Annotated in this window: 54 protein-coding genes (1 of these 54 running past the window's edge); 32 read left to right on the top strand and 22 right to left on the bottom strand. The window is 41.7% G+C overall.

Annotated features, from left to right (window positions below; genetic code table 11):
- Positions 1-409: the start of a threonine--tRNA ligase gene (gene thrS, locus RMY16_RS19045; protein WP_322737735.1), read on the bottom strand. Its footprint begins 1,427 nt before the window's first position; the window shows 409 of its 1,836 coding nt (coding positions 1-409); it begins with the start codon at positions 407-409; its stop codon lies beyond the left edge, outside the window.
- Between the two features lie 621 nt (positions 410-1,030).
- Between thrS and RMY16_RS19040 the strand changes: the two genes are divergently transcribed.
- Positions 1,031-1,348, top strand: coding sequence for a DUF2605 domain-containing protein (locus RMY16_RS19040; RefSeq protein WP_322667864.1), 318 nt, complete (start codon positions 1,031-1,033; stop codon positions 1,346-1,348).
- A 306-nt stretch (positions 1,349-1,654) separates the two neighbouring features.
- Complete coding sequence (locus tag RMY16_RS19035) at positions 1,655-1,984, top strand: DUF2973 domain-containing protein (protein ID WP_322737728.1); 330 nt, start codon at positions 1,655-1,657, stop codon at positions 1,982-1,984.
- A 217-nt stretch (positions 1,985-2,201) separates the two neighbouring features.
- On the opposite strand, the gene RMY16_RS19030 is transcribed toward RMY16_RS19035, so the two are convergent.
- From RMY16_RS19030 to RMY16_RS19015, 4 genes are all read right to left on the bottom strand, one after another.
- Positions 2,202-2,447: a hypothetical protein gene (locus tag RMY16_RS19030; protein WP_104905416.1), complete on the bottom strand. Its 246-nt coding sequence runs from the start codon at positions 2,445-2,447 to the stop codon at positions 2,202-2,204.
- Between the two features lie 46 nt (positions 2,448-2,493).
- Positions 2,494-2,769 carry a hypothetical protein gene (locus RMY16_RS19025; RefSeq protein WP_322737727.1) on the bottom strand — a complete coding sequence of 92 codons (276 nt, stop codon included), beginning with the start codon at positions 2,767-2,769 and terminating at the stop codon, positions 2,494-2,496.
- A gap of 185 nt (positions 2,770-2,954) precedes the next feature.
- Positions 2,955-4,478 carry a chlorophyll a/b binding light-harvesting protein gene (locus tag RMY16_RS19020; protein ID WP_322737726.1) on the bottom strand — a complete coding sequence of 508 codons (1,524 nt, stop codon included), beginning with the start codon at positions 4,476-4,478 and terminating at the stop codon, positions 2,955-2,957.
- Positions 4,479-4,561: 83 nt separating this feature from the next.
- Entirely contained in the window at positions 4,562-5,620 is a 1,059-nt protein-coding gene (locus RMY16_RS19015) for a chlorophyll a/b binding light-harvesting protein (RefSeq protein WP_322737725.1), read from the bottom strand.
- A 385-nt stretch (positions 5,621-6,005) separates the two neighbouring features.
- On the opposite strand from RMY16_RS19015, the gene RMY16_RS19010 reads away from it, so the two are divergent.
- The 4 genes from RMY16_RS19010 to RMY16_RS18995 all read left to right on the top strand — a co-directional run bounded on the left by RMY16_RS19010 (position 6,006) and on the right by RMY16_RS18995 (position 7,779).
- Positions 6,006-6,200, top strand: coding sequence for a BrnT family toxin (locus tag RMY16_RS19010; RefSeq protein ID WP_322737724.1), 195 nt, complete (start codon positions 6,006-6,008; stop codon positions 6,198-6,200).
- A 91-nt stretch (positions 6,201-6,291) separates the two neighbouring features.
- A complete protein-coding gene (locus tag RMY16_RS19005; RefSeq protein WP_322737723.1) occupies positions 6,292-6,612 on the top strand; it encodes a hypothetical protein in 321 nt (106 codons plus the stop codon).
- Positions 6,613-6,685: 73 nt separating this feature from the next.
- A complete protein-coding gene (locus RMY16_RS19000) occupies positions 6,686-7,099 on the top strand; it encodes a RusA family crossover junction endodeoxyribonuclease (protein ID WP_322737722.1) in 414 nt (137 codons plus the stop codon).
- The gene (locus tag RMY16_RS18995; protein WP_322737721.1) at positions 7,099-7,779 is read left to right on the top strand and encodes a hypothetical protein; all 681 of its coding nucleotides are present in this window, start codon (positions 7,099-7,101) and stop codon (positions 7,777-7,779) included. The genes RMY16_RS19000 and RMY16_RS18995 overlap by 1 nt, the downstream gene beginning before the upstream one ends.
- Positions 7,780-7,868: 89 nt before the next feature.
- Here RMY16_RS18995 and RMY16_RS18990 read toward each other — a convergent pair whose 3' ends face one another.
- On the bottom strand, positions 7,869-10,160 hold the full coding sequence (locus RMY16_RS18990) for an amylo-alpha-1,6-glucosidase (RefSeq protein WP_322737720.1): 2,292 nt from the start codon (positions 10,158-10,160) through the stop codon (positions 7,869-7,871).
- Between the two features lie 1,602 nt (positions 10,161-11,762).
- Here RMY16_RS18990 and RMY16_RS18985 point away from each other — a divergent pair.
- From RMY16_RS18985 to trpE, 3 genes are all read left to right on the top strand, one after another.
- Entirely contained in the window at positions 11,763-13,772 is a 2,010-nt protein-coding gene (locus tag RMY16_RS18985; RefSeq protein ID WP_322737719.1) for a DICT sensory domain-containing protein, read from the top strand.
- A 247-nt stretch (positions 13,773-14,019) separates the two neighbouring features.
- Entirely contained in the window at positions 14,020-14,445 is a 426-nt protein-coding gene (locus RMY16_RS18980; RefSeq protein WP_322737718.1) for a photosystem I reaction center subunit II, read from the top strand.
- Between the two features lie 94 nt (positions 14,446-14,539).
- Positions 14,540-16,093 (top strand): anthranilate synthase component I, encoded by a 1,554-nt coding sequence (gene trpE, locus RMY16_RS18975; protein ID WP_322737717.1) that lies wholly within the window; start codon positions 14,540-14,542, stop codon positions 16,091-16,093.
- 474 nt (positions 16,094-16,567) lie between these two features.
- On the opposite strand, the gene RMY16_RS18970 is transcribed toward trpE, so the two are convergent.
- The 3 genes from RMY16_RS18970 to RMY16_RS18960 form a co-directional block, all read right to left on the bottom strand.
- Positions 16,568-16,807, bottom strand: coding sequence for a hypothetical protein (locus tag RMY16_RS18970; RefSeq protein WP_322737716.1), 240 nt, complete (start codon positions 16,805-16,807; stop codon positions 16,568-16,570).
- A gap of 69 nt (positions 16,808-16,876) precedes the next feature.
- Positions 16,877-17,089 (bottom strand): high light inducible protein, encoded by a 213-nt coding sequence (locus RMY16_RS18965; RefSeq protein WP_322737715.1) that lies wholly within the window; start codon positions 17,087-17,089, stop codon positions 16,877-16,879.
- Positions 17,090-17,231: 142 nt separating this feature from the next.
- On the bottom strand, positions 17,232-17,378 hold the full coding sequence (locus RMY16_RS18960) for a hypothetical protein (protein ID WP_322737714.1): 147 nt from the start codon (positions 17,376-17,378) through the stop codon (positions 17,232-17,234).
- Positions 17,379-17,773: 395 nt separating this feature from the next.
- On the opposite strand from RMY16_RS18960, the gene RMY16_RS18955 reads away from it, so the two are divergent.
- Together RMY16_RS18955 and RMY16_RS18950 are read left to right on the top strand one after the other, a co-directional pair.
- Complete coding sequence (locus RMY16_RS18955) at positions 17,774-18,736, top strand: orange carotenoid protein N-terminal domain-containing protein (protein WP_322737713.1); 963 nt, start codon at positions 17,774-17,776, stop codon at positions 18,734-18,736.
- A gap of 337 nt (positions 18,737-19,073) precedes the next feature.
- The gene (locus tag RMY16_RS18950) at positions 19,074-19,766 is read left to right on the top strand and encodes a hypothetical protein (protein ID WP_322737712.1); all 693 of its coding nucleotides are present in this window, start codon (positions 19,074-19,076) and stop codon (positions 19,764-19,766) included.
- Positions 19,767-20,183: 417 nt separating this feature from the next.
- Here the strand turns inward: RMY16_RS18950 and RMY16_RS18945 are convergent, their stop codons facing one another.
- Positions 20,184-20,639: a nuclear transport factor 2 family protein gene (locus tag RMY16_RS18945; RefSeq protein WP_322737711.1), complete on the bottom strand. Its 456-nt coding sequence runs from the start codon at positions 20,637-20,639 to the stop codon at positions 20,184-20,186.
- 174 nt (positions 20,640-20,813) lie between these two features.
- Between RMY16_RS18945 and RMY16_RS18940 the strand changes: the two genes are divergently transcribed.
- Entirely contained in the window at positions 20,814-21,401 is a 588-nt protein-coding gene (locus tag RMY16_RS18940; RefSeq protein WP_322737710.1) for a Uma2 family endonuclease, read from the top strand.
- Positions 21,402-21,403: 2 nt separating this feature from the next.
- On the opposite strand, the gene RMY16_RS18935 is transcribed toward RMY16_RS18940, so the two are convergent.
- From RMY16_RS18935 to RMY16_RS18925, 3 genes are all read right to left on the bottom strand, one after another.
- Positions 21,404-23,338, bottom strand: a complete 1,935-nt coding sequence (locus RMY16_RS18935; protein ID WP_322737709.1) for a hypothetical protein — start codon at positions 23,336-23,338, stop codon at positions 21,404-21,406.
- 569 nt (positions 23,339-23,907) lie between these two features.
- Positions 23,908-24,312 carry a biopolymer transporter ExbD gene (locus tag RMY16_RS18930; RefSeq protein ID WP_322737708.1) on the bottom strand — a complete coding sequence of 135 codons (405 nt, stop codon included), beginning with the start codon at positions 24,310-24,312 and terminating at the stop codon, positions 23,908-23,910.
- Positions 24,296-24,949 carry a MotA/TolQ/ExbB proton channel family protein gene (locus tag RMY16_RS18925; protein ID WP_322667877.1) on the bottom strand — a complete coding sequence of 218 codons (654 nt, stop codon included), beginning with the start codon at positions 24,947-24,949 and terminating at the stop codon, positions 24,296-24,298. Before RMY16_RS18925 ends, RMY16_RS18930 begins: the two co-directional genes overlap by 17 nt.
- Before the next feature lie 342 nt (positions 24,950-25,291).
- Between RMY16_RS18925 and RMY16_RS18920 the strand changes: the two genes are divergently transcribed.
- Entirely contained in the window at positions 25,292-26,821 is a 1,530-nt protein-coding gene (locus RMY16_RS18920; protein ID WP_322737707.1) for a TonB family protein, read from the top strand.
- Between the two features lie 491 nt (positions 26,822-27,312).
- On the opposite strand, the gene RMY16_RS18915 is transcribed toward RMY16_RS18920, so the two are convergent.
- Positions 27,313-27,531 (bottom strand): hypothetical protein, encoded by a 219-nt coding sequence (locus RMY16_RS18915; protein WP_322737706.1) that lies wholly within the window; start codon positions 27,529-27,531, stop codon positions 27,313-27,315.
- Between the two features lie 190 nt (positions 27,532-27,721).
- On the opposite strand from RMY16_RS18915, the gene RMY16_RS18910 reads away from it, so the two are divergent.
- Together RMY16_RS18910 and RMY16_RS18905 are read left to right on the top strand one after the other, a co-directional pair.
- A complete protein-coding gene (locus RMY16_RS18910; protein ID WP_099099597.1) occupies positions 27,722-27,967 on the top strand; it encodes a hypothetical protein in 246 nt (81 codons plus the stop codon).
- Positions 27,968-27,977: 10 nt separating this feature from the next.
- Complete coding sequence (locus tag RMY16_RS18905) at positions 27,978-29,015, top strand: hypothetical protein (protein ID WP_322737705.1); 1,038 nt, start codon at positions 27,978-27,980, stop codon at positions 29,013-29,015.
- A gap of 203 nt (positions 29,016-29,218) precedes the next feature.
- Here RMY16_RS18905 and ilvA read toward each other — a convergent pair whose 3' ends face one another.
- Positions 29,219-30,730 (bottom strand): threonine ammonia-lyase, biosynthetic, encoded by a 1,512-nt coding sequence (gene ilvA, locus RMY16_RS18900; RefSeq protein WP_322667881.1) that lies wholly within the window; start codon positions 30,728-30,730, stop codon positions 29,219-29,221.
- 403 nt (positions 30,731-31,133) lie between these two features.
- Between ilvA and RMY16_RS18895 the strand changes: the two genes are divergently transcribed.
- The 5 genes from RMY16_RS18895 to RMY16_RS18875 all read left to right on the top strand — a co-directional run bounded on the left by RMY16_RS18895 (position 31,134) and on the right by RMY16_RS18875 (position 37,145).
- Positions 31,134-31,445, top strand: coding sequence for an RNA recognition motif domain-containing protein (locus RMY16_RS18895; RefSeq protein WP_289798627.1), 312 nt, complete (start codon positions 31,134-31,136; stop codon positions 31,443-31,445).
- Between the two features lie 123 nt (positions 31,446-31,568).
- Positions 31,569-31,706, top strand: coding sequence for a hypothetical protein (locus RMY16_RS18890; RefSeq protein WP_322737704.1), 138 nt, complete (start codon positions 31,569-31,571; stop codon positions 31,704-31,706).
- A 534-nt stretch (positions 31,707-32,240) separates the two neighbouring features.
- A complete protein-coding gene (locus RMY16_RS18885; protein ID WP_322737703.1) occupies positions 32,241-33,260 on the top strand; it encodes an AraC family transcriptional regulator in 1,020 nt (339 codons plus the stop codon).
- Positions 33,261-33,386: 126 nt separating this feature from the next.
- A complete protein-coding gene (locus RMY16_RS18880; RefSeq protein WP_322737702.1) occupies positions 33,387-35,945 on the top strand; it encodes a TonB-dependent siderophore receptor in 2,559 nt (852 codons plus the stop codon).
- Positions 35,946-36,026: 81 nt separating this feature from the next.
- Positions 36,027-37,145, top strand: a complete 1,119-nt coding sequence (locus RMY16_RS18875; protein WP_322737701.1) for an iron-siderophore ABC transporter substrate-binding protein — start codon at positions 36,027-36,029, stop codon at positions 37,143-37,145.
- Between the two features lie 284 nt (positions 37,146-37,429).
- Here RMY16_RS18875 and RMY16_RS18870 read toward each other — a convergent pair whose 3' ends face one another.
- The 3 genes from RMY16_RS18870 to RMY16_RS18860 all read right to left on the bottom strand — a co-directional run bounded on the left by RMY16_RS18870 (position 37,430) and on the right by RMY16_RS18860 (position 41,408).
- Positions 37,430-38,470 (bottom strand): ABC transporter ATP-binding protein, encoded by a 1,041-nt coding sequence (locus RMY16_RS18870; protein WP_322737700.1) that lies wholly within the window; start codon positions 38,468-38,470, stop codon positions 37,430-37,432.
- A gap of 33 nt (positions 38,471-38,503) precedes the next feature.
- Positions 38,504-40,108 carry an iron ABC transporter permease gene (locus tag RMY16_RS18865; RefSeq protein ID WP_322737699.1) on the bottom strand — a complete coding sequence of 535 codons (1,605 nt, stop codon included), beginning with the start codon at positions 40,106-40,108 and terminating at the stop codon, positions 38,504-38,506.
- Positions 40,109-40,331: 223 nt separating this feature from the next.
- A complete protein-coding gene (locus RMY16_RS18860) occupies positions 40,332-41,408 on the bottom strand; it encodes an iron ABC transporter substrate-binding protein (RefSeq protein WP_322737698.1) in 1,077 nt (358 codons plus the stop codon).
- Between the two features lie 420 nt (positions 41,409-41,828).
- Here RMY16_RS18860 and RMY16_RS18855 point away from each other — a divergent pair, with 420 nt between their 5' ends.
- From RMY16_RS18855 to RMY16_RS18830, 6 genes are all read left to right on the top strand, one after another.
- On the top strand, positions 41,829-42,434 hold the full coding sequence (locus RMY16_RS18855) for an alpha/beta hydrolase (RefSeq protein WP_416211684.1): 606 nt from the start codon (positions 41,829-41,831) through the stop codon (positions 42,432-42,434).
- A gap of 154 nt (positions 42,435-42,588) precedes the next feature.
- Positions 42,589-42,801 carry a DUF2555 domain-containing protein gene (locus tag RMY16_RS18850; protein WP_094351471.1) on the top strand — a complete coding sequence of 71 codons (213 nt, stop codon included), beginning with the start codon at positions 42,589-42,591 and terminating at the stop codon, positions 42,799-42,801.
- Between the two features lie 106 nt (positions 42,802-42,907).
- On the top strand, positions 42,908-44,116 hold the full coding sequence (gene coaBC / locus RMY16_RS18845) for a bifunctional phosphopantothenoylcysteine decarboxylase/phosphopantothenate--cysteine ligase CoaBC (protein ID WP_322737697.1): 1,209 nt from the start codon (positions 42,908-42,910) through the stop codon (positions 44,114-44,116).
- A 5-nt stretch (positions 44,117-44,121) separates the two neighbouring features.
- Positions 44,122-44,892 carry a lipoyl protein ligase domain-containing protein gene (locus RMY16_RS18840; RefSeq protein WP_322737696.1) on the top strand — a complete coding sequence of 257 codons (771 nt, stop codon included), beginning with the start codon at positions 44,122-44,124 and terminating at the stop codon, positions 44,890-44,892.
- Positions 44,893-45,159: 267 nt separating this feature from the next.
- Entirely contained in the window at positions 45,160-45,516 is a 357-nt protein-coding gene (locus RMY16_RS18835; protein WP_322737695.1) for a hypothetical protein, read from the top strand.
- A 103-nt stretch (positions 45,517-45,619) separates the two neighbouring features.
- The gene (locus RMY16_RS18830) at positions 45,620-46,642 is read left to right on the top strand and encodes a spore photoproduct lyase family protein (protein ID WP_322737733.1); all 1,023 of its coding nucleotides are present in this window, start codon (positions 45,620-45,622) and stop codon (positions 46,640-46,642) included.
- A 485-nt stretch (positions 46,643-47,127) separates the two neighbouring features.
- Here the strand turns inward: RMY16_RS18830 and RMY16_RS18825 are convergent, their stop codons facing one another.
- Positions 47,128-49,791 (bottom strand): PAS domain S-box protein, encoded by a 2,664-nt coding sequence (locus RMY16_RS18825; RefSeq protein WP_322737694.1) that lies wholly within the window; start codon positions 49,789-49,791, stop codon positions 47,128-47,130.
- A 262-nt stretch (positions 49,792-50,053) separates the two neighbouring features.
- Complete coding sequence (locus tag RMY16_RS18820; protein WP_322737732.1) at positions 50,054-50,176, bottom strand: adenylate/guanylate cyclase domain-containing protein; 123 nt, start codon at positions 50,174-50,176, stop codon at positions 50,054-50,056.
- Between the two features lie 426 nt (positions 50,177-50,602).
- On the opposite strand from RMY16_RS18820, the gene RMY16_RS18815 reads away from it, so the two are divergent.
- Genes RMY16_RS18815 through RMY16_RS18800 form a run of 4 tightly spaced genes read left to right on the top strand, consistent with a single transcriptional unit; the run spans position 50,603 to position 54,108 of the window.
- A complete protein-coding gene (locus RMY16_RS18815; protein WP_322737731.1) occupies positions 50,603-52,279 on the top strand; it encodes a DEAD/DEAH box helicase in 1,677 nt (558 codons plus the stop codon).
- Positions 52,209-53,423 (top strand): DUF790 family protein, encoded by a 1,215-nt coding sequence (locus tag RMY16_RS18810; RefSeq protein WP_322737693.1) that lies wholly within the window; start codon positions 52,209-52,211, stop codon positions 53,421-53,423. Before RMY16_RS18815 ends, RMY16_RS18810 begins: the two co-directional genes overlap by 71 nt.
- A 15-nt stretch (positions 53,424-53,438) precedes the next feature.
- Positions 53,439-53,672 (top strand): hypothetical protein, encoded by a 234-nt coding sequence (locus RMY16_RS18805; RefSeq protein WP_322737692.1) that lies wholly within the window; start codon positions 53,439-53,441, stop codon positions 53,670-53,672.
- Positions 53,659-54,108 carry a type II toxin-antitoxin system VapC family toxin gene (locus tag RMY16_RS18800; protein WP_322737691.1) on the top strand — a complete coding sequence of 150 codons (450 nt, stop codon included), beginning with the start codon at positions 53,659-53,661 and terminating at the stop codon, positions 54,106-54,108. Before RMY16_RS18805 ends, RMY16_RS18800 begins: the two co-directional genes overlap by 14 nt.
- Positions 54,109-54,263: 155 nt before the next feature.
- Here RMY16_RS18800 and RMY16_RS18795 read toward each other — a convergent pair whose 3' ends face one another.
- Both RMY16_RS18795 and RMY16_RS18790 read right to left on the bottom strand, forming a co-directional pair.
- The gene (locus tag RMY16_RS18795; RefSeq protein WP_322737690.1) at positions 54,264-54,941 is read right to left on the bottom strand and encodes a PD-(D/E)XK nuclease family protein; all 678 of its coding nucleotides are present in this window, start codon (positions 54,939-54,941) and stop codon (positions 54,264-54,266) included.
- Positions 54,942-55,044: 103 nt separating this feature from the next.
- On the bottom strand, positions 55,045-55,263 hold the full coding sequence (locus RMY16_RS18790) for a hypothetical protein (protein ID WP_322737689.1): 219 nt from the start codon (positions 55,261-55,263) through the stop codon (positions 55,045-55,047).
- A gap of 261 nt (positions 55,264-55,524) precedes the next feature.
- Here RMY16_RS18790 and RMY16_RS18785 point away from each other — a divergent pair, with 261 nt between their 5' ends.
- Both RMY16_RS18785 and RMY16_RS18780 read left to right on the top strand, forming a co-directional pair.
- Complete coding sequence (locus tag RMY16_RS18785; protein WP_322737688.1) at positions 55,525-55,959, top strand: hypothetical protein; 435 nt, start codon at positions 55,525-55,527, stop codon at positions 55,957-55,959.
- 75 nt (positions 55,960-56,034) lie between these two features.
- Positions 56,035-57,671: tetratricopeptide repeat protein (locus RMY16_RS18780; RefSeq protein ID WP_322737687.1), on the top strand; the 1,637-nt coding region annotated here is incomplete at its 3' end.

Here is a 57,671-nt window from a genome sequence, read left to right as displayed (position 1 = left end):
CATTCCCCAGATGGTAAATTGTGATTGGTTCGTTTTTGATATCTGCCAGGATTTCTAGCTTGTAAGGTTCGTTAATTCCCTGAATCCGGCGTTGGGCTTCTTCGCGGCTGACTTCTTCTCGAATAACCGCCAACTTGCGATTAATAATCTTCGCCATCTCTTTCTTGATGACTTTGAGATCGTTTTCGCTAAATGGTTCTGGATTGTCGAAGTCGTAGTAAAAACCGTTTTCTATCCAAGGGCCGATTGTAACTTGCGCCTTGGGAAACAGCTTTTGTACTGCCATTGCCATAACATGGGAAGCAGTGTGACGAATCTTCTTTAAGTTCTCCGATTCACTGGTACGCGGTAAATAAATTTTTTCAACTTGCTCTGATTGTTCGGACTGATTTGATGAATTTGGCGACATTGGCTGCTGAACCGTTGGCGAAGTGATTACAAAAGGTGATTTATCTGAATCTGTAGGCTTATTCAACTATAACGACTTTGGTTAAGTAGTCATTTGTCATTTGTCATTAGTTATTGGTGCATACTAATCCCTTGCAATGCCATGAGTAGTTCAACAAAGTTCACTGTAAACTTGCTTTGACAGTGGGCAGAAAAAGTTTTCTTTCGTCGGAGTAATTCAAACTATGTTACAGAGTGGGCGTGCTTTCTCTTGGACTAATGACTTTGCGTAGCGGTTTGATTCTGAGTCCTGAATTTTGACTCCTGAATTCTTCTTCAATCCAAAGATAAAGATAAATTTTTGATTTGTTACCTGAGTGTCAAATTAAGGATTGGTTGCGACGCCGAATAGCCAGTCGTAGACATCGCTAAATTATCTTATGAATTACAACTTGATGTCATATATACCTATAGATGCCTGTCCAAAGGCACTGTACAAACCAGTTATCAAGACTATATAATAAATTTTGTCACCTTTGTTACAAATTTTTACATCTGGGAATTATGAGAATAATTCTGCAAATGTTAAGAAACGTAAATAACGTTAATATTAGTAAGCAAGTTTGAAATATTCCTTTCATTTATGCCAGACTCAAATTTACCAGGGACTGAGTTGTTGAAAACGGTTTTAGATCCGCTGCTGGAAGATTTTCAGCATTGGTTTACGCGATCGCGCCATTTACTCGAAACTGAGGAACTATCATTTATGAGTCACCAAGAGCAATCTGACTTGCTCTTGCGGGTCAAGCAAGCGCAAGATGAACTAAATACGGCGAAGATGCTATTTAATGCAACTGATAAACAAGTCGGGATTGAGATGGCAACGTTAATGCCTTGGCATGAATTAGTGACAGAATGCTGGAATGTCGCAATTCGCTTTCGTCAAGGACGTGAAGTTTAAGCGCAAACTTTCGGCAGACAATTTAGCGGTGTCTCAAGACTAGCCAAGCAAGCGTCTACGCAAGATAGTAAATCAATCGTTAAAGAGATAATAGATAATTCTTAAGGATTTCTTAACATTAGCTGGATTAACAAAATAATGTATCCTATGCTACCGTAAGTGGAATAACGGTTGACAAATAGCTTCATATAAATGTAAGCGCGTAAAAAGTGCGTAGAATACTCGTCTTGACTGTAAGTACAGTATCGGCGAAACAAAGCGTTACAAAATAAAGTTTTAAAAATTGCTGTTCTGGAGGAAAATCCAATGTTACATTTGCTTTACATTCTTGCTTTTACAATCCTTGCATTTATAGCTGTTGGCAACTTAATTCGTAACTTGATTATGTTCAGTTTTGATCGGGAACGAACCTACCCCACGAATTCGTCGCCAATGAATAACCAAGGCAACTATGGTTATTATTCATCAAAGAAACAGTTTGTACCCCATCCAGAATTATTAGATAGCGCGGGAAACCTAATTAAAGAGCCACTTTTGGTAATGCGTTCGATTAACGTTGAAGATGCGCGTCAACATCTTGATGAACTTTACGAAGCATCCCCAGGACATAAAAGAGAAAATTCCGAAGAAGCATAACGTAAAGACGCGATTAATCGCGTCTGTTAAGAGTTTGGGTGTAAATTATTGTTTTTTTTTGCATCCTTAACCCTTTTCTTAGCAAAAATTTATTCCCATATCAATCCAGTCAATGTAGCTTTTTTGCATTTTGTTAAAAATACTCAATTGGTGGACAACCGCACTCATCGTTGCAAGGACTGCAATCGCAGGCGGATACAATTTTTATTCTATTTAGCTAGCGAATTTTCAATTCTTTTTTGGCACTTTTCAGCTGTCTCCAGAGGATGTGAATTTGTTTGTAAGCCTCTTCTGGGGAAAGTTTACCACTAGTTTGGAGGCTGCAAATGTAGTTTACCCGTTGAGAAAAATCTTGAAGATTAGCGTTAAATACTAGATACTCTGGTTTAAATTGCCCATAATATGGACTACGAGGATATAGAAAATCACATAGTTCGGATAGCAAATCAGATTGTCGGTTCATAAGTGTTTAGAGTATTACGGATTAGAAATTATCTAATTGGAAAATTTTAACAAAGCTTTCGTCGACCCTTTTGACAAGCATTACAGAAAGAAGTTTGAGGTTGAAAGTCAAGACAGCCGAAGGCTTCCTCAGAACAAGCTTTAATTGGATGTACAGTACACTTAAGGCGATAGTCGTTAGTGAAATATTCACAAGCATGACAAGGAATTTCATGTAGCTTTTTTAAATGATTTATCCCTTGTTTTAAAGTAAACCAGATACTCAAAATAAAGAAAATCAAAGTGGCCCAAGCAAATGAAGCACAAAAAATTGTAGCCAGCATAAGTCATCCTCCTAAAGATTAAAAATAAATTGCCCGCAGTCAACTGCTTTTAACCGCAGGCATGAAATATTATTTAGCTGGTGTTGAGTGAAACTAAATTAACTAAGTCAGTAAGTAGACATGAATCAATATTAAAGACGTAGAATGCTACGTCTTTACATCATGGGTACTAAATCACTACATGATTAAATCGAGTTAATTGCGATCGCACCGAATAAAGCAACACTAGTCAATAGCAGATAAGCGAAGATTGCTCCACCAATTCCACCAATCAAAAAGCCCTCAGTAAATTGACTCCATTCAGCAACAGTATTAATGCTCTGTGGCACTTTGGCAACTGTTGCAACCGAAACCGATCGTGAATAGATTTCCTGTTGTCTTTCGTAGCTGGTAGTGCCATAAAGCGAAAAACCAATTGTCAGGATGATAATCAAACTGCCTGTGGCTAGTAAACCAACCAAGCTGCCCACATTAGAATTGCGTAATAAACCTAATGAACCTAATGTCGCAAAGGGGCCAACTAGCCAGTAACCATGAGCCATGCCAATTTCTAATCCCCGCCACAGAGCAGATATACCAGGGCGGTAAAGTGGCAAGTATTTGAGAAACTTCAGCGTCAGATCGGAAGAATTGACTACGGTTACTTGATTACTCGTTTGGCGCTCTACACGTGGAGGCTGAACCATATCACCATTTTTAAAATCAAATCCGCCTGCGATCGCACGAGCGCGGAGAGCGTGCCAAATGTGACCTAACAGAAATATGAGCGCTAGGACAAAATGGAAAGTTACTAACCAACCACGAGCAGAAACTATACCAGCAGAAGTTTCTATAGCTCTAACTGGGCCATAAAAAACTTCGGGATAGACGGTGTTATTGACTGAAGCAAAGTATGCTGCTAAAAAGCCCATGTATGCTACAGCACCAATGCTGTAAGATAAATACGCTTCCCCTGAGTAAATCAAAATTCGGCGTGCCCAAGCAAATGGCTTAGTTAAGATGTGGAAAATACCACCGCCAATTAACATCAAACCAACCCAGATGTGACCGCCAACAACATCTTCCAAGTTATCAACAGCAGCTAATCCCTCTGGTCCCCAAGCCCCAAATAGGTAGCCAAAAATGCGGAATGGGTTAAGTGTCGGATGATTGATTACCCTTACGTCTCCACCGCCAGCAGTCCAAGGGTCAAACAGTCCACCCCAAAACATCGCCTTGGCAACTAAAGCCAAAGCACCCAAACCTAAAAGCGTTAGGTGAATGCCCAAGATGGTTGTCATCTTGTCCTTATCTTTCCAGTCATAGCCAAAAAATCCAGCCCAAGTAGGATTATCTTGTAACACTTCTGGGCCCAGCAGAGAGTGGTAAATACCACCAGCAGCCAGAATCACTGAAGGTATCAGATGTAAGACGCTGATTACAAAGTAGGGATAGGTGCTTATAACTTGCCCACCAGCACCGACACCCAAACCGAGAGTCGCTAGATGAGGTAGCAAAATTAACCCTTGCTCATACATTGGCTCATTAGGGTTGAAGCGCGACAATTCAAACAGCGTCATCCCTCCAGCCCATAACAAAATCAATGCAGAATGGGCAACATGAGCGCCTAGTAATTTTCCTGATAAATTAGTGAGACGAAAGTTACCAGCCCACCAACCAACATCAGGTATCTGTTGCTTATATGGGCTATCTTCAATTACTGCTGTCATTTCTAGTACTCCTTGAGAATATTTAGCAATATTGTTGAGCTTGTGCTTTCAGACAATTGCAAATTTATTGCATTAAATTGAATTTAGCTAATTGGTTGCGGAATTACCGCCTCCTGACTCACCCTACCTTTGCGAAAATCGAACCCACGCGCCCGCAACGCGTGCCAGATATGACCTTGAAGAAAGAAGAAAGCTAACCAAAAATGGGCATTAGCTAACCAAGTCCGGGCAGTTACAAGGTCAGGGTCAGGTGATGAAAAGTACGGCACGATATTCTGTCTAACTACAAGCGCCGGCCCATAAAAAACTTCCGGATAAACAGTAGTGTTTACCGATACAAACAGAGTTGCAATAAAACCCATCAGTGCCAAAGCGCCTAGACTGTATGAGAGATAAGCTTCTCCAGACCAAACAAATAGTGGATGCGTCCAACTAAAGGGCTTAGTAGCTATATGGAAAAGTCCACCAATAATCAACATTGCACCAACCCAAATATGTCCACCAACCACGTCTTCTAGGTTGTCAACGCCAGCAATCCAGAATTTCCTAATTGCGCCAAACAGATAACCAAAAATGACACCTGGGTTTAATGTCGGATTTGTAATTACCCGCACATTTTCAACATTTGGGTCGTATAAACCCCCAAAGTACATTGCTTTGGCGACTAACAAGAATGCACCACAACCTAGTAAAACCAGGTGAATACCAAGGATTGTGGTCATTTTACCGGTGTCTGACCAGTCGTAGCCAAAGAAAGGAACTCTACCTTCCAATTTTTCCGGGCCACGCAGGGAATGAAAGATTCCTCCGAAACCCAAAAAGGCTGAGGAAATTAGATGCAAAGCTCCGATTACAAGGTAGGGATAAGTATCCAAAACTACACCCTCTGCACCAACACCCCAACCTTGTGTAGCTAGGTGAGGTAACAAAATTAAGCCTTGCGAGTACATCGGTTCTGCTGGATTAAAGTGGGCTAGCTCAAATAAAGTCATAGCTCCTGCCCAGAAAACGATCAGACCAGAATGAGCGACGTGAGCGCCTAGTAATTTCCCTGATAAGCTGGTAAGTCTGGCGTTACCTGCCCACCAAGGCGAGTCAGTAAGGTCTTGTTCTACTGACAGCGGACTTGTAGAAGTTGTCATTTTACATCTATCCTTCTATTGAGAATATTATTCAATAGGTTTAAAAAAAGTCTACACTAAAATCTCAATTAATGAAATAAAATCTCATTAATAGTTTTGATGCAAATGAAAAATTACTTACATCTCAATCGGTTTGGTGTTGGTGATATTTGACTCTGGAAGATTCCCCTAACTTTATCAGGGACACTAAGCTCATGGACAATTTGTCAATAAGTAATAGTGCTTAAACTGCCTATCGTATTATTTATTGGGTTGAGTAAGACAAGAAACAGGTAAGCATTGCAAGGTTTTGGCACACATCAAGATTCAGTCTTGAATTGTAATTGTAAACTTTTACAAAAAATTGTATTGACAACGTAAATACATCTTGCCTAGACTATGAGGTATGGATGTTTTTTTCGTGCTTAATGGTGTCACCTTCGTTTGGAACGAGGAGAAAGCTAGGATTAATCCTAGCAATCATGACGGCATAACATTTCAGCAAGCCGTAGAAGCTTTCTTCGATCCGTTTATTGTGGTGATTGATGCAGGCCGAAATGATGAGGAGCGGGATGCTGTGATTGGCTTGGACAGACGATGAAATCTTTTGTACGTCGTCTACATTGAGCGTGAAAACGACATGATTCGGATCATCTCGGCCCGGAAAGCAACGCGCAAGGAACGTGAATATTATGAAAGCTGAAGTTTTAAAAAAGCGACTCGATAAAAATCGTCCAATGACGACAATCACAATTCGTATTCCCGAAGATGTGATTGAGGATTTGAAGCGAGTAGCACCATTGTTAGGGTTTTCTGGTTATCAGCCATTAGTTCGCGCTTACATCGGACAAGGACTTAGAGCTGATCTTGAGCGACTTGAGGGTGATACTGTTTCTACATTGATTGCCAGCCTGAAACGGCATGGTGTGAGTGATGAGATAATTCGTGAAGCACTCAGCGAAGCTACTGGCGACGCAGCAACACTTAGTAACGGCAGTATTCCTCTGTCATGAGTAGCGGGACTTATCTGCTTGTGTTCTAGGTTACTAGCATAGAATAAACTGCGATCTATTATTTAAAAGTGCATTGACCAGATTTGAGTTCATAGTAGATGGGCCACCAGTATCACAACAGGCTCGTACTCGCGGTAAGGGCAATACGCTTCAAGATTGGAAAAAGACAGTGCGACAAGAGGCTGAAAAATACTGGTCTTTGGAACAAAAAACAGCTACTGGGTTGGTTATGCTGCAAATAACCTATTTCTATGATTCCGATCAAATAGATGTAGATAATATAGTGAAGCCTATTCAAGATGCAATTAAAGGATTAGCCTACGTCGATGATAATCAAGTAAGCGATCTCCTAGTTAGAAAGAGGAATTTGTCAGGTAACTTTAAAATAGAAAATATGACCTCGACATTGGCGGAAGGCTTTGCTCGCGGCAATGAATTCTTACATATTGTCGTAATTGATGCTCCTAACCAGGAGGTAATTATTTAATGGAAACTTCAACCGCAAATTTAGAAAGAGAGCGATTGCTGAAACTAGCAGAGGAGTATCGCCAGAAAGGTTACGAAGTTTTTTTTCATCCAAATCCAGAAGATTTGCCTGACTTCCTTAATAACTATCGCCCTGACATGATAGTACGTCGGGGAGAAGATAATGTAGTTATTGAAGTCAAGTCACGCTCCTCACTTAACTCTTCTTCTAATCAATACTTAGGTAATTTAGCTCAAGCGGTAGAAAAACATCCTGGTTGGAGATTTGAATTAGTAATGACCAACCCAGAGGATACAACGTATTCTCCGAAAGCAGAGGCTTCTCTTCAAAAACATGAAATAGAATCACAGTTGCAAGTAGCAAGGCAACTTACAACGCAAAATCCAGAATTAGCTCTGCTATCTTCCTGGTCTTTAGTAGAAGCAACTTTAAGACTTATTGCCCAAAAGGAAGAGCTAAGTTTACAAAGATTTGATCCACGCTACTTAATAAAGCAATTAGCAACTGAAGGTGTAATTTCAAAATCTGAGTATCAGTTACTAATGAATGCACTCCCATTACGTAATTCTATTGCTCATGGCTTCAAAACTACACAAATTACGCCAAATTCTGTATATGAATTGATCGAGCTTATAGAGCAGCTTTTGAGAACTCTACACACTGGCGATGAAGCACGCTAAAACTGGATTGGTCGAGTGGATGTAACTGCGTAACGATCGCACCAATCATAAAATAGGGAGTGGATAATTCACCACCCCCTACTCTCTTTCTAAGCTTCAATAACTACCCGTAAATTACCGCGTTTTTTCGCAACGCGACAAGCAGTCGTAGTCCCAGAACGCTCAAATTCCAAATCGAGGATGGTGGGGCCGACTCGCAAATTATGAAATGACAAGCGATTAATCGATTCTGGTAAAGCGGGGTCGATGATTCGCAAGCAGTTATTTTGAGCATCAGGCACCAAGTTGACCATCATTTGCAGTAGTTGGAAAACACTACCCGTAGCCCAAGCTTGGGGAGTGCAAGCAACCGGATACTGCACAGGAGCATTATCGCCGTTTCGTTCGTAGCCGCAGAAGAGTTCTGGAGGACGTTGATAGGGTTGTTGCTGAGTCATGTCAAATAAACCTTGGAATATTTCTAAGGCTTGATCGATCAGACCGAGCGATCGCAATCCCATTGCAATCAGAGCGTTATCATGGGGCCAAACCGAACCAATGTGATAACCCATCGGATTATAAGCGGGTGACAAACTACTTAGAGTCCGAATGCCCCAACCATTAAACATATCTGGTGCCCGCAACCGTTCTGCTACACTGTGAGCTTTTTCGTCTGTGAAGAGTCCCAATTGCAGACAATGGCCAGGATTTGAGGTAATACTGTCTACTGGCTTGCCTTCTCCATCCAAAGCCAGAGCGCAGAAATCTTGGTCTTCCACCCAAAAATCTTGATTAAAACGAACCTTAAGATTTCTCGCCTCTTCTTGCCAACGATCAGCCAAATCAAGCCGCTTCTTCATCCTGGCTATTTCTGATAGGCGCATTTTTGCAGCATAGACGTAAGCTTGCACCTCACAAAGGGCAATTGGGCCGTTGGCTAATTCTCCCTTACGGTCTACAATACAGTCGCCAGAATCTTTCCAACCTTGGTTAGCAAGACCGCGTTTCGATGTACGGAAGTAGCTGAGATAAGTGGTTTCTTTGGTATTGCGATCAATCCACTCCATTGCTGCTAGAGCATTGGGCCAAAGTTGCTCTAGGAGTTCTCCATCATGAGTCCAAGCATAATGTTCGGCATAGAGCAGCAGCCACAAGGGAGTGGCATCAACTGTACCGTAGTAAGGTGTATGGGGAATTTCTTGACAACGAGCCATTTCTCCCAAACGTAACTCGTGCAAAATCTTACCCGGTGCTTCTTCGCGCCATTCGTCGTCAATTTTACCTTGGTATGTCGCCAGCAATACCAGGGTTTCCTTGGCGATTTGCGAGTTTAACATCAGGGTTTGAGAAGCTGTAATCAGCGAATCTCGCCCAAATAATGTCGAAAACCAAGGTACTCCAGCGGAAACAGTCTTATGCTTTCCAAAAGACTGGCGCAACAAATACATATCTTGTTCAGCCCGCTCAATCACTCGATTGAAGGTACTCTTATCTGAGCTAATGCGGGTAATTTGTTGTACCCAGTGTTGCTCCTCCATCCACTCAGCGGCTTTCGCTTGTCCCAATGTAGTGGCGGCGCTTACGGTTGAACTGGACTGGTTGTTTCTCAACATATTGACTCGGTAGCCCAGTTTTTGAGTTTCGTGAGAAGCCAACTCAAGCTGCCAAACCGCAGTGTAACCCTTGAAATAGTCTGGTTGCCGATGCTGGAATAGAATCCGAGATTCCATCACTGAGCCATCCAGACCTTGATAGGCGAGTGTTAAGGATTCTTCTCTAGAAGCAGATGGCTCTTTAGGTATTGGTGAAACACCATCGACGTGAGAAAATGTTCCTTCCTCAGTCGTTGGTTCTACTAGGCGTAAAAGCCGACCTCGTTTTTCTCTGTCATAGCCCCGGACTTCAAATAAATCAACAAAATCCGCATCAAAGCTGATGGTTAGTTCAAAATTGACAGTGGTTGTGCTGTAGTTAGATACTTCTATTTCTTCAAATAGTGCCCCATTCAGCACGAGTTCTCGGCGAATTCCGATAGTCTCGGCTTTCAGGCGTTCGTCAATCCTGGGAGTGGTACACAAAACGGAGAGTGCAAAACCTTTTTCGGCAGTACTACTGAGGAGTACAGGCGATCGCCCTTCAATTTGCAACTCTAAGCGATTGAGAAATCTTGTATCACAACAAAACAGTCCCATACTGGGATTGCCATCGTTGAGGGAACAGCCAGAAATGTTCCCGATAGTATCTGTCACAAAAAATAAATCATCATCTTTAACCGTCAGTGTCGGTTGCGATCTTTCAGCCACAACACAAGGCCACTCCGGGATCGGTAATTGTTCGGCAGGAATAAAAGTTTTTCCATCCAGAAAAATTTTTTCTGGGGTCATTAGCGTATCCGGGGTCATTAGCCAAAATTCCGTGTACAGGTATTTTTGTGGTCTTTTGAGTAGAAGTCTCTTACCCAAGAGGCAGAGAGGAAATAAAAAATACTCTCTTGCTTTGGCACAGAGCAACTAAATTTATTTAGGTCGAAAAAAGAAAGATTTGTGTCGACACACGTAGTGTAAATAAAGAATAGCTTATCGTCGAGAGACACAAAGTACGGAGTCAGGTCAGTTATCTTGCCCTGCTTTGACAGCGCTTTTTAATTAATTTAACTACACTACCCCCCCGCTCCCTACTTCCCATCTCAGTCGTGGTCTAAATAGCTGTAAATTACTATAAGTATGGGTTTTCCCTTTGCTTTATCCTCTCTGCTCCTTGTTCATCCTCACAACTTCCGACAAAAGACACTCTTTAAAACTCGTTTGAGCTATTCGAGCCAAAATAATCCTGACATATTGCTGACAAAATAGCAGCGCTTATATCTATATAAACAAATCTTGTTGAAGGATGCAGAAGAACGTCCGGTGAGCGCTCAGTCGAGACCGCAGGAGGCGGCAGGAAGACTCTGACTTTTCACGGTATGTGGAAAAGGAGCAAGGGTGTGGGGTGTAGGGTGTAGTAAGACAATATCAGTTCTCTACACCCTACCCCCTACCCTAGTCCTGATGGCAGGGTGGTTTCATACAAGCAGAGAAAAACTCAAACTGGGTTTCAAAGCCTCTCCCCCCGTGGGGGAGAGGTTTGGAGAGAGGGAAAAAGCTATGCCATAAAACGAGAAATCAGACTTATGTATTTTTCTTTTTTCGTATGAAACCACCCTGCCTACCCTAGTCCTGATGGGGGTTTCAGTACTTTTCATGAAAAGTCAGCAGGAAGACTGCCCTGCCTACGACACGCTGCGCGAACAGCAAGAACTGTCTTTCGTCGATAAATTTATATTTTATAAATGTCAGACCAAGATTGAAAACTGACTGAGTATTTTGAGATAATTTATTAGTCGTTGAACTTTCAAAAATACAAGATATATAGTATAATCACCAAAAACGTCTTACAGTTTTTGGTGAACATAAAAAAAATTTATTTAGTATCCGATTTTGTTTTAAATAATAATCTTTGATATTTGATTAGACTAATTTATGATAATTAATTGATTAAGTTTAATCACTCATCAGGAATTAAGTTATGTAAATATTGCAGTCATGATTTATGGCTAAGAAAATTGATTTAGTGAGCAGAAATTAATGTCGGCAAAGTAGGCGATGTCTACGATAAGCTGTTTTGCCTGTATGGACTGTAAATCGTTCACCCGTGGTTATTAGCGAACACAGGAGTTAAAACCATACAAGAATTAACGTTTTAGTACTTACTCCTGAAAGATTTTACCTGTGCAAGCAAAAGCATCAGTTGCCCTGAATGTATATTGGGCGTAATAGGCTGTCAATCAACAAATCAAGTTCCACGCCCCTTAGTTGGTAACAAAGTGTTGCGACTGCTTTGGCGAAAAGCGCTTATTAGCGTTCTTTACATATTGCAACTATCTATTTAACTTGAGAGTCCCTTGGAATTTGTACAATGCAGCTGTGACGTGGATCTGATCGAGGTTGAGCGTTTAACAATAATTCATGAGCATTTCGACTTCTGTGCTGAGTGATCTGCTAAAGTCCCTACCCTACTTGCGGCCCCAGCTATATTTTAAGGCTTCACTAACGGCGCTCTCCCACGCGATGGAAGATCAAGTTTTGGCTGCGACTTTAGCTCAACCCCTTGTAATTGCTAGTTTCCAGCGAGAGCGATTCTACCGCCAAGAAGCTCATCGCTACCTGCGACTTGCCTTGCGGAGTAACCAAATATACGTATTAGCTGCTCCAGAAACGGATTTCGCCAACAGTTCGGAACACTACGAAAAAGTGGCTTTTGAGCCAACAGATGGCTTAAGTCAGGAGTGGCATTTGGTAGTGATTGCTGACAATTATGCTACTTGTCTGGTTTGCCGAGAAAACCTTGGTTCTCTTGCCAAAAATAACCAACTACCGGAACTAAGCCCTAATCTGGATATAGACACAGCCCGAAGATTTGAGGGAATTTGGACATCAGAAAGGGGAGTTAGCCTGAAAGCCGCCGAATTGTTGTTAGATCGGGTTTTGGTTTACAGACCAGAACTGACAAGTAAAATTCAACAGGCACGTCAGAGGTTTGGCATTGGCGAACCGCGAAACTACTTTGGAGCCGAACAGGTAAACGAGTATGCCTGTGACATTGATACAGATCCCTTTGTGCAGCGCTTAGTAACTTATTTGCAAGCTAGCCAGTACAAATTGCACAAAGCTTATCGGTCTATTGCTGCCCAGGCACGAAAAGAACGATTAGTCAACTCTATTAGTACTGCCATTCGGCGATCGCTCGATCCTCACGAAGTTCTCCAGGTGGCGGCACAAGAATTAGGGCAACACCTAGAAGCTTGTCGCTGTCTAATTTACCGCGCTCAAGCCACAGATAGCCAAGCCATAATTGAACACGAGTTTTTGACCCCTGGTGTTTTATCTGTTTGCGGGCAAACCTGGGAGTTAGAGAAAAATTCCCTATTTCGGGACATCGTAGAACTTGGCGAAGGTGTTTGTGTGAGCGATACGCTGAGTGACCCCCGCGTTACCGAATCGCCAAGACTTTCCACGATCGCCAAAAAGTTTGCCATTCGTTCTTGGCTGATGGAACCAGTATTCTATCAGGGGCGATTATTGGGGATTGTAGAGTTACATTACTGCCGGATGCCACCGCATGAGTGCCAACCTGGGGAGTTGGATTTGGTAGAAGCGATCGCTACCCAAGTAGGAGCAGCTCTCATCCAAGCGGAAGCTTACGCTAACCTAGAAGAACTTAACCAGCAGTTAGAAGCTCTAGACCGCACCCGCAGCAACCTCATAGCCATCACCGGACACGAACTGCGTACCCCCCTATCTACAATTCAAGTGTGCCTGGAAAGTCTTGCTACCGAACCAGATATGCCTGTGGAGTTGCAGCAAGTCATGCTCAACACCGCTCTTTCCGACTCAGAGCGGATGCGAAAACTGGTACAAGATTTTCTTACACTTTCCAACTTGGAAAGCGGCCGGGTGGAATGGCATCCAGAATCCCTCACTTTACAAGAATGTGTGGATTTAGCACTCAGCCGAAATCGCACGCGTTCCTCAACGGAAAAGCCGCCCCAAATCAAGACTCAAATTGCCGAAAGCCTACCTTTAGTAAGAGCTGACGGTGATTGGCTAGTCGAGGTACTGGCAAAACTTATGGACAATGCTTTGAAATTTACGCCACCCCAAGGAGAAATCACAATTAAAGCGATTTACAACAGCCGTCAAATGGTCGAGGTGACTGTAGCTGACACCGGACGCGGCATTGAACCAAATCGTTTAGAAGTAGTTTTTGACCGCTTCTATCAAGAAGAAGGAGCGCTGCGCCGCACCACTGGCGGAACTGGACTTGGTTTAGCAATTTGCCGTCAAATTGTTAATGGTTGGGGTGGAGAAATTTGGGCAGAGTCAACTGGTAAAGACCAGGGCAGTCAGTTTCACTTCACTATCCCAATTGTTCGGAGTAGCCAAGAGGAAAAGCGGACAAAAGTCAAGAGTAAATAGGCATTGGGCATGGGGTACAAGAAGCAGAGGGGCAGGGGAGCAGAGGGGCAGGGGAGCAGAGGAGAAATAATAACTCCTAACTCAGCACTCCTAACTCAGCACTCAGCACTCCTGAAGCATTGGTTTTTAACAAATGACAAAGAACCAAGGACAAATGACTAAAAACTGTTACAGTCTATGACGCGATCGCAATATGATCCTGGTTGCGATGTTAGGATTCCCTAAAAACGTTGAGAGAACAGACTTTATGGCAGAAACACTCTCTGGACAAACCCCGCTATTTGCTGGCAGCACTGGTGGCTTGCTTACAAAAGCAGCAGTTGAAGAAAAGTACGCTATCACTTGGACTAGCCCGAAAGAGCAAGTTTTTGAATTGCCTACCGGTGGTGCTGCTGTTATGCGCAAAGGTGAAAACCTGCTGTATATAGCTCGGAAAGAATATGGCATCTTTTTGGGCGGTCAGCAACTTCGTAAACTCAAAATCACAGATTACAAAGTTTACCGGATTCTACCCAACGGAGAAACTACCTTACTTCACCCAGCTGATGGTGTCTTCCCCGAAAAGGTGAACCCAGGTCGTGACAAAGTGCGTTATGTAGACCGTCGTATCGGACAAAACCCTAGCCCCTCTAAAGTTAAGTTTAGCGGTGTTACTACCTACGACGCCCCGTAACTAGCTGTTAGTAGCTAATGGGTAATTAGTAATGGGTAATTGGTAAGTAAAAACCCATTACCCATTACCAATTACCAATTACCTTTAAAAAATAATGATTTTTCCGAATTTCTCCCAGTTTTCTACCCTAGCGCAAGAAGGCAACTTCGTCCCGGTATATCAAGAATGGGTGGCGGACTTAGATACGCCCGTATCTGCTTGGTATAAAGTCTGTGCGGGTCAGCCTTATAGCTTTTTGTTGGAATCGATAGAAGGTGGAGAGAAGCTGGGACGCTATAGTTTAGTGGGCTGCGATCCGGTGTGGGTTTTGGAAGCAAGGGGCGATCGCACGACTCAGAAAAACCGTGACGGTTCGGAGGTAGTTTTTGCTGGCGACCCTTTTACAGCTTTAGCCGAATGTTTAGCACCTTATCACCCAGTGAAATTACCACAGCTACCACCAGGAATTGGTGGTTTGTTTGGGTTTTGGGGCTATGAATTGATTCAGTGGATTGAGCCGCGTGTGCCCATTTATCCACCAGATGAGCGGAATATCCCTGATGGGTTGTGGATGCAGGTAGACCACTTGTTGATTTTTGACCAGGTGAAGCGGAAAATTTGGGCGATCGCTTATGCTGATTTACGCGATCCGAATGTAGATTTGAAAGCAGCATATCAACAAGCTGGCGATCGCGTCACCCAGATGCTCGAAAAGCTATCTCTACCTCTATCGACAGAAAAAACTCGATTGGAATGGAATCCGCCTGGGAGCAGGGGAGCAGGGGAGCAGGGGAGCAGCACTTCGGCTACGCTCAGTGACCGAGGAGCAGAGGAGTATAAGAGTAATTTTACCCGCCCTGATTTTTGTGCCAGTGTTGAGAAGGCCAAAGATTACATTAAAGCAGGTGATATTTTTCAAGTAGTAATTTCTCAGCGACTATCAACAACATACACAGGCGACCCTTTTGCCCTTTATCGGTCGCTACGTCAAATAAATCCTTCGCCTTACATGGCTTTCTTTAACTTCCAAGATTGGCAAATCATCGGTTCCAGTCCTGAAGTGATGGTGAAAGCCGAAACCGATTCAGATGGTGGAGTGATAGCTACGGTACGCCCAATTGCTGGGACACGTCCACGGGGTAAAACTACTAAGGAAGATGCAGCCTTGGCTGAAGATTTACTCCAAGACCCCAAGGAAATTGCCGAACACGTGATGCTTGTCGATTTAGGACGGAATGATTTGGGGCGTGTTTGTCAGAGTGGTAGTGTCAAAGTCGATGAATTAATGGTAGTTGAGCGCTACTCCCATGTGATGCACATTGTTAGCAATGTTGTGGGTAAATTAGCAATTGGTAAAACAGCATGGGATTTACTAAAAGCTTCCTTCCCAGCAGGTACGGTAAGCGGCGCACCCAAAATTAGGGCGATGGAAATTATCCACGAGTTAGAGTCTAGTCGTCGGGGTGTTTATTCCGGTGTGTATGGGTATTACGATTTTGAAGGACAATTAAATACTGCGATCGCAATTCGCACAATGGTAGTGCATGATAAGACAGTAAGCGTACAAGCTGGTGCAGGTTTGGTAGCTGATTCTGAGCCTGAGAAAGAATACGAAGAGACGCTAAATAAAGCTAGAGGTTTATTAGAGGCGATTCGTTGTTTGCGTTGAAGTAGGGAATGAAGAAAGGAATAGGTACAGATTATTACTTGTCACCTGTAAACTCTCCTTTAACCCCAATCTTTTTTACTACCTGTATGGTTTCTCTCCCATACAATTAATTGCACATTGATTTTTGTTGCTTAATTGTAAAACCGGGCTTGATACAAGTACAGTAACAGTTCGATCTGCTGTATGAGCATCTAGACCAGACTTTAAAAGTTGATGTATCAATACCCTTCTATTTTGAATTACATAGGTTTTACTTTGAACAGCAAGATGTTTGGAAACAATTTGTGCTACTTCTAAGCCCACGTATCCACAATACCGTGACAAATTGGGAAGCTTTATAAATCCAATCAACATCAAACTTTTTCCAAAGCTAAATAGAGTTTTTTAAACCTATTGAAAATTTAAAAGAAGTCCTGGTATCCAAATCCAAGACCTCTATTGAAATTACTACACACTAGAAATGAACAAACTTACTCATCCTAATTGGCTAAAGTAAATCGCCCAAATAATTCCAGTTACTCCAATGGCAATTAACAGGTTAGTGAAAAATCTGCCTAACTCAATTTCTTGTCCCAGTCCTTTGTCATCTTGACCGGCACTAAAAAACAATGACCAGGCTTGATTTGCATTGATCATCTCAAAGTTGTTGAAAGCAGGTCTAAAAACAACGGGTCCAATTAAATCCTTTTTGGGATAATCAAAATCAGTTTTCATAAGTAAGTTTGCCTCTAAATTACTTTATTCGTCAAGTGAAGAAAATTAATAAATCTCAAATTGTCTTCTTTAAAGGCTGGTTAGCCATGCAATCAAACCGTGTCCGGTGATAACTTCTACAGCTATAAGTAAAACAAAAGCAATCATTGCCAAACGCCCATTGAGTTTTTCGCCATATTTGGTGAATCCTATCCGTGGAGTTTCATCAACATAAACCTTGGGTTCAATCGCAAATCTGTTGAATTTACTACGTTCGTTAATGGTAAAGCCTTTACTTGCCATTTTTGACTCTTTGTTTTGCTTTATGTAAAAAAATATAAATTATTGTAAATATTTTTTGCAAGTGCTTGACATAAAAATAAAGGTAGTGAGAACCGTACCAAGCGAGTAGGGTATTTCGGATTTGTACAAGAACCAGGCGTGTTCACAGTCGGCTTAGTACTGTTTGGTTAAGGCAAGAGACGCGATGAATCGCCGTCAAGACGAAAGACCAATTATTGTAGAGACGGCGATTTGTCGGGTCTTTGTGATGATTTATGGCATCTTTAGTGATTCTTGGAGGGGAATTCATACAACCAATTGCATTAAATTGAACATCAGTAAAACTTATATTTTACATAAGCAGAAGTTATCTATATATAACTGAGAAAGTATTGCTTATTTGTAACGAAATTGTTATGTTTCTTTACATAAAGATACAAAACAGTATTAATGCGTTAAACCACCGTTAATTAAGGCTCTCTAAATAACTATGCAGTTGAGCCTGCAATGGGCTTTGCCAAGTATCTAAACTCAACGGCAACGCATCACTATGCCTTTTTTAGAACTATGTCTAAAACAGGCTGTTTAATGATGCAAAACTTACTAAGTGCCTTTATTAACACTTAAACGCATTTTTCCTCGGTCTTTGCACATTTGATTTTTCACATTCGGTAGAACTGTAATTTTCTTTTTGGAATTTCTGCTATGTCTTTTACCATCCAGTCGGCTCAAAGTATTTTTCCCGGCACCCTAGTTGCTGACGTTGTTCCAACCGTCGTTGAATCATTCTCTAAGCTCAATGCTGAAGATCAATTAGCATTACTTTGGTTTGCTTATACCGAGATGGGTAGAAGTATTACAGTTGCGGCTCCTGGGGCAGCCAACATGATCCTTGCACAAGGCTTACTCGAACAAATTAAGCAGATGCCTTTTGAGGCTCAAACGCAAGTCATGTACGATTTGGCTAACCGTGCTGACACTCCTCTGTGCCGTTCTTATGCATCCTTCACCGTAAATATCAAGTTAGGCTTTTGGTATCAGTTAGGAGAGTGGATGGCTCAAGGAATCGTTGCTCCAATCCCACCAGGTTACAAGCTTTCTTCTAAAGCTGCCGATGTGTTACAAGCCATCCGCAATGCAGATTCAGGTCAACAAATTACCATTCTACGCAATACCGTAATTAGCATGGGATTCGATCCGAATGCTCCTGGTAGTTACAAAAAAGTCTCAGAGCCGGTAGCTCCTCCCACTGCACCAGCATTTCGGACTAAAGTCACCATTGAGGGCATCAACAATCCTACGGTGCTTGGCTATATCAACAACATGAATGCCAATGACTTTGATGCTGCGGTTTCTCTGTTTCGTTCCGAAGGTGCTTTGCAACCTCCCTTTGAAAGACCAATTGTTGGTCAAGACGCAATTCGTGCTTATATGCGTGAAGAATGCCAGGGGCTGAAGATGCTTCCAGAACGCGGCGTATCTGAGCCAGTGGAAGATGGCTATACCCAAGTTAAAGTTACAGGCAAAGTCCAAACCCCCTGGTTCGGTGCCAGCGTGGGTATGAACATTGCATGGCGGTTTTTGCTAGATCCCCAAGGCAAAATATTCTTTGTAGCGATTGACTTGCTGGCTTCTCCAAAAGAACTGCTGAACCTAGTACGTAAATAGAGGGCTAGATTAGTCGTTTTGCTTAAGCATGGATGAGTCAAGAAGCAATCGCTACCTCACTACGCTTAAGCAAAATAAAATAACGGCTTTTTTTGGTATTTTTATCCTGCGATCGCTATTGAAAATAACCGATTCCATCAGCGATTTTTTAAAAGATTATTAAATAGTTTTAAGGTGAGTACGGCCTTTTTTAAGGTTTTTAAAGATACAAACTTAAAACAAGTAGTATGCTCAAGAGTATCTCAACTATTCTTTACTTGTTTATTTATATTTAAATAACAATATATCTTTGGATAGAGTAATAATCTATTCATCTACCAAGAGTAATAGATTATCAATGACTTTTTTCAATTCCTCTGAGCCGCTACTACGTGAAAAACAGCAAGAGCTAGATTTTCAAGATATTCAAGGTCTAGTCTGTCTCAACTACCAAATTGGAAATTTCGTCCTCTTTTCAAAGTTTTATACTCGCGTCGATCAAGCATTTATTCTCTGGGGACTAATTTCATCTGGGATTTTCGTAACCGCTCAGTTTTTACCCATTAGCTGGAGTAGCCAAGCGATTTTGTGGTCAGTGCTTACCTTATTCGGTGCAGTTGGCATGGTAAGTTTAACTTGGTTTTGGGCAACTGTAGAACAGCTACGCTGGGTTATTTATAGCTGGGCGATTTTAATCATAGCGGGTTTAATCTTGACCGATCTGAGCATTTTTTTGGGATGGGGAGAGGTGTTAATCCGTTTGTGTCCACTGTGGTTAGGATTAAGTGCCATCGGCTACTTTTGCACCGGGGTAGGAATGCGTTCACGCACATTTATTCTGATGGGGTTTATTCATTTGCTAGGAATCTTAGTTTTACCGTACTGCGGTGTTATGCAGTTTCTCTCAACGGGGCTAATTATGACCGTTAGTTTACTGTTACTAGCAGAATTACAATGGGATATGCAGTCTTCAAGTGATTACAGCCAATTAACACCACAACAAAAGCAGTTTAACCAAGTACAGTCCCAACGGCGTCAAATGAGCAGCTAAGGTTATTAAGAATTAAAATCTTACTTTAGACAAGTTTGTATAAACAATATAGCTATATCTCTTGGCTAGCTAGTGTTTATACTTGAGAGAGAGAGTTTTTCACCCAACTGTCAGCTACTCTAGTTTTATGAAAATAGACAGCACTGTATGGGTGTTATGCCGCTGTGGCCCATTATCGAACATCGAAGGAGAGCGATGACAGATGTTTGAACAGTGTAAATCAATAAAAATCCTTGACGGTGTGGAGTTTTTGTCGCTTCCTCCACCTTGTTATCACCAAGGGAAGGTTAAATTCTTTATCAGAGCGGTCTGAGGTGATAAACGTCTTGTGTTTTTTAGATTACAACTTAATTTTGACACTCCAATCTTCTTAGTTCATTTTGAGCTAAGGAGATTTGACTATCACGACTAGTGTAACTATTTGTTAGTTGGCGTTTGTGTGTCAAAATATTCACGCCAACGACTAATTTGATTATCCTTAAAATCTACAACAATTACGTCATCAGCTTTATTACGACGACCTGTCGCCTTTTCTGTATCTTCGTAGTACCACTCTACTGCTGCCTGATTTTCGCCAATGATAATCCGCTGGATGTCTATTTTAATATCTGAGTACTGTTGTTTAAAATTGGCAAGTCCTTCTCGAATTCTTTCTTGCCCCCGCCAGCATTGACCAGGCACGATTAGTTCTCCGTCAACTGTAAATATTTGTGTAAGCGCATCGACATCTTGAGCAACCCATGCATCTTTAGCTTTTTCTATTAATATCTGCATATCTTGTTGGTTCATAGACTGACTGGCAACTAAAGGTGTGCTAAAAGTTAAGCTAACAAATATAGTTCCTAACACTAGCCATTGAGATAACCAAAGCATCTAGACTTTTTTACCCTTTAAAGTATCAAGCTTATAGAGCATTAGTAACATTTAACCAGAAGTTGTTTGGATTGCGATCGCACTCTACGATCTCATTATGCGATGTCTACGACGGGCTACGCCTACGCACTCCACACAGCACTACACTAGAAAGTAAGATGCTCACAATAGCCTATGGACGCCACGACAACCACTTTCCCTTCTACCCTCAAATTGAAAATTGACTTGACTGATGAGCAATTTTTCCAGATGTGTCAGAAAAACCGCGATTATCGATTTGAGCGTACAGCATCAGGGGAATTATTAATTATGCCACCTACAGGTAGTGACACTGGCAGACGTAATGTTAAAATTACAACTCAATTAGATATTTGGAACTCTGAGACTAATTTAGGCGAAGTTTTTGACTCTTCAACTGGTTTCACGCTACTTAATGGTGCAGAACGTTCTCCTGATGCTTCTTGGGTAAAAATTGAGCGGTGGAATGCTTTAAGCACAGAACAACAAGAAAAATTTGCCCCAATTTGTCCTGATTTTGTCGTAGAGTTGCGTTCTCGTACTGATTCCTTGAAAGAATTGCAAGAGAAAATGCAGGAGTATATCGAAAATGGCACTCAATTAGGCTGGTTAATTGATCGGAAAAACAAGCGAGTGGAAATTTATCGTCCAGGTAAAGATGTAGAGATATTAGACAATCCTGCTAGTTTATCAGGAGAAAATGTACTACCTGGGTTTGTGTTGGATTTACAGCAGATTATGTAATTTTATTGATTGGGATAGATATAGCGCATTTCAAAACGACTTTGTTCCCAAAGTGGTATTAAAGCCTGTATAGCAGCATTTAACTGAGCTTGTGAAAAAGATATTTTACCATTTTCTATAACCCAAATAAATATCCGAGTGATTAAATCTGCTTTGAAACTATTCTCGTATTCACTATTATTTATTCTTACTACTTGCCGATCTAAGCAATCTATAGCATATTTAAAAGTCAAGTTTTTCCAGTCTGTGGAATTGCTATAATTTTCTTCTGGCGTATTTTTACACTCAACTCGCCGCAAATTCCCAACAATATAGTCTATGCCTGTTATGGAAGAATCTGTATTACGCACTAAATTTGTATAGGCTTGGTAATATGGCTTCAATAGCGAAGCTGCAATATTTTCCACATAGATATGTAGCCAAGACTGGATGTCACGAAGATAAGGTACTAAATCTTTAATATTATCAATTTCTTTGATTGGCGCACGTTCACTTCTGTAAGTTGTTATTTTTGTTAGCAATTCAGATTCAGATAATTGAGATTTACTTGAGTAGTAATTAATGACCTTGGGGATATATTTATCTAATAACCACTGCTTGGTATATCTAGCTGTCCAAGTTCCTCGTACTCCAATATCTTGCTGCCATGAGCTAAATCTAGGTGCTTCAATAGATTGTAAATTAACATTATTTAGTTCATAGACTATGTTAACTTGATTGCTAGGTAATAAAGATAAATCTCTGTCAAATTTGGGAAAGATAAATGCATGATCGCAAATTCCTCGGCTCACTCGAATTGATATATTTTTTCTATGAAATAGATGCCATTCTGACTTGCCTTTCTTATAATCAAATTCTTTCGTAAACTGTTGCATTAACTCCCATAATTCTTGTTTTACAGAAAAAAGGATAAAACCACGAACTTGTGAAAAGTTTACAAATTCAGAATCCCATGTTTCTAGAGCATTCTCAAATTCAAGTATTGAGTTTTTATAGTTTTGGCAAACTTCATCGATACACAAACACAAGTCTGTTGCTTCTAACTTTGATAATATAACTGTTATTTGACCCAAATGCACTGTAAAATTATTTTTATCTAATTCTTTCAAAAAACGACGACAACCCCAATCTAGATGAGTGTGTAATCCTGTCATTAATTGACCTAAAATATCTTGATGATTTAAGTGAATTTTTAGACCTTTCAAAAGAATACTACTGAATTCTATTTGACAATTACCTTCACCAAAAGCTTTGGGTAAATTACAAGCGATCGCTACTTTTGGTTTAACAACAACTAAGTGGCAATCTTCTCGCATTATAGAAGGCTCAAAATCACATTTTTCTAAAAAATAGTGTAAATCTGGATGACGTATGATTAATTTTTCTATTAAACTACATTTACTATATGTTAAAATACTGGCTGTATTTTTATCGATATTTCTAACTAAATCAAAATTGAGTTTATTATAAAAATTTGAAGCGACATCGTTATTTTTTAAGGTATCTATATTTAGATCAAATATTAATTCTTCTTGATGGGAATGTAGACGCTGAAAAACATTGATATCATATCCATTGGTGACAATAAAAAATAGTGTTTTAAAATGATTACTATAAAATCTAGCTTGCTCAATAGCCTCATTTAACTTAGTTTTTTGCGGTTCTATCGCTTCTACAAAAATCAGTGATGTATCTGTATTTTGTTTTTTAATATCATCTGTTGCAAAATAAATCTGAGCAATTTCTAAATTATTCGCGTAGGTTTCTGATTGATAGGTTTTTAAAGAGTATTCACGATGACATATCTCTGGATAGCAGAGATAGTGAAACATTGGCAAAATCAATTTTTCTTTTACATCATCTTTATTTTGCAAAACACGATGGTCAAAACCTTGTATCCATATAATGAATTTTTTAATTGACTCTGGAATAATCATCAGATAATCTACCTGCTTGTATAAATTTGCTATGCCTTATTTTGATCGTGTAATTAGCAATTTATCAAGTCAGTTTGGATTATGTCGTGATTGTAGATACTAGAATGGAAGCATTCGGCTAAAACTTAACCTTGGCAAAACCTACAGCATTGAAGAAGAAGTCAGAATTCAGAAGTCAGGAGTCATATCATGTCTGCTTGGTTACTTATTAAACTGCAAGAACCCCACCCCGCCAAAGCTACGCTTTGTCTCCCCTCCAGAAGAGCGGGGAGGGGTTGGGGGTGGGGTGAAATGACAGTGGGAATCATAACTAATTACCCGGACTTGATATCAGAATGAAGACGCTCGTTCTGGCTCCTGAATTCTGTTTTGATAAAAGTTACTGCCTTTAGAATTAAACATCTGGTGAAAATCAGGTAGGCAAAATTAATTAATTGTGTATAAAAATAATTTTGGGCAACACATAACATAATAGATTGCTGAAGATATCTATTAGACAAGAAGGAGTTAGGAGTCAGAATATAGAATTTCCCTGACTCTCTGAACTTCGTTATGCCCAATATATCTATTTATTGTCTTTGGGTAGCGATCGCTAACTTTGCCCCTTCAACCTGACGTACCCGATCCATCACAGCCACCACCTGACCGTGACCAACTTTTTCATCAGCATTAATAATCACTAACATTTCTGAGTTAGAACCAATTAAAGTCCGCACTTGCGCTGTTAAATCATCAACTGTAGTTGGTTTCCGGTTCAAGCTTACTACTCCTTGTTCATCTACCGTGATAGTAATTTTAGAGGGTATTTGCTGTTGTTTTGCCGTAGCTGCCTTCGGTAAATTTACTGGTAAACCTTCTGAACGTGTTAAAAACAGAGTTGACATGATAAAAAATGTCAAAATTGCAAAAATCACGTCAATCATCGGCACAATATTAATCTGTGCTGGGATATCTGGTTCATCTTGTAGACGCATACGTTTTTTCTCCTCGTTCATAGCGACGGCGGTAAAGTAATTCTAACTGTCCCCCATACTCCTGAATTAGTGCAATTTGCCGTTGATACAGTCCCCGGAAGGTATTGGCAAACATGAGTATGAATATAGCAACTATCAATCCTGATGCTGTTGATACCAAAGCTTCACTAATACCAGCCGTAACACTTGCCGTTCTGCTACCTCCCACGTCACCAAGATTTAGAGAAGCAAAGGAGGTTATCAATCCTAATACTGTGCCGAGAAGACCTAACAGTGGTGCTAGACTAATGATTGTCTCGAACATGTTTTGAAAACGTTTCAACACAGGTATCTCAGCTTGCGCTTCGCTTTCTAGCGCCAAACGAAATTCTTCTGGATTTGGCTCCTCTAATTCTAAAGCTGCTAGAAAAATCCGGGCGAGTGGCAAATCTGCGTTTTTCCGAAGTTTATCCATTGCACCGACAACATTATCGAGACGGTAGAGATTCAAAACATCTCGCACCACCCGGTTTTGACGCTGATTAATTCTTACCCAAAACCTGATCCGCTCAATGATCAGTGCCACACCCAAGACCGAAAACGCCAACAGGGGCCACATGACCACACCGCCTGCTGCAAACAAATTCTGAATTCCCATGTAGTGCCTCTATAACGTCGTCCACAATACAAAATCAGACTACCAGAATCTAGAGAAAAGCTGAAACTTTTTCTCAATAAAATATAAAATATAATGATAAATTTTTCAAATGTAATGCTCATGACTTTTATTTAATTGTTAGTTTGTTTTACATAAATTAATTTAATTAGATTGCAACAAAAATTAATTTTGTCCAAAAAGCATGATATTGGTACTTTGAAAAGATATTTCTGTTATTGCAGGGTTCCGTAACGCGATCGCAATTAATTTTAATTTTTTACTTGATATTTGTAACCTTGCATTCTAAGATAGCTAAATTAGTGAGAATAGGTAGCAATAGCTATGAGCTTTTCTGGCATTACTGTCGAGCAACGTTCCAAAGAAGTTGAGGCTCTCAAGTCTTTTCTGACTTACAGTCTGATAGGTTCACTGGCGCTGCATATCGGCGTACTGTCTTCTGGCATAAGTAATTATTTGACCAGAGTACCCACAGGAGAAGAAGAACCAATAGAGTTGGCGATCGTGGATGCTCCGACTGCGGAATCAGAAAAACCAATTGCAGAGATTCCAAAAGAAATAAAACAAGAACCAGAAGTTGTCCAAAAACAGCCTATAGAAACTCCACCAGTAGAAAAATTTGAACAGATTACAGCAGTCCCTCAGAAGCCACAGCCGATAGATACGCCGCCAAAAGCAATTCCTATCAAGCCAGAAGTTGCTGTGAAATCTGCACCTATTCCACGATCGGTACCAGAAGTACCTGTGAAATCTGCATCTATTCCCCAATCAGCTCCGTCTGAAGACTCCAAAGCAAGTTCAGCAGGTGGTGGCGGTGGCGGTGGCGGTGGCGGCGGATCTGGTGTTGGTTTAGGCTCAGGTAGTGGTATTGCTGTAGGTACAAGCAGTGGTACTGGTCCTGGCGGAGGAACTGGCACTGGCACTGGAGGTGGCATTGGTAGTGGAACTGGCACTGGCACTGGTAGCGGAATTGGTAGTGGCACTGGCACTGGCACTGGTAGCGGAATTGGTAGTGGTACTGGCAGTGGAATTGGTAGCGGCACTGGCAGTGGAATTGGTAGTGGCACTGGCAGTGGAATTGGTAGCGGCACTGGCAGTGGAATTGGTAGCGGAGTAGGAAACCGTCCGACAGTAGCAACAGCGCCTACACCTCCAAAAACTAACAGTCGAGGTAATGGTCGTGCAGCCTGCCGCGAATGTAATGCCAAGTATCCAGAGGCAGCAAGACGGCGGGGAGTTGAAGGCAGAGTAGAAGTAGCTGTAGATACTGATGCACAAGGCAATGTGACAAATGTACGGGTTGCTCGCTCCAGTGGAAACCGCGACTTGGATGAAGAAACCGTGAGACAAGCGCGTGACTGGAAATTAAAACCCGCAGAAGGTGGTAGACAAGGGGTATCTATAGCCACCGAATTTGCTATAAAAGGTTCACGGCGATCGCGCCAAGTTCAAGAACGGCGAACGCGAAGAGAAGCACAAGAGAGAGAGAGAAGCCAGCAAACAACGGCTGCTAACTCTACACAGGAAACTCCAAGACGTAGGCGCAGAGAGTTGGCACCCCCATCAAGACCAGCAATATCCGGATTTAGTCGGCGACTAGAACCTCAAAGAGCAGAAAGTCCTACTAGAAACTCATCATCTGAAGCTAGAACAACTCGTACTCAAGGAACTGCAAGAGAATCCCTACGCCGCACCCGAACTGAGCAAACGACTACCGATTCATCACAAAAGCCACAAGTAACCACAAATCGGCGGCGGCGAAGAGATAACGGTAGCCAGAATAAATTGCGGGACTCTTTGCGGCGTTTACGCCAACCACCTCAATCGCAACCTGCGGCTCCTAGTCAGCAGTAGTCTGTCAAGTTGAAATTGATGGGTTAGTAATAAGCGCTTGAGCGCTTAACAAAGGACTAAAGTCCTGACTACGAATTTATTAGACCTCTTGCATAAATCAAAAATAAGAAAGAACCCCACCCCGCTAAAGCTACGCTTTGTCTCCCCTCCCGAAGAGCGGGAAGGGGTTGGGGGTGGGGTGTTAGGGACTTTTGCAAGAGGTCTATTGACTAAGCCCCGTTGGGGCGGGTGTCGGGTGTCGGGGAAGAAATAGCCCCAACGGGGCTTCTTCGTCACTTGCCGCGTCATAAAGGGCGATTGCATTGGTGGGAGTTCCAAGCTTCGTCCAATGCCGTCTTTTATCCCTACACCCTACCCCCTACCCCCTACACCCTTCTTCTTGACCCAGTGAAGTTGACTTGACATACTGCTAGTAGAGGGATCAAACTTATTGGAATCATACTTCGATTAACAACGATCGCCGCCTCCTGTTTTTAGGAGGCGGTTGTTCTTTAGACAGGAATGGCTTCATTAAGCATTACCCATCTAGCATGAGGAACAGGGGTTAGGAGTGCGGTAATTTTATGATGGGCTATGAGAGACACTGGCGATCGCTTGATTTGCCAATCAATAGTAGTGGAAGTAAATAATCCTGCACTTTCCCTATCCATTTTTCTAATCGGGGCAATGTAAATTGCTGTGCCTAAAGAATGATAGTAGTGTTTGCTCATCACCAATTATATGCTGAGAGATATAGTTAACAGCTAACTCTCAAATTGCTCATCTGCACTTTATGTCTAGATGTCAAATTCACTGATTTGAATAAAACTTCTACATAAACACACACTGATGCGGTTTGATTTGCTTGAATAGCTATATTGATAGGACATTGATAACGTCGGCAATTCACAATTCCTGATTATGGCAAGTAAATTCATTGATGTTAGAGAATATACTGTCAGGGCGCACAAAAGACAGATTCATACTCGTGTTTTCCAGTTTGTCTGTAAAGAGTGTAACGATCTGACAAAACGCGAGACTTTCGGCCCTCGACCTTTATATTGTGAGAGATGTCGCCCTCCTCAACCGCCTAAGAAATCCCAGCCAGCATCTCACAAGGCAAAACCCAGAGCAATGTCTTATAAAAGTGACATCGATTTAAATTGATTAAAGCCCTATGACTCAAAATGGACAATTAGAACCGCCTCCGGGAACCTTTCTCTCACCATTGTTGGAATTACGAGACTATTATGCTCGCCTGACAGAAGAGTATGAACGCCTCTTTGTGCAGGCGCGATCGCAGCTCGATCATGTAGAAGCATTGTTGTCTAACTGGTCTTTTTCTGATACCAACAAGCAGATATCAAGATTAACAGCGACTGATGAAACCTCAAATCTTTCTGGAGAAAGTTCTCTGCGGTTTTTATCACCCCTTGATGACATCGGCGAAATCAACTTGGTGGAATCTTTAGAGTCAGAACGAAAAGACTCAGATCGGGTTGAGATAAATAATTCTTTTTCTGCTGTTGATACAAAAGAGAGCCAATCTCTAACGACATCAACAGATCCAAAGATCGTCCTAGAGAACAACGATAGTTCAACGAAGGTAGTGGAAATCCCGATGCTACCTCAGTATCAGCACGCTATCTCGCGAATGGAAGCGATAAAACAGCTATTGCAAGAACAGATAGGTACTGTTTGTCATATCGATTTTATCGTGCGATCGCTTTATGGAGAGTTAGATTCCCATCTATTCAAAGTAGTTAAAGGTAGAGTGCAATCTTCCCTCACCCAAGGCAGAGAAAGGAATTACTGGGTAACTATTCCCGATGAGCCAGGTTGTTATACTCTGGATTTAAGTTTGGTAGCCCCAAGTAATCGCAATGCTGCTTCTAGGAGTATCAAAAACAAAACCAAGAAGCCTTTCGTTCCCCCGACAAAAACAGTACCAATGCTCAAAGCCTTTGAGGGTCAATTCTTGATTGACGCCCTCACCTCTCTGTTACAAGAAAATCCAGGTAAAGTTTTCAGCGTGGCTGAAGTCATCGCCGGAATTTATGGAGAACTAGATTCTCAGCAAATTAGAGAGATCAAAAATAAGGTGCTGAATGAACTATCTAGAGGCTATCGGACAGGGAGATTCGCTAGGGTTCCTAATCAAATTGGCTTCTATACTTGGGACTCAAATCTGATATTGAAAGGGAGTTCTCGTTAAATTGGGCATTGGGCACAAGAGGCAGAGGGGCAGCACTTCTCAACGAGAGGCTGCGCCAACGGCTACGCAGTTCGACTGCGCTCACCATAAACTCAGTGACCGAGGGGCGGGGGGCAGAAGGAAAAAACTTACTGCAATTTCTCCCCTGCTCCCCCGGTTACTGAGCGCAGTCGAAGTATGCTCCCCTGCTCCCCACTCCCCGCCTATCCCAAAAACAGCTTGTATGCGGGATTCTTATTTTCATCCCAATAGCGATAGCCCAGGCGATCGAGAAAAGCTTGCCAATCTTCCATCTCGTGAGGGGGAACCTGGATACCAACAACGATTCGCCCGTAGTCTGAGCCGTTATTGCGGTAGTGAAAAAGACTAATATTCCAGTCAGGACTCATGGAAGTCACAAATTTCATCAATGCGCCGGGACGTTCGGGAAACTCAAAACGGTAGAGCAATTCATTATGAGCTAGGGGGGAGTGTCCACCTACCATGTGCCGCAGATGTAGTTTAGTTAGTTCGTCGTCGGTTAAATCAAGGGTTTCAAATCCATGAGCTTCAAAGGTTTCTACCATCTTGACAGCATCGGCACGGTTTTGAATTTGCACGCCGACAAAAATATGGGCTGTTTTTTCATCGGCAATACGATAATTAAACTCGGTCAAGTTACGGTTGCCAATACATTCACAAAACTGGCGAATACTTCCCCGTTGCTCTGGAATTGTGACTGCAAAGATCGCTTCGCGGCGTTCACCGAACTCTGCTCGTTCTGCCACAAAGCGGAGGCGATCAAAATTCATGTTTGCACCACAGGCAACAGCAATTAAGGTTTGCCCTTCGATTTGTTCTCGTTCGGCGTAGGCTTTGGCAGCTGCGATCGCTAATGCACCAGCTGGTTCTAAAATGGATCGCGTATCCTCAAACACGTCTTTAATCGCAGCACAAGTATCGTCTGTATCCACCAAAATGATTTCATCTACATACTGCTGACATAAACGGAAGGTTTCTTCACCGACTTCCCGCACCGCCACACCATCAGCAAATAACCCCACTTGGGATAAGCGTACCCGATGCCCGGCTTTGAGCGATTGAGACATGGCATCAGCATCAACTGGTTCAACACCAATAATCTTAATTTCGGGACGCAATCGTTTCACATAAGCCCCAATTCCAGAAATTAATCCGCCGCCTCCAATTGCTACAAATATCGCATGGATGGGTTGCTGATATTGCCGTAAAATTTCCATCCCAATTGTTCCCTGTCCAGCAATTACGTGGGGATCGTCAAAGGGATGAATAAAGGTCAATCCTTTTTCTACTTCTAATTCACGCGCATAGCTATAAGCATCATCATAAGTGTTTCCATGTAGCACCACTGCTCCGCCCCTCATTCTCACCGCGTCCACCTTGACTTGGGGTGTGGTTACTGGCATGACGATAATCGCTTTGGTTCCCAAACGATTTGCTGCAAGGGCGACTCCTTGAGCATGGTTCCCCGCAGACGCTGCAATTACACCCTGTGCCAATATATCTGGTGGCAGTTGCACCATTTTGTTATAAGCACCCCGCAGTTTAAAGGAAAATACTGACTGCATATCCTCACGTTTCAACAAGAGTTGATTATTTAGCCGTGCAGACAAATTTGGAGCATACTCCAGTGGTGTTTCCTGGGCAACATCATACACACGGGCAGTCAGGATTTGGATGAGGTAGTCGCAAAACATGGGCGTCAAGCTGTTAGCAAATGCTGGATGGAAACTAATTTTACGTTACAAGTGATCGCACTGCTTTTATTGAATTGCCCTCTCTCGAAATTTTGATTGAACAAAATTTAAAAATTACCAATTAATATTCTTTGAAGATAAATAAGTTCAGTTATGGAAATTTTTTGATGACTGCAAATTTCATGCGATCGCTGGTAGGTCGATTGTAAAAGAGTTTTGCCAACTATCCGAGTATTTAGATCGACAGATTAAGTATAGTGTTACTTAAGAACATAACTTCTCAATTTATGTTAAAGTATGCGTGGAAGATGAAATTCGGCTGTACAGTTTGTTTTTATATATACTTGTATTACAGACCTCTCCGGATCTAAATCTCTACATCCCCTGATTCTGGAGACATTCTATGTCAATTTACGTCGGTAATCTATCTTATGAGGTTAAAGAAGATGACCTCCGGCAAGTCTTTGCAGAATATGGAACTGTAAAAAATGTTCAATTGCCTGTCGACCGAGAAACTGGTCGGATGAGAGGTTTCGGGTTTGTGGAATTGGAATCAGACGCACAAGAACAAGCGGCGATTGATGCCCTTGATAACGCTGAATGGATGGGTCGAAGCTTAAAAGTTAATAAAGCCAAGCCCAAAACAGACGGAGGTTCCTCTGGTGGTAGACGAGGAGGCTATGGTGGCGGTGGCGGTGGTGGTGGCCGCTATTAAGGTCTAAAACCAAAAATTTAACTCTAAGGTCTTAAGGGCAGACAAGGTATCTGCCTTTTTTGCGTTTTATTTAACCGAACAAAGGCAGAGAGCAGGCGGTTACTGAGCGACTTGCCTTGACTTGTGCCAAGCATCTGGACTTACTTCGACTACGCTCAGTACAAGTCGCTCGATGGAACCGGAGCCGAGGTAGCAAAGTCGAAAAAAGTCGAAGTGATGCAGGAAGTTTTAGGAAATAATGCTTATGAAGCCATGCGTTAGGGTAGCTTCCCGCAGGTATCGTTTTTGTAAAAGGTTCGCCTTTGTTACTAGAATCACCACCCCATTCATTTGAATTAAACGTGTCAAAGATGGGGTTATTTAATAACGCCTAGACTGAAAAAGCTTGGCTCTTGGCAAATCCGACCATGTTCCCTAATAGTAGCCTGTCAAGTTGAAATTAATGAATCAAGACTACAGGGTGGTTATAACTATCTCAAATTTTCACGAATGATTTCGGACTGCTATATATCAATACACTTGGGTTAGACGTAGCGACTGTGAACAAGTCGCTTTTATAACGCTGAATTTCGTGCAATAATTAAGAATCTTTCTTATTTAGATAAGGGATTATATAGCTTGCTGGGGTACTTATCGCCAGAGCGATCGCTATGAATATCAGCATTTCACAACAAGCTGGCTAGGAGCGGCTATAAGCATTTAACATAGCATGGATTTGCCTTTTGGATAATTCTTGACAGTGCCTCAGATCCAATCATATATCAGCTTGATAATGATAGTAATTATTATTAAACTATGACAAAAATTCTTACATCTACAGAGTGGGAAGAACTGTGGGTAGAAAGTGAGCATAATGGCGCAATTTCCAGTCAATCAAAGGGGGTCGAAACTATCCGCCAAGGGAAGATTTTAAATATTTGTAATATCTATGAATGCTGGATAGAATTACGCAATGGCTTGTCTATTTGCATACATGAAGAGGATTTTGTTGATGATCTTGTGTGGGTTAGAGATAGTTTGGATGAATCTCAATTTGGATTAAGTTTTTTTCTCTCAGGAAAAGTGAGAATTGAACGCCACGGTTTAACTGACGAGACTAACGAATCACTAGGCAGGTATTATTCTGAATGTAACTGCGATATCAAAGAAACTGAATGGTGGAAAGTCGGTGAGAAGTTTTCACGAATTTATCTGAAAATCGAACCACAGGAATTTTTTCAAAGTTTTGGCGAAGAAGAATTAGAACAAATACCAATTTCCCTGCGCCAAGCCTTAATGGGTGATAAGTTACAGCCCTATTACCACCAAGGGGAAATCACACAGCAAATGTGGACGGTGTTATGTAATATTCTCCAGTGTCCCTATCAAGGTTTGATGAAGCGAATGTATCTGGAAAGTCAGTCGATGGAATTGATTACGCTTCATTTTCAGCAATTTCAAAAGCAGGATGTTCATAATCATAGCTTTCCAGCCAGGGATTTGAGCGATATTGATAAAATTTATCAAGCCAAGGAAATATTGCTAGGTAATCTAGAAAATCCACCCAGTCTGATAGAGTTAGCACGACAAGTAGGGCTAAATGACTTCAAATTGAAGCGTGGGTTCCGTCAAGTTTTTGGGACATCTGCGTTTAAATATTTACACGAATATCGGCTGGAAAAAGCCAGACAACTTTTAGTATTAGGAGAAATGAAGGTTGAAGAAGTGGCATTTAGGGTAGGTTTTGATAGTCGCAGCTACTTTGCCTTTGCTTTCCGTAAAAAGTTCGGCTTGAATCCTAAACAATACTTTCAGCAGCGCCAAAAATCCGTCTAGCGTTCAAATAAAATCCGTCTAGCGTTCAAATAAAAAATCCGTATCCCTTATTATGCATACACTGCCAGTTTAGTTAGGAAATTTTCTTAATACTGTCAAGTGGTGTGAGGGAGTGTGGGTGACTAAATGAAGTTAGATAAATTGTTTCAAAGTCTGCTGCTCACAGGTGCAGTTGTTGTTTTGATCAACACTCCTGCTAGAAGTGAGGATGCTAAACTGAGCGAGATTTCCCAAAGTGCAGAATTACTAGTACAGTCGCCAGCATCCTCATCAGAAGTTGTGCAAGTCACGGGAGTGAAAGCCAATCCGACAGATAAAGGTGTGGAGGTGGTTTTAGAAACCACTCAAGGAGAGCAGCTAAAAATTACAAATCGCAGTGCGGAAAATAACTTTATCGCTGATATTCTTAATACGCAATTGCGTTTAGCCAGTGGCGATGCGTTTACATTCCGTTCCCAAAACCCAGTTGCAGGGATTACTGAGATAACTGTTACAAACCTTGATGCCAATACAATCCGGGTAACAGTCACGGGTGAGGGAGGAGTGCCAAAGGTTGAGTTATTTGACAGTGATGAAGGGCTAATTTTTGGCGTGATCCCAGATGTAACTGCGGCGCAACAACCAGAAACACCACAAGCTCAAGAAAAGCCTACAAGTGAGATACCCCAAGAGGAACCAGCAGCACAGCAGGATGAGCCGATTGAGTTGGTGGTAACGGGTGAGCAAGATGGATATCGCGTACAGGATGCGACGACGGCAACAAAGACAGATACACCGTTGCGCGATATTCCCCAATCTATTCAGGTAGTGCCGCGAGAGGTGCTGGAAGATCGCAACGCGAGAAGTCTAGCTGAGGCAGTGGAAACCGTCAGTGGCGTAGTTGACGGCGCTGACTACAACGGTTCGCCTGCACAAGACTTCATTATCAGAGGATTTGAACAGGGTGGAAGTTTCCGAAATGGCTATCGAGATGTAAATTCTTTTGGCTTGACAGGAGTGGGGACGATTGAGCGAGTGGAAGTTCTCAAAGGGCCAGCCTCGGTTTTGTTTGGGGCTGTAGAACCTGGTGGAATCATTAACATCGTCACCAAACAACCCTTGAGTGAACCCTATTATAAGCTTGAATTTGAGGCGGGGAATCGTGACTTTTATCAGCCCAGTCTTGATTTCTCAGGGCCTTTAAATGACGATAAAACTTTGCTTTATCGCTTAAATGCTAGCTATCAAACTTCTGATGGTTTTCAAGATTTTGTCAACACCAATCTGACTACATTTGCACCAACAATCAGTTGGAAATTGGGTGAGAGAACAGACCTGACTTTATACTATGAGTATATTAACTTTAAAGGAACTTTTGAACAATATACCTCTGTTCTTAGCGATAATACATTTCTGCCTCGAAGCTTCTATCAGGGATATCCTGACGATGCTTTCGTAAATAATACTACCCAAAAGTTTGGTTACACCGTCAGCCACGAGTTTAATGATAACTGGCAAATTCGTAATAACTTTTCTGTAGTTACTGGTAGAAACGCTGAAGAATATACTTTAGCAACAGCAGTAGTGAACGATCAGTCCTTACGGCAATTTGCTCAAGATCGTGATTTTACAACAGACAACTATTTTGGACAGATCGACTTACTTGGAAAGTTTAATACGGGATCAATTTCACACCAAATCTTGATAGGTTTTGATTTCAATCGTTATACCCAGACTTTTGCAAGGTCAATTGCAAGTAATGTTCCTAATCTAGATATTGCCAATCCAAACTACGACATTCCAAGCTTCAACTATGGCCCACGTTCTAGCTCTACCGATCGTTCTCAAAGCTATGGCATTTACCTTCAGGATCAGATTAGCTTTCTAGATAATCTGAAGTTATTAATCGGTGGGCGCTTCGATTGGGTTACAGGCGATAATACAAATGACGTGACAGGGCAGACGACAGAAAACCCTGAAAATAGTGCTTTTAGTCCCCGAATCGGCTTGGTATATCAGCCCAGCAAATCTATTTCTCTTTACACCAGCTACAGTCAATCTTTTGTCCCTGTAACTGAATCAAACCCCGATGGTGAAACATTTGAGCCTACAAGAGGAACACAATATGAAGTAGGTATTAAAGGTGATTTTCTAGAGGGTCGGCTTTCGACAACACTAGCAGCCTATCAAATTACTAAGTCAAATATTCTAACTCCCGATCGTGAACGAGCAGAGTCTGATTACTTCATTCAGATAGGGGAACAAAGGAGTAGAGGGATTGAGTTAGATATTACAGGGGAAATTTTGCCAGGTTGGAAAGCGATCGCTTCTTATGCTTACACCAATGCAGAAGTAACTGAAGATAACGATATTGCTGTCGGTAATCGATTGGTGAGTGTACCAGAAAATCAAGCTAGCCTCTGGACAACCTATGAGTTTCAAAATAGCGATTTGAAGGGTTTGGGATTTGGTTTGGGGCTGTTTTATGTGGGTACGCGATCGGGAGATTCAGCTAACTCCTTTGAAATACCCGATTACTTGCGTACCGATGCAGCGATTTACTACCGTAGAGATGGTTTTAAAGCTGGTATCAATATTCGTAATCTATTTGATAGGGACTATATTAGAACCTCTGACGATGGCAGCACATTTCTGCGAAGAGGTGCGCCTTTTACAATTTTCGGCTCAATTAGCTGGGAGTTTTAACTCTCTCTTTTGTAGAGCCTAAATATATTATCAGTCTTCTGAACAACCTGCCAAATATTAGTTAAAGAAAAATATTCCACAATGACAAAGAAAGCCATTAGTACAATTATGCGGTTGTTACTTGGTATGAAAGCTATTTGTGCTTTGACTTTTGCTAAGTTTGTTTGGGTTGTCAAGACTGTTTTTTTCAGCTTACATATCTTATGGCAACCCCGACAGGTTTCGAGTAATTACAAATTTTTACCATTCTTTCTGACAATAGTTGTGGTTTTAGCGATCGCAGCCTGTAACCACAACACATATATAGTAACTCACAAGTCAACCCTTGCACGAACGCCAATAGAAACAAAAACCATTAGCCATGCTTTAGGTAAAGTTGAAATTCCACTTCAACCGCAGCGAGTAATTGTATTAGAAGAAAATATAATTCTCGATTCTGTAGTGGCGCTGGGTATAAAGCCAGTTGGTGTTGTGTATTGTGGAGGCTGTGAAGAAAAGTTTCGAGGTATACCCAGCGACTTACTTGCTGACGTTCCAGTTTTGGGCAGTATTGGGAGTCAACCTTCCCTAGAGAAAATTCTTGCTTTAAAACCCGATTTAATTCTGGGGTTAACAAACCTCAAGAATTCTTATAAACTCCTTTCCAGCATCGCGCCTACAGTACTGATCGATTTTCCCACCATGTACGATTTTAAAGAAAGACTACGATATGTAGCCCAGGTGTTGGGAAAGAGCGATCGCGCCGAAGAACTTCTGACTCAGTACCAAAATCGAATCCAAAAATTGCGGCAGCAATTAGGAAAACAACTAGAAGCAAAAACAATATCCGTAATTTATCTTGCAGGTTCGGCAGATATTTTTTATAGCTATAGAGGAGACTTTCTACCTTATGGCCAAATCATTAGTGACGCAGGTTTACGACTAATTCAACAAAATCAAAAACAACGTGAATTAACATTAAGTATTGAAGTTTTACCAGAATACGATGCCGATTTTTTATTTATTATGACCGATTTATTAAAAAGAGATTTTAAAGAAGCAAATCCTGAATTTTTATCTTTTTTGAAAAAGCCTATTTGGTCAAAACTTAAAGCTGTTCAAAATAAACAGGTATACAACGTAAATTGGAATGTCGGAGGGACTATCGGAGCTAATAAAATAATTAATGACCTCTTCAAATATCTAGTAAAAACATCTTAAAACCCGGATTTATCACCACATCTCTCAAAACCTTAGACTTCTTGGCATTTGTCGGGGTAAAGGGGAAGGTGGGGCCCCCTCTGGGGATAAGGGGCGGGGGAAAAGGGTAAAAAAACTCAAAATCCTTTCCCTTTAACATGAGTCCCTTTTCCCTAAGAGGTCTCTTGTGCAGGGGAGCAGAGGAGAGTTCAAATACCAAGTTTTTTCCCCTCTGCCCCTCTGAACTCATGGTATTTATGCTCTTCTGTGGCGCGTGCAATCTGGGATTTAACAGCAAGCAAAATCTACTGCAGAAAAACCTTTATAGTATCACTGGCGATAGATAACTCTACCCTTGTACCCAAAGGTAACGCTATATCTTTCAGTGTTCGCGCATGGAGTTCTTTACCAGAGGGAGTTTGTAAACAATATTGATACTCGCGCCCTAAAAATCGTCGGGTGCGGACAACTACGGGCGCATCTGTAGCTGGCTTTAAGATAAAATCTTCTTGGCGGATCATAATTTCGCCAGTATCTTCGGTGTGATTCGCTGTTAACTCAAAACTGCCGATTTCTGTTTCCCACACATTACCTTGGCGGCGCGCGGGAAGAAAATTAGCCTGAGTCACAAATTCGGCAACAAATCTTGATGCTGGATGAGTATAAATTTCTTCTGGTGTGCCTAGTTGCTCTAAATGTCCTTGGCGCATGACACCTACTATATCTGAAATAGCTAATGCTTCTTCTTGATCGTGGGTAACAAAAATTGCTGAAGTACCCGCCGCTTTGAGAATGTCGCGCACTTCTTCTCGTAAGCGCAACCTAACTTGAATATCAAGATTACTCAAAGGTTCATCCAAAAGCATGAGTTGGGGTTGGGGTGCTAAAGCACGGGCGAGGGCAACTCTTTGCTGTTGTCCACCTGAGAGTTCATAAGGGTAACGTTTTTCTAAGCCTTCGAGTCTCACCAAATTAATGACTTCGGCTATGCGTTTTTGTATTTGCTGTTTACTGAAATGTTTCAACCCAAAAGCCACATTTTCTGCCACATTTAGATGGGGAAACAGGGCATAATCTTGAAAAACAACACCGATATCGCGCTGTTCGGCTGGAGTGCAAGTAGAATTATTACAAACTATCTGTCCACCAATTTTAATTTCTCCTACTTGCGATCGCTCAAAACCAGCAATCATTCGCAACAGCGTCGTTTTACCACAACCAGATGGACCAAGCAATCCCAATATATCTCCTTGTTGCAACGTCAAAGATACGTTATCTACAGCAGGAAAGGTACTTTCTGCAAACTGCTTGGTGACATTTTGTAAGTCGAGAATTACTTGTTGCATAAGTAGATAACAGAGGAGTAGTTAGAACTTTGTTTACACTTGGGCTTTGCTTATTATTTTCTCTTTTTTGACGTTCTCTTGAGATAGCACCAATAAAGTTGAACCCATAGAAACTAGTAGCATAGCTAATGAAGCCGCCGCCGCATCGGCAAAATCCACATTTTCTGTAGCTTGCCAAATTTGCATTGCTAAAGTACTAAAGCCAATAGGCGCTAACAGCATTGTGGCAGGTAGTTCTTTAATCGCTGTAAGAAATACCAGCACCGCACCACTCAACACACCCGGTTGTACCAAAGGGAGAGTAACTTCTCTTAAAGTTTGCCAAGCATTCCTACCTAGACTACGGGCTGATTCTTCTAGCTGGGGATTGACTTGCAAAAGCGAACTGCGAACTGTTCCCACTGATTGCGGTAAAAATAAAACTAAATATGCAAATATTAGCATCGGCAGAGTTTGGTACAGTGCTGGCAAATAGTTGGCACCAAAAAATACTAAAGATAAGGCAACAACAATTCCTGGAACTCCAAAACCGATGTAAGAACAACGTTCAATTATGGCGGTGATTTTACTTGGAAATCTGACTGCTAAAATTGCTACTGGCAGAGCAAAGATTGTCGTAGCTAAAGCCGCTAGTCCAGCTGCGCCAATGGAGTTGAGAATGGTGGGGAATAAATTGGGGAAAGTATAGCCACTGTTAAGTCCGCGAATCAGCCAAAATAAGGTGATACCTACTGGCAAAACTACACCAAAGCTAGTAATTAGTAGACAAAAGCCGAAAGCTGGCCATTTCCATATTCCCAATTTGACAATTTTTGGTGGACGTAGAGAAGCCGAACCACGACTATAATAAGCTGCACGCGATCGCATTCGATATTCTAACCACAAAATCAGCAGCACCAATGTCACCAACATCAAAGATAAAGCTGCGGCGGAATTACGATTAAAACTAGCTTTATATTGCAAAAATATTGCCCGTGTAAAAGCATCAAATCGCATCAGCGATGGTGTACCAAAGTCACGCAAAGCATACAAAGCTACTAATAATCCACCTGCAATTATTGATGGTTTCAACTGTGGTAAAGTTACTTTGAAAAAGGTTTCTCTACTGCCATAACCCAAACTACGAGATGCTTCTTCTAGAGATGAATCAATCCCTTGTAATCCAGAACGCACAGTCAGCAGCATATAGGGATAGGTAAACAGAGTGATTGCCAAAACTGTCCCAGAAAAACCATAAATAGAAGGTAATTCTTCTACTCCTAATGGTTGAAGCAACAACTGCAAAAAACTACCCCGTGGTGCCAAAGTCGCAATCAGTGCAAAACTACCTACATAGCTAGGAACCGCCAATGGTAATGTTGTCGCCACTAACCAAAAACGTCTTCCTGGTAAGTCTGTGCGCACAGTTAAAAATGCTAATGGTACGGCGATTAGGGTAGAAAATAATGTTACCGTTGCCGCCATTGCCGCACTGTTGAAATAAATATTGATATTGCGGGGACGAGAAATCAATTCCCATAACTCTTCCCCGCCAATACCTGCGGTGCGAATGATTAAGTATAGCAATGGCAGAGCGATCGCAACTGCCACTACTGTTGCTGCTAATGTGAGAAATAATGGAGGGCGAACCGCTTTCAACTGTTACAAAACTCCTGCCTGCTGTAGTAAATTCAAAGTTCCTGGTAAATCATCTAAATCTGTCAGGCTAACATTAGGTGGATTGAGCTTACTGATTGGTATTTGTTTTGATGGTGCTGGAATTCCTTTGACTAAAGGATATTCATTCGTTTGTTGAGCAAAGTAATTTTGTGAACTCTGTTTGAGCAGGTAATCAATTAAAGCTTCTACAAGCCTATTGAAGTTAAATGACTTGTACTTGCTGCATGAGTTTGAGTGTTGCCTCTAAATCGCTAAGATTACTCAAGTCGATTTTTTGAGCTTGTTTTTTAATTTCTTGGAGAGATTTAAGTTTACCTTTGGGCGCAACAGCCGAAGTTAGCGGATACTCATAGGTTTGATTAGCAAAGTAGTTTTGGGCATTTTCATTCAGCATGAATTCGACAAACTTTTGAGCAATATTGGGATGTTTGGCGCTGTTAAGAATTGCTACGCCTGCAACATTTACCAAGGAACCCACATCATCGGTAAAATGATGCTCCACAGGAACTTGAGGATTATCTTGCTTAACTCGTTCTAGATAATAATGATTGACAAATCCCACAGCAATTTCGCCGCGAGATAAGGCTTCCACGATCGCAGCATTATTAGGATAAACTTTAGGATTGTTAGCTTTAATACCTTCTAACCATTGCCTAGCTTTGTCTTCTCCTTCTGCAACTCGTAAGGCGGTGACAAAAGATTGAAAGGAACCATTTGTAGGTGCCCAGCCAATTTTACCTTTCCACTTCGGTTCAGTAAAGCCAAAAATTGACGATGGTAATTCCCCTGGTTTTACTAATTTAGAGTTGTAATCTACTGTACGAACTCTCCCAGAAACACCTAGCCATTTCCCCTCTGGTGAACGGTAGGTACTATCTACCTGATTAAGAAGAGATGTTGGTAACTGTACTGCTCGATTTGCTTTTTGCATAGCTCCGAGGGCGCTAGCATCTTGGGCAAAGAAGACATCTGCGCGACTGTTTGCCCCTTCTTCCAAAATTGCTGATGCTAACTCAGCAGTATCGCCGTAGCGGACTTGTACTTTACTATTAGTTTGTTGCTCAAATTGTTTGATCAGCTCACCAATCAGTTTTTCGTTGCGTCCTGAGTAGACTACTAGCTCTTTTTCTAATGTACCGCTAGCAGCCGTAGTCGGTGTAGCTTGCCCTGATGGCGATTGGGCAGTATCGGTGGGAGTTTGATTAGAATTACAAGCGATCGCTAATCCACCACTAGCAGTTGCTAGTCCTACTATATAGACAAATTTGCGGCGCTTCATAAGCTTTCTCCAATAGAACACGCACTATTAATAAGTTTATTGAAATATATTACTATTAATTTAGGCAGTTTGCCTAATGACATTTTAATGTATACTCAGACTAATATCTTGCTAACTCAATAGAGAGAAGCAATTCATTTCTTAGTTAAAATAATTATTTATCCATATTATTGTCAATTAATTAGAATAAATTTTTGAAAAAGAATTGATAATTATTTTTATTAAATAAAAAATGCCTAAAAGCAATAACTTCTAGCTGGAAATTATTCTTATAGAAATTGGTGAAAAAATGTTTTCAAACAAAATTACTGTCTGGCTTTTGGTTGCTAGCACCAAAACAAGGTAGGTATTTTTTGGGCAAGCAGATAGGATCTATGAAAAGAGTAGAATTTTAGGAGTAAACCTCTGTCTTTACAAGCCATTACCGTTCCCACAGCAAATTCTCAACCTCCAGCAGGCTTAATTGTCACTTTGCATGGTTGGGGTGCTAATGCTGAGGATGTAGCATCTTTGTTACCATTGCTCAACTTATCCGATTACCAGTTTGTATTGCCCAATGCACCTTATCCTTATCCCTATTCCCCTATAGGGAGGGCATGGTATGACCTGCGGGTGGAAAATATGTATCAAGGGTTGGCAGAAAGTCGGCAACTGCTAACAGATTTCTTGCAATCTTTAGAAAGTACCACTGGCATACCTTTGTCACGTACCATTTTGAGTGGATTTTCTCAAGGCGGAGCAATGATTTTAGATGTCGGTTCAAAATTACCCTTAGCAGGTTTAGTTGTCATGAGCGGGTATTTACATCCCGACGCGCTAACGGCAGCTAAAAGTGGGATTCCGCCGACTTTAATCACTCACGGTAGATATGATGAAGTTGTGCCCCTGAAAGCTGCTTTGAAGGCACGAGAAACTCTAAAGTCTCTAGGAGTGGCAGTAGAATACCACGAATTTGATATGGGGCATGAAATAGATCCAAAAACGTTAGAAGTGCTACGAAATTTCGTTGTAAATACAATTGCTTAGTCAGGATTACGAATTTTTTATAAATTCTGGTACAAATTCTGACAATTTTTACGAACTTAATGACTTCTAATGAGTAATATATATTGGGTGGCTGCGTTCAGCGCAACTTAACCCATGCTGAAGGCGAGTGCTGCATACGGGAGGGGCAAGTATTATGACAACTCTAAGCATTTCCCAAAAAGAAATTGCTGCCATGAGTGCAGTAGAAGTAGAAGAACTAGCTACACGTCTGGAACTGGATAATTATAGTAATGCTTTTGAGGGTTTAAACGATTGGCATCTATTGCGAGCGATCGCATTTCAGCGTCCAGAGTTAGTTGAACCCTATATCTACCTCTTAGACTTGGAACCCTATGATGAAGCGTAGAGACGCGATTAATCGCGTCTCTACAGGAGTTAGGAGTTAGGAGTTAAGAATTAGGATTTATAAATTTAGTACTAATTTTTGAACGGCTCACTCCTAACTTTTTACCATGACTAATCCAAAATTGAACAGGGTTCTCATTGGTGTAGGTGGCGGTATCGCCGCCTACAAAATCTGTGAATTGGTTTCGACGCTGTTTAAAACTGGGGTGGAAGTCCGAGTTATCCTTACCCGTTCGGCGCAAAAATTTATCACGCCTCTGACAATATCCACTCTATCTCGTCATCCCGCCCACACAGATGATGATTTCTGGCAACCAACTCACTCTCGTCCGTTGCATATTGAGTTGGGTGAATGGGCAGATATTATGGTAATTGCCCCTTTGACAGCTAATACATTAGCAAAGTTAGCCTACGGGATGGCGGATAATTTACTCACAAATACCGTGCTGGCTTCTACTTGTCCCGTGCTGTTAGCACCCGCAATGAATACTGATATGTGGGAACAGCAAGCGGTGCAACGAAATTGGCAACAGTTATTGATAGATAGCCGATATCATGGGATGAATACAGCATCAGGATTATTAGCGTGCGATCGCATCGGTGCTGGTAGATTAGCAGAACCTCCAGAAATTTTGGCTCAGATCCAATCGTTGTTACACACTCAAGGCAAACGAGATTTAGTAGGTAAACGAGTCTTAGTTAGTGCTGGGGGAACGCGAGAGTTTTTCGATCCAGTGAGGTTTATTGGTAATCCTTCCACAGGTAAAATGGGATTAGCTTTAGCGCAAGCCGCATTTCATCGAGGGGCAAATGTCACTCTGGTACATGGCCCAGCTAATTGGGATGTACCACTGGGAGTACAAGCGATTCCTGTTGTTAGCGCAGACGAAATGCAGCACGTCATGGTGGAATCTTTACCCAGCGCTGATATCATTGTCATGTCAGCAGCCGTGGCCGATGTGAAGCCACGAGATTATAGTACAGAGAAATTGCCCAAGCGATCGCTCCCCCAAGCTTTACCTCTGGAACCAGTACCGGATATAGTGGCCCAGTTAGCACAACACAAACAGCCGCATCAAAGATTAATTGGTTTTGCTGCACAAACTGGGGATATTGTCAAACCTGCATTAGAGAAATTACAGAATAAAAAACTTGATGTCATTGTTGCCAATCCCATCGATCAACCTGATAGTGGTTTTGGTAGCGATAATAATCAAGCAATATTTTTAGATAGTCAAGGAAATCAGGTACAAATTGCACCTTGTTCTAAATTAGAAATGGCGCATCAATTATTTGATTTTCTTTCTATAGTCTGAAACCTATGAGACAACTAGCAACCGAATCACCATCCACCTGGCGTTTCATCCCAATGCTTCAGACATCAGGGGGAGTGCAAATGGCGATCGATGCTTGGTTGTTCAACCAATGTGAAAAGGGACAGCACCCGCCTACCCTGCGTTTTTATACCTGGTATCCTTATGCTCTTTCCTTGGGACATCTGCAAAAACAATGGCCTGCCGAGTGGCATAATCTGATTTACCAAGGACAGCCACTCAATCTAGTTCGTCGGCCAACGGGAGGTAGAGCTGTTCTCCACCAAGGAGACTTAAGCTACGCCCTGATTACCTCAGCTAGTAATGGAAAAAGCTGGGGTACTTATGAAAAAATCTGTAACTTTTTGATCCAAGGCTGGCAAACCTTGAATATTGAGTTAAATTATGGTTCTGCTGGACGAGGTTACATTCACAATCCCAGTTGCTTCAACACAGCAACAGCAGCTGACTTAGTTACTACCGATGGAAGTAAATTTATTGGTAGTGCCCAACGCAAGGGAAGAAATACCATTCTTCAACACGGCTCAATGATTTTATCTACAGACAAAGGTTTATTTCAGGAAATCTTTGAACAATCGGCTCCGTGGAATACCTCACTTTGTAACACACAGCAACAGGATGGCTGGATTATAAAGATTGTGGAGACACTGACAGAGACAGCAAAACAGTACTTTGGCATAGAACTAGTTACCCAACCATTCACCGAGCTAGAATGGCAAGATATTCTCAAATTGCGATCGCTTTATGAAGTGCGTTAGCGTAGCTTACCGTAGGTATCGCCTATTCCAAAATTTGAGTTTATGTAAGAAATACGTAGCAAAATAAAATTTACCGTAAATAAAGTTACTAGACTGAAAAGACTAATTTGAGTCATCATACTTTTGAGAGCGATCGCAGATGAGGACATTAAATTGGGAAAGGAAACTACTACCTTGAATTGGGTATAACCCGTATGCTCTATGGCTTTAAGTCACTTTTCTAGATTTTACAATATAAGTAAGACATAAAAATAACGCTTCAATTATATGAAAATACTCTCATCAGAGCTAGTCCATTTGGGATTTGGCAAATATGTGCGTTCTGATCAAGTGACAGCAGTTATACCAATAGAAGAGGAGCGAGGCCCAGGCCGACGAACCTTTGTTCACATTCAAGGGCAAAACGATCCAATTATCGCCTCTCGCGCTGAAGATACCATCGTCCGTGATTTGGTACAGGAACCACGCGAAGTTACTCAAGCCCGTCAGCAACAGGAAATTCTTCAAGATTTATTGGTTAATTTAGCTAATGTTAATTCCACTGTGCGCCGAATTAACCGTGATGAAGGCAGTTTGGATCTCGATTTGTTAGAACGACGAATTAAGCAAGTCCTGGAAAATTAATTGCAGAAGTCAGCAAACTAAATAACGGAGAAAGATATTGCTGAATACCATTACAGACCAAGTTTCAGTATCAGATACACAAACAAGATCACCAAGGTTGTGGATACCTGAACGGGTACTGTTTACACCTGCTGCCTTAGATGAGGATTGGGGGCAGCAGATTCTTAAACGTGTGCAGTCACTCAACTTACCAATAGAAGAACTATCACAAAACCGCCTGAAGGGTCTGCGCGGTGAATCTGAGCGGGATACTTACAACATCGCCAAGCGTACCTTAGCCGTAGTTACTGCACCACCCAGTTCTTTTAAACTGAGTCCGATTCCACCTTCTGCGGATTGGCAGTTTCACCTTGCCGAAGGTTGTCCGGCTCACTGTCAATACTGCTACCTAGCGGGTAGCTTGTCGGGGCCACCTGTCATTCGCGCTTTTGCCAACTTACCGCAGATATTAGAGAACTTAGCGAACTACGAGCAACAGGGGAAAACTACCAGTTTTGAAGTTAGCTGTTACACAGACCCATTGGGTATTGAGCATTTAACTGGAAGTCTTGCTGAATGTATCCGTTACTTTGGCACTCGTACCAATGCACATCTACGTTGGGTATCAAAGTTTGATGCTGTGGATGGATTACTCGATTTACCACACAATGGGAATACTCGCTGTCGGATGAGCGTTAATGCCGCACCAATTTCTGGTAAGTTTGAAGGTGGCACGGCATCCGTAGCATCCAGACTGAATGCGTTGCGACGGTTAGCGCTACCACAAGAGCGTGGCGGTGGCGGTTATCCAGTAGGTTTGGTGATCGCGCCAATTATGCCGATAGATGATTGGCAAATGCACTATAGTCGTTTATTTGACCAGATAAACGAGGCACTGGATTTTGACTGTAACCTTACCTTTGAGTTAATCTCGCATCGGTTTACACCAGGGTCAAAAGAAGTGTTACAAACTTGGTATCCGCAATCAAAATTAGAGATGGATGAGGCAAAACGCAGTGTCAAGCGTAATAAGTTTGGCGGGACGAAGTACGTTTATGAGAAAGACACAATGAAGGCGTTACGTAGCTTTTTTGAGAGTGAGATTAGTAAACGCTTTCCAAATGCTGAAATTCTTTATTGGACTTAATAGATCGCTTCACTCAAATATAGTTTGAGCAAATTAATTATTGGGTGAGAGAGTAGACTTCTTGGCATTTGTCGGGGTAAAGGGGAAGGTGGGGCCAATACGGTTCGGATAAGCATTTTTCACTTTCCTTGTGGTCTGGGGAATGGGTTTGCGGGTAAAGGGTAAAGGATGTATTCAAAACCTTTCCCCTTTAACCGAACCGTATTGAAGGTGGGGCCCCCTCTGGGGATAAGGGGCGGGGGAAAAGGGTAAAAAAACTCAAAATCCTTTCCCTTTAACATGCACCCTTTTCCCTAAGAGTGCAAAAATATATATTTTCAAGGCAGGTCTAGTGTACAGTGACTTTTTATTTGTCGTAGTACCAAATTTAATGTCATCGAGGATGTGAAGGCTGAACTCTCTAGCGTTCAGCTTAGAAGCAGCACAGAGAACTCATATCATGTCCGGTTGCAGTAAGTTTTTCCCCTCTGCCCCCTGCCTCTATCCTAAATAGCTTTCATTGGCAGACTGACAACGAATGTCGCTCCCTGTCCAATTCCTGGACTTTCGGCCGAGACTGTGCCACCGTGTAATTCTACCAAGTGACGAACGATCGCTAACCCTAATCCTAATCCGCCATGCGATCGCGTGCTGGAACTGTCAGCTTGACGAAAGCGTTCAAATACATGGGGTAGGAATTCGGGAGCAATTCCCACTCCCGTATCACTCACCCGAATTTGCACGTAAGATGCAATGCGCTCCAATTGCACATCAACTCCACCGCCCTTGGGTGTAAACTTGACGGCGTTGGAGAGCAAATTCCACACAACCTGTTGCAAACGGTTGGCATCGCCCACAACTACCTCTACTTTTGGGTCGAATCTACACTTGATATTAATCTCTTTAGCCTGGGCTGCTGGGTACACAGTATCGATTGCCGCTTCTACAAGTGGTACAAGTTCTACCTGATCCATATTTAAATGAAGTGTGCCTCTAATAACTCGTGACACATCGAGAACATCTTCAATCAGTTGTGTCAGGGATCTAGTATTACGTTCAATTGTCTCTAGTGCCCGGCCAGTAGTAGCCTGATCAAATTTGCGAGTTCTAAGTAGCTGCGTCCAGCCTAGTATAGCGTTGAGAGGTGTACGGAGTTCGTGGGAGAGTGTGGCGAGAAACTCATCCTTCATGCGGTTAGCAGTTTCGGCATCGGCGCGTGCTGCTTGTTCGCGTTTAAGCAGTTGTTCGCGTTCTTGCTCTGCTTGCTTGCGATCGCTAATATCAATCATGAATCCATGTAGTAGCTGCGGGCCATTTTCATCCCGCACCACATTCACAATGTCATATAGCCAGACAACTCTGCCATCAGCAGCCAACATTCTATATTCAAATTCATAATTATTCAGTGATAGAGAAGATTCTTGGCAATACTGGATAGCCCACTCCCGATCTTCTGGATGCATGTGTTTTGCCCAGAAATCATCGGTGTACCAGTCTGACAATGGATAGCCAATAATCTCAACGGTTTGCGGCCCTACATAAGTAAAATTTCCGGTAATGGCATTTACTTCCCAAGGAATCATGCGAACTTTTTCGGTGAGTGTCTTTAACCGTTTCTCGCTTTGTTTGAGAGCTGCTTCTGCTAACTTGTGAAGTGTAATATCTGTGATTAGGGCAACAAATCCTGCAACTTTCCCCTCCTGACTGAACTGGGGAATGTAAGTGACATTCACGTAATGGTTTGTGCCATCTTTATTAGGTAATTGGGTTTCGTAAGTTATTTGCTCTCCTGAGAGTACTGCTTCTACATAAGGAAGAATTGACTGATAAACTGATTCTCCTAAAACTTCTTTAATGTGTTTACCATAAATTTCGGAAGTAGGAATTCCAAACCAGTCTTCATATTCTTTATTATTAAAGCGATAACGCTGCTGACTATCAACATAAGAAATCTTGGCGGGCACAGCATTGGTAATTAGACGCAGTTCATCTTCTCGTTGACGGAGCGCTACTTCTGCTCTTTTGTATTCTGTGATGTCGCGTTGAGTTCCCCACGCTCTGACTAAAAGCCCATTTTCGACAATTCCCACTAAATTATTCAAAAAATATTTGGAGTTACCTTGCTTATCTATTTCATGGGACTCAGCATCGATTAGTCGGTAGTTAGAACGTATAAAGTTACGCAGATATTCAATATTATGTGGATCGGAGGCAACAACAAAGTCTCCTAGTCTAGCGCCGATAATTTCTTCGGCATGAGAACAGCCATACATCTGCGCCATAACATTGTTGCATTCTGCTAAGTAACCATATTGATAAAAATGTTGAATTTGCTCCTCTTCTGAACAATCTGGTGAAATTGGTATTTCCAATTCCATACACCAGATACCTTCTGAACTCTGCTCTAAAAAAGTGCGGTAGCGTTCTTCGCTTTTGGAAAGGGCAAGTTCTGCTTGTTTGCGTTTGCTTAAATCAATCACAAAAGAAATAATATCATTTTGGTTATTTTCTAACAAAGCAGAACCTAACAGAATAGGAACACGGCTACGATCTTTGCCGATGTATTCGTTCTCAAAGGGCTGACACACGCCTTTCGTTGCGAGTTCTGCGATCGCACTATTATTAATTTCAATATATTCTGGTGGTATCATGTCGCGCCATCGAAGCCCTGCTAGCAAATCCTCCTGCGAATAACCTACCATTCGTAAAAAAGCATCATTAGCCTCTGCGATCGCCCCGTCCATATTGGCTACAATTACCCCAATAATGTTGGACTCTACCAATCTTTTAAATCTTGCTTCGCTCGCCTCTAGCTTCTGCAAACTCGTTTGCAGATGTTGTTTCACAGTGCCTAACTCTGAGTTGAGCAAGCTAATAAGTATTGTTACAAAAACAGACAAGCCTAACCACGCTATGCTCTCTACATTCGTAACAAGGAGCGAAAACACAGGCTCTAAAAAAAAGTAGCTAACGGCTAAAGTAGACAAAGCAGTAGCCAGTAACCCTGCTTTCATGCCGCCATACCAGGTACTAAGCGCCACGGCAGCAAAAAACAGCAGGAAAATAGTTGGTTTCAGTAGTGGCTGTAGCAATAGTGTTAGTAGCAGTGCGCTACCAACAGCCAATAAGGTTACAGCATAGGGCGCTAGAAGGAAACGTATTCCTTTCAATGTGGCTTCTCCTTTTATGCAGCTAGCTAAAGGATTATTCCCAAAATCAGCTAGACAATGCGTTGGCGTAGCCCGTCGTAGACATCGCTCAACATTTATTATGCATCGGAAAAATATCTATCTAAGCAGTTAATTGCGGTTAATCTATCTAAAGTAGTAAAACTCAATTTTAACAAAGGTTAAATAACTTGATAAGCCTCGCTCTAATGATATATGTTTTATTTTTTAATCTCTGTCCAATAGGAGAAAACTCTTAAATTTTTTAATTAATTTTATTTAGTATACAAGTCATCATTTGTCTTTTACCTTTAACCTGAATTGAACCTCGTTTTTCCAATAAATATTTATTCTTTAAAAGCTGATAAATTGTTTCACAAACCTGAATACTACCTAATATTATATTTAATCACTCGACTAATTTTGCAGGAAATAAGTAAGGAGGTGCTAAAAAACACAACTAAATTAAGAAGGGTAAAGGTTAAGGGTAAAAGGGAAAAACCTTTACCCTTTAACCTTTTCCCTTTACCCATACAAAACTTTGTATAGTTCGGTTTAATTGTGCCAACCTACTTATACGAGTTGAAAGCTCTGTAAAACCGACAATATGGTAAAGGTTTTTGTTGGTTTGCCAATCAGACATTTCATGACTAATAAGCGTATCTAGTTGGATTTTGTTGGAGTTACTTGGATGAATCATGCACTTTTTGCGTTATTAGTAATCAATAGACTAGGGAATGGGGCATGGCGAATGGAAAAATTACCAATGCCCAATACCCAATCCCCCATGCCCAATCCCCAATGCCCAATACTCATGGCTCGTACCCCCACACTAAATTTTGATCGTGGCACATTAATTTTGCATCCACCACCACGTGGGAAAGGTTGGATGGACTACGCTACATGGGATGATAGAGTTGAAAAATTCCGCATTCCCGCAATTAGATACCGATCGCTAGTGGAAGCACTACAAGCGGAAGATGTGAATTTTATCGATGAGGCCAAGCAATTTTATCCCGTAGATTTGGTTCCCACTCTGGAAATGGAACCATATCCCCACCAAACTGAGGCGCTAGCCGCTTGGAAACTGGCGGGTAGACAAGGGGTGGTTGTGCTTCCTACAGCGGCAGGTAAGACTTATTTGGCGCAAATGGCGATGCAATCAACGCCGCGCACAACGCTAATTGTGGTGCCAACTTTGGATTTAATGCATCAGTGGTATGCACACCTAGTAGCGGCTTTCCCTGATGCTGAGGTGGGATTGCTGGGTGGTGGTTCGCGGGATAGAACAGCTATCCTAGTTGCAACTTATGATAGTGCAGCAATTCACGCTGAGACGTTGGGAAATCAATATGCGTTGATTGTTTTTGATGAATGTCATCATTTACCGACAGATTTTAATCGAGTGATTGCTGAATATGCGATCGCACCTTATCGTCTTGGACTCTCAGCGACACCAGAACGTACCGATGGTAAACACGCTGACTTAAATATCCTCATTGGTCAAGAAGTATATCGCAAACGTGCCGAGGATTTGGCGGGGAAGGCGTTAGCAGAACATGAAATTGTCCAAATTAAAGTAAAGTTATCGCAACTTGAGCGCGAAAGATATAACCAGTTAATTCAAACCCGCAATGACTTTTTGAAGCAATCGAAAATTTCTTTGGGGAGTTTGCAAGGTTGGCAAATGTTCGTGCAAATGAGTGCTAGATCGCAATCTGGACGTAGAGCGATGTTAGCGCATCGAGAAGCGAAAGATATCGCTTTAGGTACTGATGGGAAGTTGCGAATTTTGATTGATTTATTGGCAGAACATTATCCGGCAAGAATTTTAATTTTTACTGCTGATAATGCGACGGTTTATCGCATTTCTCAAGAGTTATTAATTCCGGCAATTACTCATCAAACTCCTGTAAAGGAACGCCATGAGATATTAACAAAGTTTCGAGAAGGTAAATATAATACTTTGGTTGCTTCTCATGTGTTGAATGAAGGGGTTGATGTGCCGGCGGCAACTGTTGCAATTATTTTATCTGGAACGGGTTCGGCTAGGGAGTATACTCAGCGATTGGGTAGGGTTTTACGGAAGGGGAATATTGAGAATAAACAGGCGATTTTGTATGAGGTGGTAGCGGAGGATACGAGTGAGGAAGGGACTTCGGCTAGGCGAAGAGGGGAAAGGAAGGCAGGGGAAGCAGGGGAAGCAGGGGGAGAAAAAGAGAAGAAAGGGAAGTTACAGGTTGTGTATGGGAGTGGGAAGGAAAGGAGTTTGAAGGCTGCGGAACAGTTAGAAATTAATTATTCAGTCCAAAATCCAAAACTTGTACTGAGCGAACTTGTACTGAGCGAACTTGTACTGAGCGAAGTCGAAGTAGTCGAAGTAGTCGAAGTAGTCGAAGTATCTAAAATCCAGAATTCAGATGTTACCGACAGATTTACTGATGCATCGCCAAAACGGAGAGGAGATCATTCCGAAGAGACTGAAGATTGATCAAAAAACTTCGGAGTTGGCGATTGAGTTAATTAATTATTTTCAATCAGCAGTGGGGAAGACTCAAGGTGTGCTTGAGCGACAACTGACTGATTTTGAAGGAGATTCTACAGATTATCGGGTGAAGCGGGGATTAGCTTATATTCTTAAAAGCAGTTTTTGCACTTTTGAGGTAGTTAGTCCTTTGGAACCACAGATGTTAAGAGAACGGGTGTTTTCATTAGCTGCAAAATCAGTTTCTAGTCGAGAATCTACACAAGTAACTCTGAGTAAAATTGCTGATGAATTAACTCAAGAACTTGAACGGGAAGTTTTATTAGAACAGGTTCGTAATGGACTCTATGCTGATTTATCTGAAAATAAGATTTTGACTGTTTTTGATGCACCAACAGCACCAGATTTGTTAAATCGATATAACTTATCTCAGGTACAGGGTGTATTTTATAAAGCCAGTCAACTTGTCTTAAATGCTCATCGGAATGTTCCGGGTGAATATAAGCTGTTATTTCGCTATTTAAAGTTGTTTCAATTGATGGCTTATATTGAGGGCGATGCTGACCACGGGTTTACAATTACTATTGATGGGCCGACGAGTTTGTTTAATCCTAGTACGCGATATGGGTTAGCGATCGCTAAACTTATTCCGGCTTTACTTCACGTTACTAAATGGAGTCTTTCTTCCATTCTCCAAACTCGTGATGCCTATACAAATACTTGGAAAACTGGACGTTTTACTCTCAATTCCGAATGTGGTTTGGTATCCCATTATCCACCAGGAAAGCCCTACGATAGTATGTTAGAAGCATCCTTTGCAGATAAGTGGGATGCGTTGAAAAGTGGTTGGGCGTTAGAGCGAGAAGTTGATTTGATACCGATTCCTGGTAGTGTGATGATTCCCGATTTTCGCTTAGTTCATGCTGATGGACGCACATTCTTATTAGAAATTGTCGGTTATTGGCGACCAGAATATTTACAAAAGAAGTTTTCTCAAGTGCGACGGGCTGGACGTGATGATTTGATTTTGGCAATTTCCGAGCGACTTAATTTAGAAAAGGCGGGAGTAAAATTAAATGATGTCCCCGCCAGAATTGTTTGGTTTAAAGATAAATTATTGCCAAAATCTGTGTTAGCTGTGATGGATTGAACAAGGAGAAATAGTATGAAAAGTATACAAACAATTGCCACAGTTACCAAAGATGGTAAGATTACAGCACAGTTACCATTGGATATTCCAGAAGGTGAGCATCAGGTGGTAATAGTAATTGATGAAAAGCCTTTGGCTGAAGAAGAGAACAAACAAAAGAAAGCGCCTCTCAAATTTTCTGCCTATCCTGTAGGATTAGTCTCGGAAAGTTTAACTTTCCGTAGAGAAGACCTTTATGCAAACGACTAATAACTCTGTTTTCATCGATACAAATATTTTAGTTTATGCAAATTTAGCCTTGTCACCATTTCATGTACAAGCTAAAGAACGACTTCAAGTATTTGCAGAACAAGGTATTGATTTATGGATTAGTCGCCAAACTTTGAGAGAATATTTGGCAGCAATGACAAGACGAGGCGACTTAACTGGGAACATTCCTATTGCATCTTTAGTGGCAGATGTACGGTATTTTGCTAGTTATTTTCGCTTGGTTGAAGATAATTTACTCGTGACACAAAGGTTACTAACACTCATGGAGGAAATTCCTAGCGGTGGTAAGCAAGTTCATGATGCAAATATTGTTGCGACGATGCTAGTCTATGGTATTCCTCAATTACTCACTCACAACACAGGTGATTTTGCTAGATTTTCGGGATTAATTACTGTGTTGCCATTACAAAATTAGACTGTTTGCAATACTGCTCGGGTTTTGCATTTTGAACTCGGAATTTGGTTTGGGGTAAAGGGTAAAGGTTTTTTGTTTCCCCTTTCCCATTCCCCCTTCCCCTTTTCCCCAAAACCCGACAAGTATTGAGACTGTTTGGGATTTTGTAATTCCTCTCATGAACTCCAAATACTTCTGCGTTCCCAATATTGAGCGACTCTTTTTTTCCACTCCTCCCAGTAATCTTTAATCATTGCTGGTTCAAACCAAAATACCTCGGCTGGCATCTCTGGAATTGCTACTACCAACAAAGCATGATTTAGCTGAATGCCATAATCTCGATAATATTCGTTAGCTGCTCCTATGTACGCCGTAAGTTGCAGTGGATGTTCATATAAATGCTCAATTGAACCTTTAGGTTTGTCTGCTGTTTTCCACTCGCAAATACAGGGTATACCTTGATAACTAGCAATACAATCTACTTTGCCAGAATAGCTCAAATCGTAATGAAAAACTGAGCCTTCCACAAGTCTCACCGTGTCGATTTCTGCTAAGACTGGCTTAATACTTTCCCAATAAGGACGACTGGCTTCGGGACAAACAGGATTTTGCCCAAGGAGGTAGCGCTCAATTTGTTTGTGTGTTTGGGTTCCCCGACGACTGGCGTTTGTAGATATGCGGGTGGCTTCTTCTGTTCCAACACGCGCTTTCCAATTTAATAATCTGTCTCTATCTTCTTGGGGTTTGGTGACATTAAGTATTGTGGTGACGCTAGGGAAGCGGTTTCCCTTGGCATCTACATAATATTGTTTACCATTTTCTCTTAGGGATTTACTATTAATTCGAGGTAGCATTTGTAATTCGTAATTCGTAATTCGTAATTCGTAATTAAGAAAGTAGCGATTAGAAATCGCAGTTCATCTTTCACACAAGCAAAACTTTGGGCGATCGCTCTTGTTATAGTTGTGCTAATGCTTCATCAATATTTAGAGGTATTTCATGTTCTACTGCCTTCATTGCTAAGATAAGTCCTTCATCTTCAATGGCTTCTAGCAAGCGTAGATAGTCATCAAAATCTATGACTACTTTGCGGATATTACCTTCCATATCAGTAATCAGTTCTTGAGCAAAAGGGTATTTATCAGTTTGCATTTGGGTTGTGGTTTTAGTAGTCATAGTATGACTTTAGCGTTATTAGCTGCTCAGATCCCCGACTTCTTCAAGAAGTCGGGGATCTAAATCTACGTAAAGTAAGTGATATTCAACTCTAGATATTCTATTAATTCGAGGTAGCAGTTGCGTATTAAATTGCATCAGCTTTTATGAAAGTCAACTTAACGTTAAAAATCGTGTCTGCACAAACAAAATCAAGAAATGTCACGATCGCTCTAGGCTAGAATAACTTTTAGTGGAATTTCGGTTGTTATTCATAAAATTATGGAACCTGTAACACTAACGGCTGTTGCAACTGCGATCGCTACTATAGTTTTAACTAAAGCCTTAGAAAAAACTGGTGAAAAGCTTGGGGAAGCTGGGTTAGAAGCAAGCGGTAAATTAATCGCACAGCTACGTAATAAAAATAAATTGCCCTTGTTAGCAGAGGCGACACCAGAAAATACACAACAGCCGTTAGATTATGGTAAAGCAGTACTAGAGTTGAAAGCCGCAGCAGACACAGATACCGAAATTGCTCAATCAGTGCGGGACGTGGAAGCAGCAGTAAACGCCGATCCTCAAGTAGCGCCAAAAGTCGAAGCTTTAGCAAATGGGCTGAACTCGCAACCAGCAACCATCATTAATTCTACAAAGTTAGCTGAGTCTATTAAAAACGTCATTCAAGGAAATATTTTCACTGGTACTAATATTTTTTGACTGCATTCGCCTGGAGGAGAACAGGTAAAGTCAAATCTCGCCACCGAAATACCGCAAAATTTACCCTTGAGTGGGGTGGTGGAGTTTGTTGGACGTGAAAAAGACCTCAAAAACCTCCACCAGCTTTTGCAGGAAAACGAACAGGTAGCTATAGCTGCTGTTGCGGGGATGGGTGGAGTTGGTAAAACAGAACTTGCCCTACAATATGCCAGGAATCACCGCGAAACTTACAAGGGTGGAATTTGCTGGTTGCTGGCAAAATCTGGTGATGTCGGCATTCAAGCTGTGCAGTTTGCCACAACTGTGCTTGATTTAAACATACCAGAAGGTTTGGATGTCCCGGCACAAGTGCAATACTGCTGGCGGCATTGGCGTGAGGGCGATGTGCTGCTAGTGTTAGACGATGTTGGGGAATATCAGCAGGTTAAGCCTTATTTACCCTCGTCATCTTCCCGGTTTAAGGTGTTGATTACCACACGCCAATACTTGGGAGCATCCATTAAGCAATTATCTCTGGATGTATTGCAACCAGAAGAAGCGCTAGAGTTATTAAAGTCGTTTTTGAAAGAAACACCACAGCGAATTGAGCAAGAATTAGCTGTTGCAAATCAGTTGTGTGAGTGGTTGGGATATTTGCCTTTGGGTTTGGAATTAGTGGGGCGATATCTCAAGCGCAAAGTAGACCTTTCTTTAACAGAAATGTTGCGACGGTTGGAGAAAAAGCGACTAGAAAAACCCGCTTGGGATAAACCAGAAGGCGACATGACTGCACAACGAGGTGTGTTAGCAGCCTTTGAGTTGAGTTGGCAGGAATTAAACGACGATGATAAGCAGTTGGGTTGTTTATTGAGTTTATTTGCACCCGCGCCTATAGCTTGGGATTTGGTGGAACAGTGTTTACCAGAAGAAGACGAGGAAGAGTTAGAGGAAATTCGGGATGAGAAGTTATTGAATTTGCATTTACTCCAGCGCAAAGATGAGGGAGTTTACCAACTACATCCACTGTTGCGCGAGTTTTTCCAATATAAGCTTACAGGTTTAGAACAGGCAGAGGAATTAAAGCGTTCCGTTTGCAAGCTAATGGTAGGAATTGCCGAAAATATTCCTTATACCCCCACCCTTGAGCAAATCAACGCTGTTTCCCCAGCTATACCTCATATAGCTGAAGTAGCAAATCATCTCATTGAATACATCAGCGATGATGATTTAATTTGGCCATTTATCGGTAACGCTTGGTTTTACAATGGTCAGGCATTGTATGAAAAAGTAGCACCTTGGTTAGAGGAGTGTCTAGAAGTCACTAAACAGCGCTTAGGAGAAGAACATCCAGATGTTGCCGCTACCCTCAACAACCTGGCACAACTCTACTACTCCCAAGGAAAATACAGCGAAGCTGAAACCCTGAACCTGCAAGCATTGGAACTATGGCGACGCTTCCTGGGGGAAGAACATCCAGATGTTGCCACTACCCTCAACAACTTGGGACAACTCTACTACTCCCAAGGAAAATACAGCGAAGCTGAAACCCTGTACCTACGAGCTTTAGAACTATGGCGACGCTTCCTGGGGGAAGAACATCCAGATGTTGCCGCTACTCTCAACAATTTGGGACAACTCTACTACTCCCAAGGAAAATACAGCGAAGCTGAAACCCTGTACCTACGAGCTTTAGAACTATGGCGACGCTTGGTGGGAGAGGAACATCCTAATGT

Source organism: Nostoc sp. DedQUE12b (assembly GCF_034530835.1).
Lineage (GTDB): Bacteria > Cyanobacteriota > Cyanobacteriia > Cyanobacteriales > Nostocaceae > Nostoc.
The sequence above is the reverse complement of the archived record's forward strand: the minus strand, read 5'-3'. Positions and strand labels throughout refer to the sequence as shown.

What these genes read in the sequence shown, in the direction of transcription:
- RMY16_RS19030 (WP_104905416.1), bottom strand. Translation starts at nt 2,447, where the DNA reads ATGAACCGACAATCTGATTTGCTATCCGAACTATGTGATTTTCTATAT.
- ilvA (WP_322667881.1), bottom strand. Translation starts at nt 30,730, where the DNA reads ATGTTTTGCGACTACCTCATCCAAATCCTGACTGCCCGTGTGTATGAT.
- RMY16_RS18980 (WP_322737718.1), top strand. Translation starts at nt 14,020, where the DNA reads ATGGCAGAAACACTCTCTGGACAAACCCCGCTATTTGCTGGCAGCACT.
- RMY16_RS18875 (WP_322737701.1), top strand. Translation starts at nt 36,027, where the DNA reads ATGACAAAGAAAGCCATTAGTACAATTATGCGGTTGTTACTTGGTATG.
- RMY16_RS18990 (WP_322737720.1), bottom strand. Translation starts at nt 10,160, where the DNA reads ATGACCCCGGATACGCTAATGACCCCAGAAAAAATTTTTCTGGATGGA.
- RMY16_RS18930 (WP_322737708.1), bottom strand. Translation starts at nt 24,312, where the DNA reads ATGCGTCTACAAGATGAACCAGATATCCCAGCACAGATTAATATTGTG.
- RMY16_RS18790 (WP_322737689.1), bottom strand. Translation starts at nt 55,263, where the DNA reads ATGACTACTAAAACCACAACCCAAATGCAAACTGATAAATACCCTTTT.
- RMY16_RS18970 (WP_322737716.1), bottom strand. Translation starts at nt 16,807, where the DNA reads ATGAAAACTGATTTTGATTATCCCAAAAAGGATTTAATTGGACCCGTT.
- RMY16_RS18915 (WP_322737706.1), bottom strand. Translation starts at nt 27,531, where the DNA reads ATGAGCAAACACTACTATCATTCTTTAGGCACAGCAATTTACATTGCC.
- RMY16_RS18905 (WP_322737705.1), top strand. Translation starts at nt 27,978, where the DNA reads ATGACTCAAAATGGACAATTAGAACCGCCTCCGGGAACCTTTCTCTCA.
- RMY16_RS18860 (WP_322737698.1), bottom strand. Translation starts at nt 41,408, where the DNA reads ATGAAGCGCCGCAAATTTGTCTATATAGTAGGACTAGCAACTGCTAGT.
- RMY16_RS18885 (WP_322737703.1), top strand. Translation starts at nt 32,241, where the DNA reads ATGACAAAAATTCTTACATCTACAGAGTGGGAAGAACTGTGGGTAGAA.
- RMY16_RS18795 (WP_322737690.1), bottom strand. Translation starts at nt 54,941, where the DNA reads ATGCTACCTCGAATTAATAGTAAATCCCTAAGAGAAAATGGTAAACAA.
- RMY16_RS19010 (WP_322737724.1), top strand. Translation starts at nt 6,006, where the DNA reads ATGGATGTTTTTTTCGTGCTTAATGGTGTCACCTTCGTTTGGAACGAG.
- RMY16_RS18950 (WP_322737712.1), top strand. Translation starts at nt 19,074, where the DNA reads ATGACTTTTTTCAATTCCTCTGAGCCGCTACTACGTGAAAAACAGCAA.
- RMY16_RS18800 (WP_322737691.1), top strand. Translation starts at nt 53,659, where the DNA reads ATGCAAACGACTAATAACTCTGTTTTCATCGATACAAATATTTTAGTT.
- RMY16_RS18815 (WP_322737731.1), top strand. Translation starts at nt 50,603, where the DNA reads ATGGCTCGTACCCCCACACTAAATTTTGATCGTGGCACATTAATTTTG.
- RMY16_RS18870 (WP_322737700.1), bottom strand. Translation starts at nt 38,470, where the DNA reads ATGCAACAAGTAATTCTCGACTTACAAAATGTCACCAAGCAGTTTGCA.
- RMY16_RS18955 (WP_322737713.1), top strand. Translation starts at nt 17,774, where the DNA reads ATGTCTTTTACCATCCAGTCGGCTCAAAGTATTTTTCCCGGCACCCTA.
- RMY16_RS18895 (WP_289798627.1), top strand. Translation starts at nt 31,134, where the DNA reads ATGTCAATTTACGTCGGTAATCTATCTTATGAGGTTAAAGAAGATGAC.
- RMY16_RS18925 (WP_322667877.1), bottom strand. Translation starts at nt 24,949, where the DNA reads ATGGGAATTCAGAATTTGTTTGCAGCAGGCGGTGTGGTCATGTGGCCC.
- RMY16_RS18940 (WP_322737710.1), top strand. Translation starts at nt 20,814, where the DNA reads ATGGACGCCACGACAACCACTTTCCCTTCTACCCTCAAATTGAAAATT.
- RMY16_RS19020 (WP_322737726.1), bottom strand. Translation starts at nt 4,478, where the DNA reads ATGACAGCAGTAATTGAAGATAGCCCATATAAGCAACAGATACCTGAT.
- RMY16_RS18960 (WP_322737714.1), bottom strand. Translation starts at nt 17,378, where the DNA reads ATGAATTCCCCTCCAAGAATCACTAAAGATGCCATAAATCATCACAAA.
- trpE (WP_322737717.1), top strand. Translation starts at nt 14,540, where the DNA reads ATGATTTTTCCGAATTTCTCCCAGTTTTCTACCCTAGCGCAAGAAGGC.
- RMY16_RS19025 (WP_322737727.1), bottom strand. Translation starts at nt 2,769, where the DNA reads ATGCTGGCTACAATTTTTTGTGCTTCATTTGCTTGGGCCACTTTGATT.
- RMY16_RS18840 (WP_322737696.1), top strand. Translation starts at nt 44,122, where the DNA reads ATGAGACAACTAGCAACCGAATCACCATCCACCTGGCGTTTCATCCCA.
- RMY16_RS19035 (WP_322737728.1), top strand. Translation starts at nt 1,655, where the DNA reads ATGTTACATTTGCTTTACATTCTTGCTTTTACAATCCTTGCATTTATA.
- RMY16_RS18850 (WP_094351471.1), top strand. Translation starts at nt 42,589, where the DNA reads ATGACAACTCTAAGCATTTCCCAAAAAGAAATTGCTGCCATGAGTGCA.
- RMY16_RS18965 (WP_322737715.1), bottom strand. Translation starts at nt 17,089, where the DNA reads ATGGCAAGTAAAGGCTTTACCATTAACGAACGTAGTAAATTCAACAGA.
- RMY16_RS19015 (WP_322737725.1), bottom strand. Translation starts at nt 5,620, where the DNA reads ATGACAACTTCTACAAGTCCGCTGTCAGTAGAACAAGACCTTACTGAC.
- RMY16_RS18810 (WP_322737693.1), top strand. Translation starts at nt 52,209, where the DNA reads ATGTTACCGACAGATTTACTGATGCATCGCCAAAACGGAGAGGAGATC.
- coaBC (WP_322737697.1), top strand. Translation starts at nt 42,908, where the DNA reads ATGACTAATCCAAAATTGAACAGGGTTCTCATTGGTGTAGGTGGCGGT.
- RMY16_RS19040 (WP_322667864.1), top strand. Translation starts at nt 1,031, where the DNA reads ATGCCAGACTCAAATTTACCAGGGACTGAGTTGTTGAAAACGGTTTTA.
- RMY16_RS18880 (WP_322737702.1), top strand. Translation starts at nt 33,387, where the DNA reads ATGAAGTTAGATAAATTGTTTCAAAGTCTGCTGCTCACAGGTGCAGTT.
- RMY16_RS18910 (WP_099099597.1), top strand. Translation starts at nt 27,722, where the DNA reads ATGGCAAGTAAATTCATTGATGTTAGAGAATATACTGTCAGGGCGCAC.
- RMY16_RS18805 (WP_322737692.1), top strand. Translation starts at nt 53,439, where the DNA reads ATGAAAAGTATACAAACAATTGCCACAGTTACCAAAGATGGTAAGATT.
- RMY16_RS18785 (WP_322737688.1), top strand. Translation starts at nt 55,525, where the DNA reads ATGGAACCTGTAACACTAACGGCTGTTGCAACTGCGATCGCTACTATA.
- RMY16_RS18995 (WP_322737721.1), top strand. Translation starts at nt 7,099, where the DNA reads ATGGAAACTTCAACCGCAAATTTAGAAAGAGAGCGATTGCTGAAACTA.
- RMY16_RS18835 (WP_322737695.1), top strand. Translation starts at nt 45,160, where the DNA reads ATGAAAATACTCTCATCAGAGCTAGTCCATTTGGGATTTGGCAAATAT.
- RMY16_RS19005 (WP_322737723.1), top strand. Translation starts at nt 6,292, where the DNA reads ATGAAAGCTGAAGTTTTAAAAAAGCGACTCGATAAAAATCGTCCAATG.
- RMY16_RS18945 (WP_322737711.1), bottom strand. Translation starts at nt 20,639, where the DNA reads ATGCTTTGGTTATCTCAATGGCTAGTGTTAGGAACTATATTTGTTAGC.
- RMY16_RS18985 (WP_322737719.1), top strand. Translation starts at nt 11,763, where the DNA reads ATGAGCATTTCGACTTCTGTGCTGAGTGATCTGCTAAAGTCCCTACCC.
- RMY16_RS18920 (WP_322737707.1), top strand. Translation starts at nt 25,292, where the DNA reads ATGAGCTTTTCTGGCATTACTGTCGAGCAACGTTCCAAAGAAGTTGAG.
- RMY16_RS18935 (WP_322737709.1), bottom strand. Translation starts at nt 23,338, where the DNA reads ATGATTATTCCAGAGTCAATTAAAAAATTCATTATATGGATACAAGGT.